The sequence below is a fragment of the Salinihabitans flavidus genome, assembly GCF_900110425.1.
Classification (GTDB): domain Bacteria; phylum Pseudomonadota; class Alphaproteobacteria; order Rhodobacterales; family Rhodobacteraceae; genus Salinihabitans; species Salinihabitans flavidus.
In genome coordinates, this window is sequence record NZ_FODS01000007.1 from 1 (window position 1) to 57671 (window position 57671).

The 57671-nt window shown below is 63.6% G+C and carries 37 protein-coding genes, 3 tRNA genes and 3 rRNA genes (1 of these 43 running past the window's edge); 16 read left to right on the top strand and 27 right to left on the bottom strand.

What is annotated here, in order from left to right:
• Positions 1 to 2: 2 nt before the first annotated feature.
• From BMW66_RS07730 to BMW66_RS07760, 7 genes are all read right to left on the bottom strand, one after another.
• Positions 3 to 79, bottom strand: a tRNA-Met gene (locus BMW66_RS07730).
• Positions 80 to 120: 41 nt separating this feature from the next.
• Positions 121 to 235 (bottom strand): 5S ribosomal RNA (gene rrf / locus BMW66_RS07735).
• Between the two features lie 87 nt (positions 236 to 322).
• Positions 323 to 3168 (bottom strand): 23S ribosomal RNA (locus BMW66_RS07740).
• Positions 3169 to 3540: 372 nt separating this feature from the next.
• A tRNA-Ala gene (locus BMW66_RS07745) sits at positions 3541 to 3616 on the bottom strand.
• Positions 3617 to 3640: 24 nt separating this feature from the next.
• A tRNA-Ile gene (locus tag BMW66_RS07750) sits at positions 3641 to 3717 on the bottom strand.
• Between the two features lie 141 nt (positions 3718 to 3858).
• A 16S ribosomal RNA gene (locus BMW66_RS07755) occupies positions 3859 to 5324 on the bottom strand.
• Together the 16S, 23S and 5S rRNA genes with 3 tRNA genes alongside form the textbook arrangement of a ribosomal RNA operon.
• Before the next feature lie 629 nt (positions 5325 to 5953).
• The gene (locus BMW66_RS07760) at positions 5954 to 6334 is read right to left on the bottom strand and encodes a DUF3307 domain-containing protein (protein ID WP_093117163.1); all 381 of its coding nucleotides are present in this window, start codon (positions 6332 to 6334) and stop codon (positions 5954 to 5956) included.
• A gap of 217 nt (positions 6335 to 6551) precedes the next feature.
• Here BMW66_RS07760 and BMW66_RS07765 point away from each other — a divergent pair, with 217 nt between their 5' ends.
• Entirely contained in the window at positions 6552 to 9569 is a 3018-nt protein-coding gene (locus BMW66_RS07765) for an ABC transporter transmembrane domain-containing protein (protein WP_093117165.1), read from the top strand.
• Between the two features lie 182 nt (positions 9570 to 9751).
• On the opposite strand, the gene BMW66_RS07770 is transcribed toward BMW66_RS07765, so the two are convergent.
• Complete coding sequence (locus BMW66_RS07770) at positions 9752 to 10033, bottom strand: DUF1467 family protein (RefSeq protein WP_093117167.1); 282 nt, start codon at positions 10031 to 10033, stop codon at positions 9752 to 9754.
• A 53-nt stretch (positions 10034 to 10086) separates the two neighbouring features.
• A complete protein-coding gene (gene mce / locus BMW66_RS07775) occupies positions 10087 to 10491 on the bottom strand; it encodes a methylmalonyl-CoA epimerase (protein ID WP_093117169.1) in 405 nt (134 codons plus the stop codon).
• Between the two features lie 168 nt (positions 10492 to 10659).
• Between mce and BMW66_RS07780 the strand changes: the two genes are divergently transcribed.
• Positions 10660 to 11376, top strand: coding sequence for a response regulator (locus BMW66_RS07780; RefSeq protein ID WP_093117171.1), 717 nt, complete (start codon positions 10660 to 10662; stop codon positions 11374 to 11376).
• 17 nt (positions 11377 to 11393) lie between these two features.
• Here BMW66_RS07780 and BMW66_RS07785 read toward each other — a convergent pair whose 3' ends face one another.
• The 5 genes from BMW66_RS07785 to aspS all read right to left on the bottom strand — a co-directional run bounded on the left by BMW66_RS07785 (position 11394) and on the right by aspS (position 18021).
• Positions 11394 to 12644, bottom strand: coding sequence for a DUF1501 domain-containing protein (locus BMW66_RS07785; RefSeq protein WP_093117173.1), 1251 nt, complete (start codon positions 12642 to 12644; stop codon positions 11394 to 11396).
• Positions 12637 to 14034 carry a DUF1800 domain-containing protein gene (locus tag BMW66_RS07790; RefSeq protein WP_093117175.1) on the bottom strand — a complete coding sequence of 466 codons (1398 nt, stop codon included), beginning with the start codon at positions 14032 to 14034 and terminating at the stop codon, positions 12637 to 12639. The genes BMW66_RS07785 and BMW66_RS07790 overlap by 8 nt, the downstream gene beginning before the upstream one ends.
• Before the next feature lie 113 nt (positions 14035 to 14147).
• Complete coding sequence (locus BMW66_RS07795; RefSeq protein WP_093117177.1) at positions 14148 to 15134, bottom strand: cyclodeaminase; 987 nt, start codon at positions 15132 to 15134, stop codon at positions 14148 to 14150.
• Entirely contained in the window at positions 15124 to 16137 is a 1014-nt protein-coding gene (gene eutB, locus BMW66_RS07800) for a hydroxyectoine utilization dehydratase EutB (protein WP_093117179.1), read from the bottom strand. Before eutB ends, BMW66_RS07795 begins: the two co-directional genes overlap by 11 nt.
• 105 nt (positions 16138 to 16242) lie before the next feature.
• Positions 16243 to 18021, bottom strand: a complete 1779-nt coding sequence (aspS, locus tag BMW66_RS07805) for an aspartate--tRNA ligase (protein WP_093117181.1) — start codon at positions 18019 to 18021, stop codon at positions 16243 to 16245.
• Between the two features lie 225 nt (positions 18022 to 18246).
• Here aspS and BMW66_RS07810 point away from each other — a divergent pair, with 225 nt between their 5' ends.
• The gene (locus BMW66_RS07810; protein ID WP_342741856.1) at positions 18247 to 19458 is read left to right on the top strand and encodes an SAM-dependent methyltransferase; all 1212 of its coding nucleotides are present in this window, start codon (positions 18247 to 18249) and stop codon (positions 19456 to 19458) included.
• A gap of 64 nt (positions 19459 to 19522) precedes the next feature.
• Here BMW66_RS07810 and BMW66_RS07815 read toward each other — a convergent pair whose 3' ends face one another.
• Together BMW66_RS07815 and BMW66_RS07820 are read right to left on the bottom strand one after the other, a co-directional pair.
• Positions 19523 to 20161 (bottom strand): aminotransferase class IV family protein, encoded by a 639-nt coding sequence (locus tag BMW66_RS07815; RefSeq protein WP_093117183.1) that lies wholly within the window; start codon positions 20159 to 20161, stop codon positions 19523 to 19525.
• Positions 20116 to 21237, bottom strand: a complete 1122-nt coding sequence (locus BMW66_RS07820) for an aminodeoxychorismate synthase component I (RefSeq protein WP_093117185.1) — start codon at positions 21235 to 21237, stop codon at positions 20116 to 20118. The genes BMW66_RS07815 and BMW66_RS07820 overlap by 46 nt, the downstream gene beginning before the upstream one ends.
• A 185-nt stretch (positions 21238 to 21422) precedes the next feature.
• Here BMW66_RS07820 and carB point away from each other — a divergent pair, with 185 nt between their 5' ends.
• A complete protein-coding gene (carB, locus tag BMW66_RS07825) occupies positions 21423 to 24752 on the top strand; it encodes a carbamoyl-phosphate synthase large subunit (protein WP_093117187.1) in 3330 nt (1109 codons plus the stop codon).
• Positions 24753 to 24844: 92 nt separating this feature from the next.
• Here carB and BMW66_RS07830 read toward each other — a convergent pair whose 3' ends face one another.
• Positions 24845 to 26020: a MalY/PatB family protein gene (locus BMW66_RS07830; RefSeq protein WP_093117189.1), complete on the bottom strand. Its 1176-nt coding sequence runs from the start codon at positions 26018 to 26020 to the stop codon at positions 24845 to 24847.
• 96 nt (positions 26021 to 26116) lie between these two features.
• Here BMW66_RS07830 and def (BMW66_RS07835) point away from each other — a divergent pair, with 96 nt between their 5' ends.
• The 5 genes from def (BMW66_RS07835) to BMW66_RS07855 are packed head-to-tail and all read left to right on the top strand — an operon-like array spanning position 26117 to position 28871.
• A complete protein-coding gene (gene def, locus BMW66_RS07835; RefSeq protein WP_093117191.1) occupies positions 26117 to 26629 on the top strand; it encodes a peptide deformylase in 513 nt (170 codons plus the stop codon).
• 36 nt (positions 26630 to 26665) lie between these two features.
• Positions 26666 to 27154: a peptide deformylase gene (def, locus tag BMW66_RS07840; RefSeq protein ID WP_093117193.1), complete on the top strand. Its 489-nt coding sequence runs from the start codon at positions 26666 to 26668 to the stop codon at positions 27152 to 27154.
• Positions 27151 to 27645, top strand: coding sequence for a peptide deformylase (gene def, locus BMW66_RS07845; RefSeq protein WP_093117195.1), 495 nt, complete (start codon positions 27151 to 27153; stop codon positions 27643 to 27645). The genes def (BMW66_RS07840) and def (BMW66_RS07845) overlap by 4 nt, the downstream gene beginning before the upstream one ends.
• A 36-nt stretch (positions 27646 to 27681) precedes the next feature.
• Positions 27682 to 28590 (top strand): methionyl-tRNA formyltransferase, encoded by a 909-nt coding sequence (fmt, locus tag BMW66_RS07850; RefSeq protein WP_093117197.1) that lies wholly within the window; start codon positions 27682 to 27684, stop codon positions 28588 to 28590.
• A 44-nt stretch (positions 28591 to 28634) separates the two neighbouring features.
• A complete protein-coding gene (locus BMW66_RS07855) occupies positions 28635 to 28871 on the top strand; it encodes a GlsB/YeaQ/YmgE family stress response membrane protein (protein WP_093117199.1) in 237 nt (78 codons plus the stop codon).
• Positions 28872 to 28983: 112 nt separating this feature from the next.
• Here the strand turns inward: BMW66_RS07855 and BMW66_RS07860 are convergent, their stop codons facing one another.
• The 8 genes from BMW66_RS07860 to BMW66_RS07895 form a co-directional block, all read right to left on the bottom strand.
• Complete coding sequence (locus BMW66_RS07860; RefSeq protein WP_093117201.1) at positions 28984 to 29649, bottom strand: sugar transferase; 666 nt, start codon at positions 29647 to 29649, stop codon at positions 28984 to 28986.
• Positions 29650 to 30225: 576 nt separating this feature from the next.
• The gene (locus BMW66_RS07865; protein WP_093117203.1) at positions 30226 to 31491 is read right to left on the bottom strand and encodes a GumC family protein; all 1266 of its coding nucleotides are present in this window, start codon (positions 31489 to 31491) and stop codon (positions 30226 to 30228) included.
• Positions 31492 to 31592: 101 nt separating this feature from the next.
• Entirely contained in the window at positions 31593 to 32282 is a 690-nt protein-coding gene (locus BMW66_RS07870; protein ID WP_093117205.1) for a 4'-phosphopantetheinyl transferase family protein, read from the bottom strand.
• Complete coding sequence (locus BMW66_RS07875) at positions 32279 to 36931, bottom strand: MupA/Atu3671 family FMN-dependent luciferase-like monooxygenase (protein WP_093117207.1); 4653 nt, start codon at positions 36929 to 36931, stop codon at positions 32279 to 32281. The genes BMW66_RS07870 and BMW66_RS07875 overlap by 4 nt, the downstream gene beginning before the upstream one ends.
• Positions 36928 to 37974 carry a glycosyltransferase gene (locus tag BMW66_RS07880; protein WP_093117209.1) on the bottom strand — a complete coding sequence of 349 codons (1047 nt, stop codon included), beginning with the start codon at positions 37972 to 37974 and terminating at the stop codon, positions 36928 to 36930. The genes BMW66_RS07875 and BMW66_RS07880 overlap by 4 nt, the downstream gene beginning before the upstream one ends.
• The gene (locus BMW66_RS07885; RefSeq protein WP_093117211.1) at positions 37971 to 44405 is read right to left on the bottom strand and encodes a type I polyketide synthase; all 6435 of its coding nucleotides are present in this window, start codon (positions 44403 to 44405) and stop codon (positions 37971 to 37973) included. The genes BMW66_RS07880 and BMW66_RS07885 overlap by 4 nt, the downstream gene beginning before the upstream one ends.
• A 98-nt stretch (positions 44406 to 44503) precedes the next feature.
• Positions 44504 to 45871 (bottom strand): oligosaccharide flippase family protein, encoded by a 1368-nt coding sequence (locus tag BMW66_RS07890; protein WP_245729399.1) that lies wholly within the window; start codon positions 45869 to 45871, stop codon positions 44504 to 44506.
• Between the two features lie 23 nt (positions 45872 to 45894).
• The gene (locus BMW66_RS07895) at positions 45895 to 46737 is read right to left on the bottom strand and encodes a glycosyltransferase (RefSeq protein WP_093117215.1); all 843 of its coding nucleotides are present in this window, start codon (positions 46735 to 46737) and stop codon (positions 45895 to 45897) included.
• A 126-nt stretch (positions 46738 to 46863) separates the two neighbouring features.
• Between BMW66_RS07895 and epsE the strand changes: the two genes are divergently transcribed.
• The 5 genes from epsE (at position 46864) to BMW66_RS07920 (ending at position 51493) form a co-directional block, all read left to right on the top strand.
• The gene (gene epsE, locus BMW66_RS07900; protein WP_093117388.1) at positions 46864 to 48051 is read left to right on the top strand and encodes an exopolysaccharide biosynthesis GT4 family glycosyltransferase EpsE; all 1188 of its coding nucleotides are present in this window, start codon (positions 46864 to 46866) and stop codon (positions 48049 to 48051) included.
• 157 nt (positions 48052 to 48208) lie between these two features.
• Positions 48209 to 49255 (top strand): saccharopine dehydrogenase, encoded by a 1047-nt coding sequence (locus BMW66_RS07905; protein WP_093117217.1) that lies wholly within the window; start codon positions 48209 to 48211, stop codon positions 49253 to 49255.
• A gap of 67 nt (positions 49256 to 49322) precedes the next feature.
• Positions 49323 to 50495: a saccharopine dehydrogenase C-terminal domain-containing protein gene (locus tag BMW66_RS07910; protein WP_093117219.1), complete on the top strand. Its 1173-nt coding sequence runs from the start codon at positions 49323 to 49325 to the stop codon at positions 50493 to 50495.
• A gap of 227 nt (positions 50496 to 50722) precedes the next feature.
• The gene (locus BMW66_RS07915) at positions 50723 to 51094 is read left to right on the top strand and encodes a heme-copper oxidase family protein (protein WP_093117221.1); all 372 of its coding nucleotides are present in this window, start codon (positions 50723 to 50725) and stop codon (positions 51092 to 51094) included.
• 72 nt (positions 51095 to 51166) lie between these two features.
• The gene (locus BMW66_RS07920) at positions 51167 to 51493 is read left to right on the top strand and encodes a DUF3775 domain-containing protein (RefSeq protein WP_093117223.1); all 327 of its coding nucleotides are present in this window, start codon (positions 51167 to 51169) and stop codon (positions 51491 to 51493) included.
• A 61-nt stretch (positions 51494 to 51554) separates the two neighbouring features.
• Here BMW66_RS07920 and mutL read toward each other — a convergent pair whose 3' ends face one another.
• Positions 51555 to 53441 carry a DNA mismatch repair endonuclease MutL gene (mutL, locus tag BMW66_RS07925; protein ID WP_093117225.1) on the bottom strand — a complete coding sequence of 629 codons (1887 nt, stop codon included), beginning with the start codon at positions 53439 to 53441 and terminating at the stop codon, positions 51555 to 51557.
• 486 nt (positions 53442 to 53927) lie between these two features.
• Here mutL and recQ point away from each other — a divergent pair, with 486 nt between their 5' ends.
• Together recQ and yaaA are read left to right on the top strand one after the other, a co-directional pair.
• On the top strand, positions 53928 to 55973 hold the full coding sequence (gene recQ / locus BMW66_RS07930; protein ID WP_093117227.1) for a DNA helicase RecQ: 2046 nt from the start codon (positions 53928 to 53930) through the stop codon (positions 55971 to 55973).
• Positions 55974 to 56005: 32 nt separating this feature from the next.
• Entirely contained in the window at positions 56006 to 56779 is a 774-nt protein-coding gene (yaaA, locus tag BMW66_RS07935; RefSeq protein WP_093117229.1) for a peroxide stress protein YaaA, read from the top strand.
• A gap of 11 nt (positions 56780 to 56790) precedes the next feature.
• Here yaaA and BMW66_RS07940 read toward each other — a convergent pair whose 3' ends face one another.
• Positions 56791 to 57671 carry the end of an ATP-binding protein gene (locus tag BMW66_RS07940; RefSeq protein ID WP_093117231.1) on the bottom strand. It continues 985 nt past the right edge of the window, so 881 of the gene's 1866 nt are visible here — the last part of the coding sequence; the start codon falls outside the window, past its right edge — the gene reads right to left on this strand; its stop codon occupies positions 56791 to 56793.

Genomic DNA, 57671 nt, shown 5'->3' on the forward strand with positions numbered 1-57671 from the left:
TTTGGTTGCGGGGGTAGGATTTGAACCTACGACCTTCAGGTTATGAGCCTGACGAGCTACCGGGCTGCTCCACCCCGCGTCAGGGTGTTTTGTGAAGAGAGAAACGGGGGGCTTTTCTAGGTTTGGCGGCGACCTACTCTCCCACGTCTTGAGACGCAGTACCATCGGCGCTACGGCACTTAACGACCGGGTTCGGAATGGGACCGGGTGTTTTGCTCGTGCTATGACCACCAAACCGAGGAAAGCCCCCGTTGATTTTTGTCCAAGTCAGTCACTTTTGATGTATGGCTTCTGGATCCGGTATGTCTGTCTTTTACTGGATCAAATCAAGCCTATCGGGCCATTAGTACCGGTCAACTGAACGCATTGCTGCGCTTACATCTCCGGCCTATCGACGTGGTGGTCTACCACGGCCCTCAGGGATACCTTGTTTTGAGGGGGGCTTCCCGCTTAGATGCCTTCAGCGGTTATCCTTTCCGATCATAGCTACCCTGCACTGCGGCTGGCGCCACAACAGGTCCACCAGTGGATCGTTCACCCCGGTCCTCTCGTACTAGGGGCAACTCCTCTCAAGTATCCTACACCCACGGCAGATAGGGACCGAACTGTCTCACGACGTTCTAAACCCAGCTCACGTACCTCTTTAAACGGCGAACAGCCGTACCCTTGGGACCTGCTCCAGCCCCAGGATGAGATGAGCCGACATCGAGGTGCCAAACACTGCCGTCGATATGGACTCTTGGGCAGTATCAGCCTGTTATCCCCGGCGTACCTTTTATCCGTTGAGCGATGGCCCTTCCACTCGGGACCACCGGATCACTATGGCCGTCTTTCGACTCTGCTCGACTTGTCAGTCTCGCAGTCAGGCTGGCTTCTGCCATTGCACTCAACGAGCGATTTCCGACCGCTCTGAGCCAACCTTCGCGCGCCTCCGTTACGCTTTAGGAGGCGACCGCCCCAGTCAAACTACCCGCCACGCAGGGTCCCGGATCCGGATAACGGACCGCGGTTAGACATCAAGAGTGCGAAGGGTGGTATCTCAAGGGAGGCTCCACGGGAACTAGCGTTCCCGTTTCAAAGCCTACCACCTATCCTGCACATCACAATCCTGATGCCAGTGCGAAGCTGTAGTAAAGGTGCACGGGGTCTTTCCGTCTAACCGCGGGAAGCCTGCATCTTGACAGGCAATTCAATTTCGCTGAGTCGATGTTGGAGACAGCGGGGAAGTCGTTACGCCATTCGTGCAGGTCGGAACTTACCCGACAAGGAATTTCGCTACCTTAGGACCGTTATAGTTACGGCCGCCGTTTACCTGGGCTTCAATTCGGAGCTCTCACCCCTCCTTTTAACCTTCAGGCACCGGGCAGGCGTCAGACCCTATACGTCGTCTTGCGACTTCGCAGAGCCCTGTGTTTTTAGTAAACAGTCGCCACCCCCTGGTTTGTGCCCCCGGCCAACACTTGCGTGCAAACCGGGCCTCCTTCTCGCGAACTTACGGAGGTATTTTGCCGAGTTCCTTCAACATCGTTCTCTCAAGCGCCTTGGTATTCTCTACCAGTCCACCTGTGTCGGTTTAGGGTACGGTCTGATGGAGGGCTATTTCCAGGAACCGCTCAGCGGCCCGCCCAATCCGATAAGGGCGAACAACATCCGCGATCCGTCACATCCTCCTGGCCGGGGAATATTAACCCCGTTCCCATCGTCTACGCATTTCTGCCTCGACTTAGGGGCCGGCTTACCCTGCTCAGATTAGCTTTAAGCAGGAACCCTTGGACTTTCGGCGAGAGTGTCTCTCACACTCTTTGTCGCTACTCATGTCATCATTCTCACTGGTGATCTCTCCACCGGATGGCTCACGCCCCGGCTTCACAGAAAGCTCCCGTGCCTCCATTACGTAGGGTGGGTTTGATCCCACCGTCCGCAAAAGAGGCATGGAGCTATGTCACACCACGCTCTGCTACCATGCACTATGTGCATCCTAAGCTTCGGCTCATGGCTTGAGCCCCGTTACATCTTCGCCGCAGGACAACTTGTTTAGACCAGTGAGCTGTTACGCTATCTTTAAAGGATGGCTGCTTCTAAGCCAACCTCCTGGTTGTTTTGGTCGTCCCACCTGCTTTCCCACTTAGCCATGAATTGGGGGCCTTAGCTGTAGGTCAGGGTTGTTTCCCTCTCGACTACGGACGTTAGCATTCGCAGTCTGTCTGCCACCCAGTACTCCCCGGTATTCGGAGTTTGGTTAGGATCAGTAAGCCTGTGGGGCCCCATTACCCATCCAGTGCTCTACCCCCGGGGGTATTCGGATGACGCTCTACCTAAATAGATTTCGCAGAGAACCAGCTATCTCCGAGTTTGATTGGCCTTTCACCCCTAGGCACAACTCATCCCGACCTTTTTCAACAGGTGTGGGTTCGGACCTCCAGCAAGTGTTACCTTGCCTTCATCCTGGTCATGCCTAGATCACTCGGTTTCGGGTCTGATCCCACGAACTCATGCGCCCTATTAAGACTCGCTTTCGCTGCGCCTACACCTAACGGCTTAAGCTTGCTCGTGAGACCAAGTCGATGACCCATTATACAAAAGGTACGCCGTCAGGGCTCAAGGCCCCTCCGACTGATTGTAGGCGTCCGGTTTCAGGTACTGTTTCACTCCCCTCGTCGGGGTGCTTTTCACCTTTCCCTCACGGTACTGGTTCGCTATCGGTCAGTAAGGAGTACTTAGCCTTCGAGGGTGGTCCCCCGATCTTCAGACAGGATTTCACGTGTCCCGCCCTACTTAATGCGTCCCATTGAGCTTCGAATACGGGGCTGTCACCCGCTATGGCCATGCTTTCCAGCATGTTCTTCTCACTCTCAAGGCTCGGCTGGTCCCCGTTCGCTCGCCGCTACTGAGGGAGTATCAATTGATTTCCTTTCCTCCGGGTACTTAGATGTTTCAGTTCCCCGGGTTCGCTCTTAAAACCCTATGTATTCAGGTCTCAAGTACCTGTTTCAGCCCGTTATAAGCAGCCCGAGGGCTATTATAACAAACTGTCAGGTGGGTTGCCCCATTCGGAGATCCTGGGATCAAAGCCTATTCTCGGCTCCCCCAAGCTTATCGCAGAGTATCACGTCCTTCATCGCCTCTTACTGCCTAGGCATCCACCAAACGCCCTTTTCGCGCTTGATTTGATCCAGAAAGAGACAGACACAAACTCATGCCTGTCGTGATCTTGCAGCTGGTCAGCATCAAGATCCTGTTTCCGAACCAAAAGTCATACTTTTCCCGCCCGCTTCATGTCGGTGAAGCGGACAATGAGCAACCTTGCGGCTGCTCGGGTTAGTGTACTTGACTTGGACAACACTGCCTGTTTCGGCCAGGATATGACGACAACACCCAAGGAATGCATGTTGCGCGCCACCGGCCCCGAAGGGCACCGGCAGAGATCGTCACCCACTCGTGACGACCGACAGTGTCGTAATGTTTCTCTCTTCACGATGTTAAATCCGTCCGATTGGACGGCCAAACACTCGAAAGCGCTTGGCGGTCGAATCGTGGGGTTGGTGGAGCCTACCGGGATCGAACCGGTGACCTCCTGAATGCAAATCAGGCGCTCTCCCAGCTGAGCTAAGGCCCCCACTGGCTCCCTCGCGGGAAGTCATGGTGGGTCGAGGAGGACTTGAACCTCCGACCTCACGCTTATCAGGCGTGCGCTCTAACCACCTGAGCTACCGACCCATAGTAACGGGCGGTAGCCCGCATGTCTGATACTGAAGAGATATGAGGACGGCCTGGTCCTGAGTTTGACCAACTTTGTTTGTTGATCTTTGCTAAGTGATCGACGTGAATGGCAAGCCATCCAGCTACGATCATCCTTAGAAAGGAGGTGATCCAGCCGCAGGTTCCCCTACGGCTACCTTGTTACGACTTCACCCCAGTCGCTGATCCTACCGTGGTCCGCTGCCCCCTCCGAAGAGGTTAGCGCACGGCCGTCGGGTAGAACCAACTCCCATGGTGTGACGGGCGGTGTGTACAAGGCCCGGGAACGTATTCACCGTGGCATGCTGTTCCACGATTACTAGCGATTCCGACTTCATGCCGTCGAGTTGCAGACGACAATCCGAACTGAGACAGTTTTTGGGGATTAACCCATTGTCACTGCCATTGTAGCACGTGTGTAGCCCAACCCGTAAGGGCCATGAGGACTTGACGTCATCCACACCTTCCTCCCGCTTATCACGGGCAGTTTCCCTAGAGTGCCCAGCCGAACTGCTGGCAACTAAGGATGTGGGTTGCGCTCGTTGCCGGACTTAACCGAACATCTCACGACACGAGCTGACGACAGCCATGCAGCACCTGTCACTCGGTCTCTTACGAGAAAACCGGATCTCTCCGGCGGTCCGAGGATGTCAAGGGTTGGTAAGGTTCTGCGCGTTGCTTCGAATTAAACCACATGCTCCACCGCTTGTGCGGGCCCCCGTCAATTCCTTTGAGTTTTAATCTTGCGACCGTACTCCCCAGGCGGAATGCTTAATCCGTTAGGTGTGTCACCGAATTGCATGCAACCCGACGACTGGCATTCATCGTTTACGGTGTGGACTACCAGGGTATCTAATCCTGTTTGCTCCCCACACTTTCGCACCTCAGCGTCAGTATCGAGCCAGTGAGCCGCCTTCGCCACTGGTGTTCCTCCGAATATCTACGAATTTCACCTCTACACTCGGAATTCCACTCACCTCTCTCGAACTCAAGACTGGGAGTTTTGGAGGCAGTTCCGGGGTTGAGCCCCGGGATTTCACCCCCAACTTTCCAATCCGCCTACGTGCGCTTTACGCCCAGTAATTCCGAACAACGCTAACCCCCTCCGTATTACCGCGGCTGCTGGCACGGAGTTAGCCGGGGTTTCTTTACCTGCTACCGTCATTATCTTCACAGGCGAAAGAGCTTTACGATCCTAAGACCTTCATCACTCACGCGGCATGGCTAGATCAGGCTTGCGCCCATTGTCTAAGATTCCCCACTGCTGCCTCCCGTAGGAGTCTGGGCCGTGTCTCAGTCCCAGTGTGGCTGATCATCCTCTAAAACCAGCTATAGATCGTAGGCTTGGTAGGCCATTACCCCACCAACTACCTAATCTAACGCGGGCCGATCCTTCTCCGATAAATCTTTCCCCCGAAGGGCGTATGCGGTATTACTCACCGTTTCCAGTGGCTATTCCGCAGAAAAGGGTACGTTCCCACGCGTTACTCACCCGTCCGCCGCTAAGTCCGAAGACTTCGCTCGACTTGCATGTGTTAAGCCTGCCGCCAGCGTTCGTTCTGAGCCAGGATCAAACTCTCAAGTTGAAACGCCCTCGCGGGCGTATCCATGACGTTCGAACCTCTGCACATCGCACCGAGTGGCTAAACCCGGTGCACTCTTCTGTCTGATGCACATCGTCTCCAAAAGAAACGAAGTCCGTCAAACAGTGAAGCTGTTCAATCTCATCATCGGGGCAAAACCCCTAGAGACCCGATATGCAAACGTCCGTCCATCGAAATGAACCAAACCGCCCACATATCTCTTCAGTCATACATCAATGTCAAAAAGCGCAGAGACAAAATCAACCGGAAGCGCCCCAAATCAAACGGCGCAACCCGTATCACCTGCCTCTAAAGTCCTCAACCAGGTCCGCGCCGCCTTGCAGCACCGCGGCCCAGCCGCCCCAACCGCGCCTCTGCGCCGCCGGTGAAGGGGGTTCTAAGGTTACTCACCCAAACCCGCAAGCGGTTTTTTGAAGGTTTTGCGAAAAACCAACTAAGCATCTGATCTCGCACATATTTTACGAGGCTGAAAACCGCCGGGCATCGGTATTCCGCCGTGAACGCCCGCCGGAAACGGCGCGATTGCGCGACTCAGTGCCGGAAATGGCCGATTCCCGAGGCTGAAACGCGCCATCCGGGCCGAGTCGCAGCCCGTTTCCGCGTCCTTTCATTCAGAAGGTCAGCCACGCCCATATCATCGCGATATACGTGAGCTGGTGCAGCGCCTGATCCAGCCCCGTCGCCCGCCAGTAGCCCCCATGTTCCGGGGTCAGCCCGTTGGCCGCCGTGTGCCGCCCCTTCCAGTAGTCGATGTGATAATGCGCGATCGCCTCGCCCACCACGATGATCACCATCGCCCGAAGCGACGCCCCCATCGCAGCGAACACCATGACCGTCCCCAGCGCATGCACCGCCACATGCTGCGCGCGGCCCACATGCAGATAGATATCGCGCCCCGAAAGCATGGTGCGTGTCTGAAGGAAGAAATCCGCAAACATGTGCTTGATTTGCAAAAGCAGCATCAGAAGAAGGATGGTCAACGGCGCATGCATGTCCGGTGGTCCTCCTCGGGGATACGCGGAACCGGGTGTTTGAATGTAGCCTAGCGGCAAGCCGTGCGCGGCGCAATCTCTCCCGTCGCGCTGAAAACACGTCCAGAATCCCGTTGCCTGCGCGTTGCGCAGGCTGCTAGCATCCGCCGAGGTCGGCCGCGGAAACCCGGTCGTGGTCACGGGGCATTGCCGGGGGGGCGGACCCATAGAACGGTCTTTGTTTTCCTTCATCTGGAAATACTCGAAACGGGATCAGCTTCTTCTGCTGCTGCTCACCGCCTTTCTGTTTCCTCTGCTCTATCTCACGCTGGAACTGCCCAAGCGGATCATCAACGACGCCATCGGCGCAGGGCAAAGCACGGTGAACGTGCTTGGCGTCGAGATGAGCCAGGTCGGCTTTCTCGTCCTGCTCTGTTTCGCGTTCCTCGCCTCGGTGCTGGCGCATGGCCTGACCAAGATGCGCATCAACACGATGAAAGGCATCCTTGCCGAACGCATGCTGCGCCGTTTTCGCTACACGCTGATCTCCCGCATCCTGCGGTTTCCGCAGCCCTATCTGCAACGCACCTCGCAGGGGGAGTTGGTATCGATGGTCACCGCGGAGGCCGAGCCGATGGGCGGCATGATGGGCGACGCCATCTCGCAGCCGGTGCTTCAGGCCGGGCAGATGCTCACCATTCTCGGCTTTCTGTTTGCGCAAAGCGTCTGGTTCGGGCTGGCCTCGGTGGCGCTCATCCCGCTTCAGGCGTGGATCATTCCGCGACTGCAACGCCAGATCAATCGCCACAACAAGGAGCGCATCCGCGAAGTGCGCGCGCTGGCCGGTGAGATCGGCGAAAGCGCTCAGGGCGCGGCCACGCTGCGAACGCATGGCGGCTGGCGCTACCGGCAGGCGGTGATCACGCACCGTCTGGGGACATTGTTCGACATCCGGCTGGTGATCTACACCAAGAAGTTCTTCATGAAGTTTCTCAACAACTTCATTTCGCAGCTTACCCCCTTCGTCTTCTTTCTCGCCGGCGGCTATCTGGTGATCCAGGGGAATGTCTCGATCGGCGCGCTGGTGGCGGCGCTGTCGGCCTACAAGGATCTCTCCGCCCCGTGGAAGGAACTGCTGACCTACTACAATCAGGTGCAGGAACTGTCACAGCGGTGGGAATTGATCACGGAACGGTTCGCCCCTGCGGGCATGGTCGATGAATCCCTCTTCGAGGGCGAGCCGGAAGAGATCCCGCATCTGCGCGGCGACATAGAACTGCGCGATGTCAGCGTGCGCGACAGCGATGGCACCACCGTGCTGGACGATATCGACGTCACCCTTCAGGGCGGAGGCATGATCGCCGTCACCTCCCCCGACGAAGAGGACCGCCATACGCTGACCGCGCTTCTGACCCGCGAACTGATGCCAAGCTCCGGCAAACTCGTGATCGCGGGGCATGACCTCGGCACCCTGCACCAGCGCGTGATTGCCGCGCGGATCGGCGTCGCCGAACGGCGGCCTTATGTCTTCGACGGCACTCTGGGCGAGAATGCGATGATGGCGCTGCGCGCCGTGCCGCACGGCACCGCCGGGATACCCGAAGGCGAAGAGACGGACGCCGCCCATCGCATCCACGAATCCGAACGCTCGGGCAATTCAGCCGATCCGATTTACGCCAGCTGGCTTTCGCCCGCTGCCGCAGGGCTGAACGATACGGAGGAGTTGCTCGACTGGTGGCTGGCGCTCATGGATGCCGCCGGCTCGGGCAATGAGCTTTACAGTCGCGGCCTCGATCAGTGCTTTTCACCCGACGATCACCCCGAACTGGCCAAGGAGCTGGTCTCGCTGAGGCCAAAGGTGGCGGAGGCCCTGCGCGAGGCGGGGCTGGATAACTGCTATCATCCCTTCGATCCCGATCGCTACAACCCCGCCCTTCCGGTGGCCGATAACCTGTTTTTTGCCACGCGGCGCTGCAACGGTGCCGAACAGGATCTCACTGCGGCGAGCGGGCTGCTCGCCGTGTTGCGCGACACCGGCCTTGCCCCGGGTATGCTCAAGCTGAGCCAGGAAGTGATCGATATGCTGAACCAGACTTTCGGCACGGACGGCACCGACCATCCGCTGTTTCAGCGTCTCGGCCTCGATCCCGATACCTACCGTCAAAGCGTCGATCTGGTGAAGAAAAGCCGTGACAGCGGGCTTGACGCGCTGTCAGATGAGGAACAGGCGCTGATCCTGTCGCTGCCGCTGGAAATTTCCGCCGAACAGATCGGCCCGGCGTTCACCGATGAAATGAAGGATCTGATCCTTGAGTTGCGCCAGTCCCGCGATGGCCGGCTCGACCCGCCGATGTCCGAGATCTTCGCGCCCCTCTCCGAGGACCGCTTCGCCGAGGGGCTGAGCGTTCTGGAAAACGCCGTCTTCGGCAAGCTGTCGAGCGCCTCCTCCGCGCGCACCGGCCAGTTGCGCGAGGTGGTGGCCGGCGTTCTGGCAGAGGCGGGGCTGCGCCGGCAGGTGGCCGAGTTGCTCTATGCAATTCACACGGGCATGGGCGGCGCGGCGCTGCCATCGGTCTTTGCCGTGCCGCTGGCGCTGACCCGTGCGGCAATCAAGCGGCCCGACATCCTCATTCTCGACGGTCTTCTGTCAGGTCACGACACCGAGGCGCGTGTTTCTGTGTGCGAGCGACTGCGCGAGCTTCTGCCCGACACCACCCTGATCGTGATGGAGGAAACGCTCGACGTGGGCGGCACATTCGATCAGCACATCGAACTCGAACATGGCCGCATCCGGGACGGCGAAGGCGTGGCGGAAGGCGAAGAGGATAACGCCGCAGCCGCCGACCTTGCCCGCAAGATGCGCGCGCTCTCGGGGACCGAACTGTTCTCCGGCCTGCCGCGCAAACAGGTGCGCCTTCTGGCCTTCGGCGCCAAATGGTTCGAGGCGGAAGAGGGCGACGTGATCTTCCGCAAGGGCGATGCGGGCACCGACGGCGCCTATCTCATCCTTGAGGGAGAGGCCGGGATATACCTGCCGGTGGAAGACGGGCCCGACAAGCTCATCACCACCGCCGGGCCGGGCAAGCTGGTGGGCGAGCTGGCGCTGATCCGCAAGGTGCCCCGCGCGCTCGACATGCGCGCCCACACCCCGCTACGGGCGCTGCGCCTTGGCGAAAGCGAATTTCTCGCCGTGGTCGAGAACGACGCCGCCACCGCCTACAAGATCCTTCAGGTCGTCGCGGGGTATCTCGGCTGACCGCGCCCCGCTTCAGGACCGGGTCCGAGAGAGTGTTAACGACACACCGGCTCCACGCAACGCGCGCAACCTTAAACGGGGTCAGACGGGACGACAGCACCGACGCAATACCGACAAAATACCGACGTTTTACCGAAAAGGGGTTTTGGCCTGACTTCAGAGGGTTAAACCTGATTCGGGGTTTACTGCCTTGCGACGGGCGGCAGACGGCTCGTCCAGTCGAAATCCGACACCGAAATCGGACCGTAGGAAATCATCCAGAACAGGAACACCCAGATCACCGCCGACACGGCGGTTGTCACCTTCGCCTTGAAGCGAAGATTGTGATGCTCGGGCGCCCCGGCATGCGTGCCCGGCACCACCTCGCCCATATCCCCTTGGGTTTTCAGGCGGATGGGAATGGCCACAAGCAGGGTCATGAACCAGATCACGGCATAAAGCACGATCGCGGATGTGATGGACATGAGGCGCGTTCTCCTTGCAGCGCAGGCCGGATGGCCCGCAAGTCAGCCCGGTATCAGACCTGTTCCAGTTCCACCAGACAGCCGTTGAAGTCCTTGGGGTGCAGAAACAGGACCGGCTTGCCATGCGCCCCGATCTTCGGCTCCCCGTCGCCCAGAACCCGCGCCCCCGTCTGCTTGAGGTGATCGCGCGCGGCAACGATATCTTCCACCTCATAGCAGATATGGTGGATTCCCCCCGCCGGATTCTTTTCCAGAAACCCCTTGATGGGCGAGGAATCGCCCAGCGGATACAGCAACTCGATTTTGGTATTCGGCAGTTCGATGAAGATGACGGTCACCCCGTGATCCGGCTCATCCTGCGGCGGACCCACCGTCGCACCCAACGCTGTGCGGTATTGCGCCGCCGCAGCCTCCAGATCCGGAACGGCGATGGCGACATGGTTCAAACGTCCGATCATGGGCAGCGCCCCCTTGTTTTCATGACTGCTTTGGCCTTGCGCCCTTATGGGCAAAGCCCGCGCCCCTGACAAGAGACACCCCGCCGCAGCCCGCGGCAAACGCAGTTTAACCATCTGTTAGGCATGGCGCGCTACCGTCGCTCCACTGGCTTTACGAAAGGGGGCACCATGACCGATCCGATCCTCTATTCCAACCCGCAGGCCCCGACCGCCGCGCGGCCGCTTCTGGGGCTGACTGTTCTGGTGGTGGAAGACAGCCGTTTCGCCTGCGAGGCGCTGCGCCTGATGTGTCTGCGCAGCGGTGCGCGCATCCGGCGCGCCGATTGCCTGCGTTCCGCCCGGCGCCACCTTCAGGTCTACCGCCCTTCGGTTGTCATTATCGACCTCGGCCTGCCCGACGGTTCAGGCGCGGATCTGATCGATGAATTGTCCCACGCCACGCCGCGGGTGGAGGTAATTCTCGGCATGTCCGGAGATGATTTCTCCGAGCCTGTCGCCATTGCGGCAGGGGCGGACGGGTTTCTTGGCAAACCTCTGAAATCCCTCGCATCTTTTCAAGAAGCGATCCTCATACATTTGCCACACGACCGCCGCCCCAGCGGCCCCCGTATTGTCTCGCAGGAAGACATCCGGCCCGACCCTATCGCCTACAGGGACGACATGGCCCATCTGGCCGACGTGCTTGGGGACAGCGATGACAGTGCGGTGGTCGACTATGTCGCCCAATTCGCCACCAGCGTCGCCCGAAGCGCTGGGGACGCGCCTCTGGAAGCGGCCGGAAGCGCACTCCGGACAGCCCGGCGGCAGGGCCAACCCGCCCAATCGGCACTCGCGCATATCGCGGGGATCGTGCAGTCCCGCCTCACCGATTCTGTCGCGATCTGAACTGGCGGCAAAACGGCCTAGCGCAAAATCCCTTGCGCCGAGCCCATGTCGAGGCCGGGAAACACCTCCCGTTCGAGCCGTTCCTGCGACAATCCGAAGCTCTCGCGCAGTATCCATGCCGTCCAGCTCCGTACGTCCGAGGTCGGCATCAAGTCGCGGCGGGCGTGGAGATCGCCCTCCGCCAGCCCCGGCCAGTGGCCCAGGACCCGCCCTCCGCGCAGCGCACCCCCGGCAAGGATCATCGTGCCTCCGGTGCCGTGATCTGTGCCACCCGTGCCATTGATGCGGGCTGTCCGGCCGAACTCGGTCATGGCGATGACCGTGGTCTTGCCCCAGACGTTCGGACCCAACCCATCGCGCAGACCGTTCAGAACCTGCGACAACTGCCGCAACGGACGGCGCAGAGATTGCGCCTGATTGGAATGACTGTCCCACCCCGACAGCGAGAACGCCGCCACCCGCGTTTCCTCGCGCAGCTTGCGCGCCGTAAATTCCGCAATCCTCAGATGCGCCTGCCCCGGCTTGCCACTTGTTGCCGCCTGCATATCCCCCGTCATCGCAGTCATCGCCGCACCAGGTGCATCAGAGTCGGCGATCACGCCACTTCCATCGCTATCCGCAAGCAAAACCGCCTGCGCCATCGCCTCCGCCATCGCCGGATCGTCGCGCAGAGTTGCCTCCAGAAGCCGCAGTCCCTGCGCGCTCAGCGTAATGTCGAGATCGGGCCACCAGCCGGACACCGGCGCCGCGCCCGCCATCAGCAACATTTCTTCCCGCCCTATGGCATAGGCGGTCTCGGCCACTGCGCCGGGCACCTCCGCCAGCATCCGGTTGAGCCAGCCATCCCGCCCGACACTCGAACCAAGCGCCGCTGTCCCGGCCTCCAGCAAATCCTGTCCGTCGAAATGGCTGCGCTTGTCACGATAGGGAGTCGATGTGGCATGAACGAAGGCAAGCTCCTGCGCCTGCCAAAGCGGTTCGAGATCGGCCAGATCGGGATGCAGCTCGAAAAATCCGTCAAGCGGCACTCCCCCTTCGGACAAACCCGGACGCAACCCGGCGAATTCCGAATCTCCCACCGGCCGGCAAATGTCGAGTCCATCCATCCCGCCGCGCAGGATAATCGCAACCAGCCGGTTGTCCCATGGCGCCGACGCGAAGCTCAGTGGCGTAAGAAGCGGGCTGGCCGCCGCCGAACAGCCAAGCGCCCCCGCCCGCCACAGAACCTGCCGCCGTGTCAGACCATTGCCCATAGCGCTCTCATCCATGTCTCTGAAAGGCAGGGGAAATGAGGACAAGCCCCACGCCCTCCCACCGTGTTTCTGATGCCCCTGCGGCGCGGCGCACCGTTTCCGGAGCCTCGGACCCCAGAGCATGTTCGACGAAATCCCGCGGATCGGGCAAACGCGGCAGCATCAGCCGCGGCGCCGCCATTGCCCATTGCAACCGGGCGGCCATGCCTTGCGGTGTGATCCAATGGGAATCGGCTTCAGCCCAACCATCGGGGCCTTCGGGCTCTTGCCACGGTTGCCCCATCACCTCCATCGGTGCGATCAATCTCTGATGAAAGCCCCGCCTGTCCATCCGCCGAAGATGGGCCTGACCGACGCCGAGCGCACGCAGGCCAGAGGTGACAAAGGCCAGCGGCTGCTTCACGTTGCCCGGCCCATCTCGCCGCCATGCCGCCGGATGCGACAGCATTGCCTCATACACCTGTATCAAGTCGCCCTCGGTTTCGGAGAACCGAGCCGCCATCGCAGCGACAAGCGCCGGGTCCGGCTGGTCCGCAACAAAATGCACCGCAAGCTTTCGGGCGATGTGCCGCGCGGTCGCCGGGTGCCGCACAAGATCATCCAGCACAGCGCGAATATCAGACAACGCCGGCTCCGGCCCGCCATATCGTTTGCCCAGTACCGTCGCTTGCCCTGGCTCTGCAAGCTTCGGATGAAAGCGAAAGCCTTGCTCGGCCGTGAAACGCAAGCCTGTCAAAAGCTCTGCCAGAGCGCGCACATCGTTCTGACCATAGGAGCCATCCACGCCCAACGTGTGAAGCTCCAGCAACTCGCGCGCAAGATTTTCGTTGAGCCCGGCCTGAGGCTTTCGCTGCGCAATCGCGCTGTTCGGTCCAAACGATCGATTCTGATCGAGATAGTGAAGCATCAGCGGGCTTGTCACCACGGCGTAGAGCATTTCGCCAAAGCGCCCCGATACATGCGGGCGAATACTCTCTTCGACGTAGAGCGCCTGCGCCTCGCGCAGCAATGGTGCCTTGCCCCTTGCCGTGAAGTGATCGCCCCAGAACTGCACCAGCCGTTCGCGAAACCCGTCGTGCGTCTCGCAGCGGCGCAAGACAGTCTGCCGCGCCCAATCGGTTTGTGCGCGGCGCACCTCTCTCACCATGGAGCGCAATGCGTCTTGCGCATCGCGCACCGCAGCCGCATCCCCATCTCGGCGCGCAGCCTTGCGAGCCTTGCGCGCCTCCTGAAACGCTGCAAACCTTGGCAGAAATTCGGAAAACTCCGGTATAGGAAAGCGGGCGCCCATTTCATCCTCGCCAGCCAGCCGCGACACCATTTCTTCAACGCCTCGAGGGGGCGCTATGACCGCCGAAAGGCCACAGCCAAAGCGGGTATCGGCAAGGGTCGGATCGAAGGCCACTCCTGCACCTGCATGATATGAACAGCCCCTTTTGGACCGCCTTGTGAAGATAGGCCGTAAAAGGCCGTCCGCAATCCCCCGGCGCCTTCCTTGTCGGAGGATTTGCCGTCGATTCAGACTTCTATGATGGTTCCGGCAGAATCCAGCCGAGAAAACACATGCGTGGCGATGGCGGTGTCCTGTGCCCCGGTGCCGGTCAGATCGCAGATCGTGATTGCCTGTGGATCGATCCGTCCCTGTGATGTGCCGGCGATCACCTCGCCAAGCTCGGCCGGGCGCCCGCCAGTCCAGTGACCGGACGCCAGCGCCGCCTCAAGCTCGCCTGACGTTTCGCATTGGCTGACCCGGTCGCAGATATAGGCATCGGCTGCGAAAAGGGCGGCGGGATCAATCTCGTTCTTGCCCGGCTGATCGGACCCCATCGCGGTGATATGAAGCCCGGGATGCAGCCAATCGGCCCGGAGCACCGGCTCACGTGCGGCAGTGGTGGTCACGACGAGCGTGCTCTCACGGACCAGCGCCTCGGCATCTGGCGCCACCTGCACCTCGATGCCGAGCGCCTGCCGCAAATCGTCGGCGCAGGCTTTGGCCTTTTCCCCATCGCGTCCCCAGACGAGCAACCGCTCGAACGGTCGCACCAGATGCGCGGCCTGCGCCTGAAGCCGCGCCTGCACCCCCGTGCCGATCACACCGGCGGTCCGAACGGTCTCAGGCGCAAGATGGCGTGCGGCCACGGCACCGGCCGCCGCGGTTCGCACATCGGTAAGGTATCCGTTGTCGAGGAACACCGCCTGAACCAACCCGGTCTTCGCGGAAAACAGGATCATCAACCCGTTGAGCGACGGCAACCCGAGCGTGGGGTTGTCGAAAAACCCCGGGCTGACCTTGATCGCAAAACCATCGAAACCGGGGATATAGGCGGTTTTGACATCGACCTCGCCATTGGCCTCTTTCAACTCCATCGACAGGATCGGCGGCATCACCACTGTCCCGCTTGCCAGCGCGGTAAAGGCTGCCTCAATCACATCCACGGTCTCTAGGTCGAGCGTGACCACGTCGCGCAGTTCCGCCTCGGTCACGATGCGAATATCATGGCTCATAAGCACGTCCTTTCACGGTGTAATCCCCAAGCTCGATATCCTGTCCGGTCACAACGCGGGTGAACATCTCCATGTCGAGATTGCGACCCGTCACGATGGTGCCAACCGGCCCCTCCGGCGTTGTCTTTCCAGAAAGACAGGCTGCGAGACCGACAACACAGGCGCCTTCCGCGACGATCCGATCCTCGTAGTAGAGCACCTGCATCGCATGATAGATTTCCTCCTCGCTCACCAGCACCGTCTCGTCGAGCAGATCGCGGCACAGCGCGAACGAGAGCCGGTTCGCCATCCCGATCCCGCCGCCAAGAGAGTCAGCAAGGCTTGCCACTTCTTCCACTTCGACCGGATGGCCCGCATCGATCGAGGCTTTCATCGCGGCGCCCCGATCCATGCTCACACCGACCATTCGAATACCGGGTTTGATCGCTTTGGCGGCCACGGCAATCCCGGCGGCCAGACCCCCGCCCGACAGCGGCACGAGAATCATCGACAGATCGGGCCGTGCGGCCAGCATCTCCAGCCCGATGGTGCCCTGCCCCGCGATCACCCGGGCATCGTCGAAGGGCGGAATATCCACCAACCCCTCCTCGGCCACAAGCCGCAGGCTTTCGGCCTGCGCTTCATCCTGGCTGCGCCCGTGAATGTGCACTTCCGCCCCAAGTGCGCGGATACCGTCGATCTTGGCTTGCGGGACAAGTTCCGACATGCAGATCACCGCCCTCATCCCGCGTTCACGCGCCGCATATGCCACGCCGCGCCCGTGGTTGCCGGTCGAACAGCATGTCACGCCCGCCGTGCCCTCTGGCAGCGCCTGCACGGCGTTGAGTGCCCCGCGCAGCTTGAACGCGCCGATGGGTTGCATGTTCTCCAGTTTGAGCAGGAAATCATGCCCCGTCCGCTCGCTCATGAACGGCGAGGGCACGAACGGCGTGGCATCGGCCACCCCGGCAATCGCGCGGCGCGCGGCAAGGATATCGGCAAGGGTCAGAAGGCAATCCGTCATGCGCCCAGTCTGCAACGACAAAGGGCACGGGACAACCCGACAGGATCATCCCATGCCCTCTTCTGTCTCACTGCAGAGCGCCGCCCGCTGGCAGGCGAAACGTGTTCAGTCGTCCTGCGGGATCACCCGCAAACCCAGCTCCATCAGCTGATCGGAGGACGGCTCCGACGGCGCGTTCATCATCAGATCTTCGGCCCTCTGGTTCATCGGGAACATCATGACCTCGCGGATGTTCGATTCACTGGCAAGCAGCATCACGATCCGATCAATGCCGGCAGCACAGCCCCCGTGCGGGGGCGCGCCGAACTTGAAGGCATTGACCATCCCACCAAAGCGGCGGTCAACCTCTTCGGCCGGGTAGCCCGCGATCTCGAATGCCTTGTACATGGTGTCGAGCTTGTGGTTCCGGATCGCCCCCGACACCAGTTCATAGCCGTTGCAGGCCAGGTCATACTGATAGCCGACCACATCGAGCGGATCGCCTTCGAGCGCGGCCATGCCCCCCTGCGGCATCGAGAACGGGTTGTGGTCGAAATCCAGTTGCCCGGTCTCCTCGTCCCTCTGGTAGATCGGGAAATCCACGATCCAGGCGAACGCGAACCGGTTCGTTTCGGTCAGGCTAAGCTCTTCACCGATCACGGTGCGCGCACGGCCCGCGACCGCCTCAAACGTCTTGGGCTTACCGCCAAGGAAGAAGGCCGCGTCGCCCTTACCAAGGCCTAGCTGCTGGCGGATCGCCTCCGTGCGCTCCGGCCCGATATTCTTGGCCAGCGGCCCGGCGGCTTCTAGGCCATCCGCACCATCACGCCAGAAGATATATCCCATCCCCGGCAGGCCCTCTTTCTGGGCAAAGGCGTTCATCCGGTCGCAGAACTTGCGGCTGCCACCACCGGGCGCAGGAATGGCGCGGATTTCGGTGCCCTCCTGCTCCAGCAGCTTGGCGAAGATGGCAAAGCCAGAGCCGCGGAAATGCTCGCTCACCACCTGCATCCTGATCGGGTTGCGCAGGTCCGGTTTGTCGGTGCCATACCAGAGCGCGGCGTCCTTGTAGGAGATCTGCGGCCAGTGTTTGTCCACCTTCGCGCCGTCCGCGAATTCCTCGAACACGCCTTCCAGGACCGGCTGGATCGTGTCGAAGACATCCTGCTGCGTGACAAAGCTCATTTCCATGTCAAGCTGATAGAAATCGGTGGGCGAGCGGTCGGCGCGCGGATCTTCATCCCGGAAACACGGCGCAATCTGGAAATACTTGTCAAAGCCCGACACCATGATCAGCTGTTTGAACTGCTGTGGGGCCTGCGGCAGGGCATAGAACTTGCCCGGATGAAGGCGGCTCGGCACGAGAAAGTCGCGTGCGCCCTCAGGTGATGACGCCGTGATGATCGGTGTCTGATACTCGCGGAACCCCTTGTCCCACATCCGCCGGCGCATGGAGGCGACCACGTCCGAACGCAATGTCATGTTGCGTTGCATCACCTCGCGCCGCAGGTCGAGGTAGCGATAGCGCAGGCGCGTTTCCTCGGGGTATTCCTGATCGCCGAACACCATGAGCGGAAGTTCCTGCGCCGCGCCCAACACCTCCATATCCCGTATGTAAACCTCGATTTCCCCGGTTGGCAGCTTGGGGTTGATCAGGCTTTCGTCCCGGGCCTTCACCTCTCCGTCGATACGGATGCACCATTCACTGCGCAGCTGGTCCACCTCTGCAAATACGGGGCTGTCGGAATCGCAAAGCACCTGCGTCACGCCATAGTGGTCACGCAGATCAACGAACAGCACACCGCCGTGATCGCGCACCCGATGAACCCAACCCGCCAGGCGGACGGTCTGCCCCACGTTGGCCTTTGTCAGGTCGGCACAGGTATGGCTACGATAAGCGTGCATGGCTTGGCCTTTCATCGGCAATCTTGGTTGATTATTGGCGAAACTGGTTCGCGCCGATACACCTTCCCCCGGGCCGGAAGTCAAGCCCGCTGCACCGCACAACCGCGATATTCCATCCATCGGGCCGAATTTCCCCGCGCCGCGGATCTGCGCGCAAATCTGGACAAAAGTATAAATTTATTGAAAACTCTTGCATGTGGGGCCGCAGTGGCCCGAACGGACGCAATGACCATCATCCGGGGGGTGGATATGTGGACAGCCCTTTTCAAGCGCCTTGTTGGCCGGATCGTGACCAAAGGGGATCTCCATGTGAGCTTGCCCGATGGCACCGAAATGCAGTTCGGAGATGGCACCGGCGCGCCCATTCATGTCACGCTGAGTGATCCCGCCCTGCTCCGCCGGTTCGTGCTGAATCCCGAGCTTGCCGCAGGTGAGGCATATATGGACGGCACGTTGACCATCGCACAGGACGATCTGCACGGTTTTCTGACGCTTGCGATCACCAACATGGATATGGGCGTAGGTCATGGCGCTGAACGCTGGATTGGTCCACTCATGAAAAACCTTCACCAGTTCAATCCGGTAAGTCGCGCACGCCGCAATGTGGCGCATCACTATGATCTCTCCGGTGAGCTTTACGATATCTTTCTCGACAACGACCGGCAGTATTCCTGCGCCTACTTTCGCCATCCTGACATGACGCTGGAAGAAGCGCAGGAGGCCAAGAAGGCGCATATCGCAAAGAAACTCTGCCTGGAGCCGGGTATGCGTGTTCTTGATATCGGATGTGGCTGGGGCGGCATGGCTCTCACGCTGGCGCAGGACTTCGGCGCCCGCGTCACCGGGGTGACCCTGTCGGAAGAGCAGCAGAGACTCGCGTCCGAGCGTGTCGCCAAGGTCGGACTTACTGATCGTGTCGATATCCGGCTTCAGGATTACCGCGCGCTGACCGAACGCTTTGACCGTATCGTGTCGGTGGGCATGTTCGAGCATGTGGGTGTGCCGCATTATCGTGAGTATTTCTCGCATGTCCACGACCTGCTCAACCCTGACGGGGTGGCCCTTATCCACACGATCGGACGCTCCGCTCCTCCAGCGCGGACCAGCCCGTGGATCAACAAATATATCTTTCCCGGCGGATACATTCCCTCCATGTCTGAGATGACCCGCGCCGTGGAACGAGAAGGCCTCTGGATGACCGATATCGAAATCTGGAGACTGCACTACGCTGAAACGCTGAAAAACTGGTATGAACGTTTCATGGCGCAGATCGACAAGGCGCGCGCGCTTTATGATGAGCGTTTCTGCCGCATGTGGCGCTTCTACCTGGTAGCCAGCGAACTGACGTTCCGCCACGCGAAACAATGCGTCTTTCAGGTGCAGCTCGCCCGACGTCAGGACGCCGTGCCCCTGACGCGCGATTACATCACCGCCTGATCCAAGGGAACGGACGCAAGGCCGACGAAGAGAGATCCGTGTGTGCAACACGCATCCCTTCGGATCACACCAGAAGTCGCGCCGCAATACGCCCGCGCAGCGAATTTCCCACCTCGATCCGCACCGCCCGGCGCAAATCCTCCGGAACCAGAACCGCTTCGCGCACCTCGCTTTGCTGCAACAGTATCTCCCGCAGAATACCGGGCAGGCATCCGCTCGTGACCGGCGGGGTCAGGACGTCACCCGCCCGCGTGGTCACGAACAAAGTGCTGATCGTGCCCTCGCAAAGCTCTCCGCGCTCATTGAGAAACAACATCTCGTCTACCCCGTCGGGCATCGCGGCCCGCGCCGCATCATAGACCGCGCGCCGCGTCGTCTTGTGCCTCAGCCACGGATCGTCTGACGACAGCCTCGCCAGCGCCATCCCGATCCGCCAGAACGGCACCGGCGCCCCAAGCGGCGCGGAGGTAAAAGCAAACCCCTCCACCCCGAGTGTCAGCCGGCAGCGAAGGGGCAGACTTCCATCCGCGCGCATCACCGCGCGCGCTTCCGCTTCATCGAAGCAGAAACCCAACACCTTCGCAGACCGCCCCATCCGGTCCAGGTGACGGTTGAGATGACGGAACCCCTCGCCAGGATGCCAGCCGAAGGTCTCGATCAGGCGTGTTCCGTCCGAAACGCCGCCGCAAATCGCGCTTTCCATAGCGCCTCCTCGTATTCGCTCTTCGCCGTGCTGTCCCAGACCACCCCGCCGCCGACATTCAGCATCACGTGCCCGTCCTCATGCGTCAGTGTCCGGATTGCCACGTTGAACTCGGATCGGCCGTCCGGTGCCGCCCAGCCAATGGTGCCGCAGTAGATCCCGCGCGCAGAGGGCTCAAGCTCCCGAATGACCTCCATAGCGCGCAGCTTTGGCGCGCCGGTGATCGACCCGCACGGGAAAAGCGCACGAAATATGTCTCCCAGCGTCGCGCCAGCGGCCAGCCGCGCCCGCACACGCGATACCATCTGATGCACCGTGGTATAGGTCTCAACCTCGAACAGATCCGGCACCTCAACAGAACCAGGCGCCGCCACGCGGCTGATATCGTTGCGCAGCAGGTCCACGATCATCAGGTTTTCCGCGCGGTTCTTGGGATCAGCGGCCAGAAACGAGCGCTGTGCGGCGTCTTCCTCCGGATCGGCGCTGCGCGGCTGTGTCCCTTTCATCGGGCGGGTTTCAATCGTCCCCCCCGCATCCGTGCGAAAGAAAAGCTCCGGCGAGCGGCTTAGAAGATCGGGCAGCCCCGTCTGCCGCACCAGCACGCCATGCCCGACCGACTGCCGTGCTCTCAACGCCGCATAAAGCGCCTCTGCTCCGCCCTCGGCCTTTGCAGCCATCGGAAACGTCAGATTCGCCTGATATATGTCGCCCGCCCCGATCAAGGCGTGCACCCGATCAAATGCGATGCCGTAGTCCCGACGTTTCCAGCGCGGACACGGTTCGGACAGTGCGGCCGGCCCGGCCAAGGGCATTCCCATTTCCGGCCGCTCATATACCCCGAAACAGAGGAGGGGCAGTTGGCGCCCCTCCGGCATCAGCCCTGCAAGCCGCGACTCCAGCGCATAGCCAAGCTCGTAGGTCGCATACCCCGCCAACCAGTTGCCCCCGGCGCGTGCGCGCTCCATGGCATCCAACGCGGCGGGCACCTCTGCCGCATCCCGGGCCAGAATCAGACCGCCGGGCTCGCGAAATTCCGTGTCCGCCCCTGCGGGGCCCTGATCGAACCTGATCTGCACGTGGCGCTCCCTCGTCTGCCACGTCCCCTATACTGGGACATACGCTATAAAACAGGGGCGAAAGCGGCATCTGGGAACGGATTCCCGATCCCCCTTGCACCGCGCCGCCTGACCACTATAACCCACGAGAATTTGCGCGCCCGGACGAGTCCGCCCGGGCGGCGTCCCCCTGCCCGAGGTCCGTCATGCCGAAAAGAACCGATATCCACTCCATCATGATCATCGGCGCCGGTCCGATCGTCATCGGACAGGCCTGCGAGTTCGACTATTCCGGTGCCCAGGCCTGCAAGGCCCTGCGCGAGGAAGGATACCGTGTCATCCTCGTGAATTCCAATCCCGCGACAATCATGACCGATCCGGTGCTGGCCGACGCCACCTATATCGAACCCATCACTCCGGAGGTGGTGGCCAAGATCATCGAGAAAGAGCGCCCTGATGCGCTCCTGCCGACGATGGGCGGGCAAACCGGGCTGAACACCTCGCTCGCTCTCGAGGAAATGGGTGTATTGCAGAAGTTCGGGGTCGAGATGATCGGTGCCCGGCGCGAAGCGATCGAAATGGCCGAGGACCGCAAGCTTTTCCGCGAGGCGATGGAGCGGATCGGGCTGGAAAACCCCCGCGCGACGATCGTCACGGCCCCAAAGAAGGCCAATGGCGCGGCCGATCTTGAGGACGGAGTGCGCATCGCGCTTGAGGCACTTGAAGACATCGGCCTGCCCGCCATTATCCGCCCTGCCTACACGCTCGGCGGCACTGGCGGCGGTGTGGCCTACAACCGCGAGGATTACATCCACTATTGCCGGTCGGGCATGGACGCCTCTCCGGTCGGTCAGATCCTTGTCGACGAATCGCTTCTGGGCTGGAAGGAATTCGAGATGGAGGTGGTGCGCGACAAGGCCGACAACGCCATCATCGTTTGCGCCATCGAAAACGTCGATCCGATGGGCGTGCATACCGGCGATTCGATCACTGTCGCCCCGGCGCTGACCCTGACCGACAAGGAATACCAGATCATGCGCAACGGCTCGATTGCGGTGCTGCGCGAGATCGGTGTGGAAACCGGCGGCTCCAACGTGCAGTGGGCGGTGAATCCGGAAAACGGCCGAATGATCGTGATCGAGATGAACCCGCGCGTGTCGCGGTCCTCGGCACTGGCGTCCAAGGCCACCGGCTTTCCCATCGCGAAGATCGCCGCGAAACTCGCCGTCGGCTATACGCTCGATGAGTTGGATAACGACATCACGAAGGTCACGCCCGCAAGCTTCGAGCCGACAATTGACTATGTCGTGACCAAAATCCCGCGCTTTGCATTCGAGAAGTTTCCCGGATCGGAACCACATCTCACCACCGCCATGAAATCGGTCGGCGAGGCCATGTCCATCGGCCGCACAATTCATGAATCCCTGCAAAAGGCGCTGGCTTCCATGGAAACCGGCCTGAGCGGTTTTGACGAGATCGAGATTGACGGCGCGCCCGAGAAATCCGCCCTGATCCGGGCCATTTCAAAGCAGACGCCGGATCGGATGCGCACCATCGCGCAGGCCATGCGCCACGGGCTTTCGGATGATGAAATCCAGCATGTCACCATGTTCGACCCGTGGTTCCTGTCTCGCATCCGCGAGATTGTGGACGCCGAGGAGGAAGTGCGCGCGAGCGGCCTGCCGCGCGATGCCGACGGGCTGCGGCGGCTCAAGATGATGGGCTTCACCGATGCCCGACTGGCACAGCTCACCGGCTTTGCCGAGGCCGATGTGCGAAAACTGCGGCTGGCGCAGGGGGTCACCGCCTCCTTCAAGCGTATCGACACCTGTGCGGCAGAGTTCGAGGCCCAGACCCCTTACATGTATTCCACCTATGAAACGCCTGTATTGGGCGACACGGAATGCGAGGCGCGGCCCACCGACCGCAAGAAGGTGGTGATCCTTGGCGGCGGCCCCAACCGTATCGGTCAGGGGATCGAGTTCGACTATTGTTGCTGTCATGCCTGCTTTGCCCTGACCGATGCGGGCTATGAAACGATCATGATCAACTGTAACCCGGAAACAGTCTCGACCGACTATGACACTTCCGACAGGCTCTATTTCGAACCGCTCACCTTTGAGCACGTGATGGAAATCCTGCGGGTGGAGCAGGAAAACGGCACGCTGCATGGTGTCATCGTGCAGTATGGCGGGCAAACTCCGCTCAAACTCGCCCGCGCGCTGGAGGCAGAAGGCGTCCCGATCCTGGGCACCACACCCGACGCCATCGACCTTGCCGAAGATCGCGAGCGTTTTCAGGCGCTCGTCAACCAGCTTGGCCTGAAACAACCCCACAACGGCATCGCCTCCACCGACGCGCAGGCGCTTGCGATTGCCGATGAGATTGGTTTTCCGCTGGTGATCCGTCCGTCCTACGTTCTGGGGGGGCGCGCGATGGAAATCGTGCGCGACATGGGCCATCTGGAACGCTACATCAAGGAGGCGGTGGTCGTCTCCGGTGACAGCCCGGTTCTGCTCGATCACTATCTCGACGGTGCCACGGAACTTGACGTAGATGCGATCAGCGATGGCGAGCAGGTCCATATCGCCGGAATCATGCAGCATATCGAAGAGGCAGGGGTCCATTCCGGCGACAGCGCCTGTTCGCTGCCGCCCTACTCGCTGCCCCGCAGCATCATAGAGCAGATCGAAATCCAGACGCACGCGCTCGCGCTCGCGCTCAACGTGGTGGGGCTGATGAACGTGCAATTCGCGGTCAAGGGGGATGATATCTACCTGATCGAGGTCAACCCGCGCGCCTCGCGCACCGTGCCGTTCGTGGCGAAAGCCACCGACAGTGCCATCGCCTCGATCGCCGCGCGCGTCATGGCAGGTGAGAAACTCTCGGCCTTTCCGCACCGTCCGCCCTACAAGGACGTAAGCTATGACACCGTCCTGCCGCTCGCGGACCCGATGACCTTGGCCGATCCCGACATGCCATGGTTCTCGGTGAAAGAGGCGGTCATGCCCTTCGCACGCTTTCCCGGCGTCGATACGATCCTTGGCCCGGAAATGCGTTCCACGGGGGAGGTGATGGGGTGGGATCGTTCCTTCCCGCGTGCATTCCTCAAGGCGCAGATGGGAGCGGGAATGGTGCTGCCGACCGAAGGCCGGGCCTTCATCTCGATCAAGGATTCCGACAAGGGCCCCGTGATGCTCGAAGCGGCACAGACGCTGGCAGAGATGGGCTTTACCATCGTGGCCACCAGCGGCACCGCAGGCTGGTTGAGCGAGAATGGCATCACCTGCGAGCATGTAAACAAGGTCTATGAAGGTCGACCCAACATCGTGGACGTGCTCAAGAACGGGGAAATTCATCTGGTCATGAATACCACCGAGAACGTGCAGGCGGTCGAGGATAGCCGCGAAATCCGTTCTGTGGCGCTCTACGACAAGATTCCCTACTTCACCACGGCCGCCGGCGCCAATGCCGCGGCTTTGGCCATGAAGACCCGCGAGGACGGGGAAATGTCGGTAAAATCGCTGCAGGGATAGATCGCGCCCGCGATCATGTGAATTGTTCGGACATTGTTCTTGCGGGGCAACTTCGTCATGGAAGGATTTGCCCCGCAAGCAACGGCGATGCTTTACTGCAAGTCCCCAAAGGCCGCGCTCAATCTCGCGACCGCCTCTTCAACCCGCGCACGCGGGGTGCCGAGGTTGAACCGCATGAAACTTTCCCCGCCCCGGCCCAGCGTCTGCCCGGGTGTCGCGGCAATGCGCGCGTCCTTGTAGATCCGGTCCTGAAACTCCTCGCGCGCCATGCCCGTTCCGGCAAAATCGACCCACGCGAGATAGGTCGCCTCCATCGGCATCGCCGTAAGTCCCGGGATCGCGTCCACTCCGTCCTTGAACGCGCGATAATTTCCATCGAGATAGATATTGAGCGCATCGACCCAATCCGCCCCTGCCGGCGAATAGGCGGCCCGAGTCAGGTCGACACCAAGCAGGTTTGGGCTGATGTCGAACTGCCGAAAGAACTTCGCGAACCGTTCTTGGAGCGCATCATCGGGAATGATCACGCAGCCTGTGCGGGCGCCAGCGATGTTGAATGTCTTGGAGGCCGCGGTCATAACCACCAGCCGGTCGGCAATCTGCGGCAGCGCCACATGGGCGTTCAGATGGCTGTATCCCGGCAGCACGAGATCGTGGTGAATTTCGTCCGAAATCAGAATTAGATCGTGTCGGAGACAGAAATCCGCCAGTGCCTCAAGTTCGTCCCGTGTCCAGACCCGGCCCGCCGGATTGTGTGGCGCGGAGATGAGCGCGACCTTCTCCTTGCCTGTCATCATCGCCTCGTAGGCGTCGAAATCCATGTCATAGGTGCCGTTCTCACGCAGCCTAAGCGGTAGCTGCGTGTTCACCCGGCCGTTGCGCTCGATCTTGGCCTGAAACTCATGATAAACTGGCGTGAAGGTCACGATACGATCTCCGGGCGCGGTCAGCGCCTGAAGCGTCATTGCGATCCCGTTGCCAAGCCCGTGCGTCACGAAGATCCAGTCGCTTTCGATCCGCCAGTTGTGCCGCGTCTTCATCCACCACTGCACCGCCTCGTGGAATGTCTCCATCCCCGAGAAATAGCCGTAGTTCGCCGTCTCCAGCAGACGCTGCACCGCATCTTGCAGAAAATCGGGTGCGCGGAAATCCATGTCCGCCACCCACATGGCAATTCCATCCTCGGGCGGGACGCCAAAGGCGCGCTCCATCATGTCCCATTTGGCCGAGTCCGTGCCCCGACGATCAATGATCTCATCGAAATTCATATGCGTTTACCCTCTTTTTCGGGGAACGCTACCGGATTGACTGACAGGCGCAAGGGGGCGTTGCAGAGGTCGCGCGCATCGCCTATCTGATCACGCATGCAAAAGCCGATCATCATCCACCCCGACCCGCGCCTGAAGAAAGTCTGCGCCCCCGTGACCGACCTGTCGGACGACTTGCGCTCACTGGCGCGCGACATGCTTGAGACGATGTATGCCGCGCCCGGGATCGGTCTGGCGGCGCCTCAGGTTGGTACGCTGAGCCGGCTGATCGTCCTCGATTGCGTGAAAGAGGGGGAGCCGCAGCCGATGGTGATGTTCAACCCCGAGATTCTTTCCTCCTCGGATGACGTTAATACATATGAGGAAGGGTGCCTGTCTATTCCCGAACAGTTCGCGGACATCACGCGCCCCGCCGAAGTGCGGGCGGGCTGGATCGACATGAACGGCAATCCGCAGGAACGCGATTTCGGCGGGCTTTGGGCCACCTGCATACAGCATGAGATCGACCATTTGAACGGCAAGCTTTTCATCGACTACCTCGGCCCGATGAAACGGCAGATGATGACCCGCAAATCCCAGAAGATGAAGCGCGACCGCGCTCGCGGCTGACTGTGGGCAACACGCCTGACCCGAAAGGAACTTGGGATGCAAATCCTCCGCTGGCCGGACACACGGCTCTCAACGCCCTGCACGCCGGTTGCAGACCCTTCCGCCCTGAAGGCACTCACCCATGATATGCTGCAAACGATGTATGAGGCGCCGGGTCGGGGGCTGGCCGCACCTCAGATCGGGCTGACGCAGCGGCTTTTCGTTATGGATCCGACGTGGAAGGATAGCGCCCCCACGCCTTATGTCTGTATTAACCCCGAGATCACGTCGAGATCCGACGCCATTGTCACTGGACAGGAGGCTTGCCTGTCCATCCCCGGAGTCGCAGCGGATGTGCCACGCCACGCGGAAATCATCCTGCGATGGCAGGGCCTTGATGGCGTATGGCAGAAAGAGCGGCTGACCGGCTTTGCGGCCATCTGCGCGCAACACGAATACGATCATCTCGATGGGATCGTAATCTTTGATCGTGTGGACGACAGCGCCCGCACGGCACTTCTGGCCGACTATGGAGTTCTTGCATGAGTGTCCGCCCCTGCCTGCGCTGGCCCGACAGACGGCTGCGCACTGCGGCGGTGCCTGTGGATACCATCACCGATAACGTGCGCCGCATCTGGACCGATCTCATCGACACGATGGAGGCGATGCCCGGAGTCGGCATGGGGGGCAATCAGATCGGCGAGATGCTTCGCCTCATCGTGGTGGACGCCTCCGAGGCACGCGGGCAGCCCGTGCGCATGGCCAATCCCGAAATTCTGCATGCGTCCGCCCAGCTTCGCACGCATGAAGAGGCAAGCCCCAACCTTCCCGGCGTTTCAGCCAGAATAGACCGCCCGCGTGCCGTGACCGTGCGATTTCTCAATGAAAAGAGCGAGACGGAAGAGCGCGATTTCGTCGGACTTTGGGCGACAAGCGTTCAGCACCAGATCGACCACATCGACGGCAGGATGTACTTCGACCACCTGTCGAAGGTGAAACGCGACATGCTTTTGCGCAAGGCGCGCAAACTGGGATAGGACTGAGACTGTGTCAACATTGGCAAAGGCAACGCGATGCGTCTGATCTTCATGGGAACCCCGGATTTTTCGGTCCCGGTGCTCGACGCGCTGGTTGACGCCGGTCATGAGGTGGCCGCTGTCTACACCCAACCCCCCCGACCCGCGGGGCGCGGCAAGAAACCACGCCCCGGCCCTGTTCACGCCCGCGCCACCGCGCTGGGGCTGCAGGTGCGCCACCCCGAAAGCCTCAAGACGCCAGAGGAACAAGCTGCCTTCGCCGCGCTGAGGGCCGAGGTGGCGGTGGTCGTGGCCTATGGGTTGATCCTGCCGCAGCCCATTCTCGACGCGCCAGAGCGCGGGTGCCTGAACATTCATGCCTCGCTTTTGCCGCGCTGGCGCGGCGCGGCGCCCATTCAGCGCGCGATCATGGCCGGCGACGCGGAAACCGGCGTCTGCATCATGCAGATGGAGGCTGGTCTCGATACCGGCCCGGTGCTTTTGCGCAGGGCCACCCCCATCGGCCCGCATGATACCGCCGAGAGCCTTCATGACCGGCTGTCCAGGCTCGGAGCCGAGGCGATCACCGACGCGCTTGACCGGCTGGACGAGCTGACCCCAATGCCGCAACCTGAAACGGGGGTGACCTATGCCGCGAAGATCGACAAATCCGAAGCGCGGATCGACTGGACGGCGCCTGCCGAGGTTGTGGACAGGAAGATCCGGGGCCTCGCGCCCTTTCCCGGCGCTTGGCTGGAGGTGCAGGGACAGCGCGTCAAGGTTCTCGGGGTCGAACTGGCTGACGCGAGCGATGGCGTGGCAGGTGAGGTGCTGGACAACAGGCTCACCGTCGCCTGCGGCACGGGTGCCGTACGGCTGACGAGGTTGCAGCGTGCGGGCAAGGGGGCGCAGGACAGCGAGGGTTTCCTGCGCGGCTTTCCCCTGCCACCGGGCACGCGACTTTGACATGAAGATTTCGCCAACCCATTGGCGCAGATAGGAAAAATCATATGTGGATCATCTGGCTTGTCATTGTGGGCGCTGCTGCGGGTTTCATCGCCACGCGGATCATGAAACTCGACACCGACGTGATCACCACAATCGTGATCGGCATCGCCGGGGCGCTGATCGGCGGTGTCGTCCTTCGGGTTTTGCTAAGCCTTATGGGCTTTGCCGCAGGCTTTGTCGGCGCGCTTCTCGGTTCATTACTGCTGATCTGGCTTTGGAAGATCTATATCCGCAAGTGACGCGCGACACGCCGTTCCGGACCACAAGAGGTCTGATTCGGCGTGTCGGTAAAGCGTCGGTATAACGTCGGTATTGCGTCGGTGCCGGTTCCGGTTTTCACGTCCGGGGCATCTATTGCCCGTTGGCGGCCAGCACGACGCCGACAGTACGCACAAGCACCCGCAGATCGGCGTTCAGCGACAGTTCCCGGTAATACCGGGTGTCGTAGATCGCCCTCTGGGCAAAGCTCGTCTCATTGCGTTCGGAGATCTGCCAGTAGCCGGTGATGCCGGGACGCATGGAGAAATAGGCATTCCCCGGATAAAGCTCCTTCTGCGAACACATCATCGGGCGCGGTCCGACCAGCGACATCTGCCCCCACAGCACATTCCAGAGCTGCGGCAGTTCGTCGAGCGATGTCGTGCGGAGCAGGCGTCCGATCGGCGTAATGCGCGGATCAATCCGGAGCTTCTGCATCTCGTCCCATTCGCGCCGCGCGAACAGATTCTCGTCAAGATACCTTTCGAGCATCTGGTCCGCGTCGGGCACCATGCTGCGCAGCTTGAGCATGTGGAACACACGACCGTTACGGCCAATGCGTTCCTGCCAGTAGAATGGCGAGGCCCCATCGCGCGCTATGATCAGCGCCAGCACCAGCACGATCGGCAGAACCAGCGGTGCGAGCATCAGGCAGACCAGTATATCAAGCTGACGCTTGAAATGGTCTCGATAGAAACCGAAGCGGGGTGTCTCGATCACAAATGCTTCGGCGAACTCGTTTCGTGACTGTAAAGTCATGGCATTTAGTCCCCAGATGGCAGCGACATTGGCCAGGCACACAAATATCCACACGATTCCACAACAGTGGATCGCTGATCCCGGCCCTGCCCCGCTTGGGCCGTTTTCGGTGGCTGGCTACTTGGTGGAAATCCAAGGAGAGGACAGACTTATGAATGTCTGGGTTTTCTGCCTTGGTTTTTACACAATTGTCCCTAAGCCGTGTCGAATTATGTCAAATATATAGCAAAACTACGGCGAAAGTCCAACAAGCAGTGTGGGGCACTTTGCTTAAGTCATTGATAATAAATGAATTAATATGTTTCGGCCGAATTGTGGCGTGATTTGGGCGAAAAACTACACACTTTAAGGTTTAGTTTATCGCCGCGTTTGGAAATGGTTTTGAAAATACCCGCTGGATTGTTTCCCGAAAGGGATCAACACAACCTGAGTGCGTCATGCCTCAAACCCGCCTAAACGGGGAAAGTTTCGCGTTTCGCATCAGAAAAGACCACTTCTAACCTGAATCCCGCCTTCCGACCAGAAACGAGGTACAGAGTGATTCGGTTCACCGCGATCCGCGCAGGTGAGACAGGATCAGCCGAGAATGAACAGCAGGATGAGAACAGCGACAAAGAGGATCAGTGCCGCCTCGCCGCCCCATATGAACCACCGCTTGCGGCGTTCGCCCGGAAGCTCGACGATGGGAATCGAAACTATGGGCCGTATCCCCACCTGACGCTCGAACTGGGTGGCGCTTCTCAGCACGGGGTTCCGCAGTTCGAGCAGGATCATCAGCACCAGCGCCACCAAAGCGGACAAGGCGGCCCCTATGAAGACAATGCGCTTGCGGTTCGGTGAGATCGGATGTTCCGGCACCAGGGCCCGTTCAAGCACCGTGAAGCTCTCGGATTGCTGCGAGGTTTGCAGCATCTGCCCCATTTCGGCCTCCGCCTGATTGCGGGTGATCACCTGATACTGTTCCGATAGTTTCTCGAGCCGCCGCGTCAGCTGATTGAATTCGCGCTCCACTTCCGGAGAGGCCTGGATAATGGTCTCGATCTCATCAATCCGTCGTCCGATCAGATCGCGTTGCTCCTCAAGGCGGGTCACGCGCGCGGCCATGATGGAGCCCGGGGTCGGCTGTCCCGCCTGAAGCTCCAGGATCTGGCGATCCAGTTCGAACATGGATTCGCGCAGACCGCTTCGTTCCTCGCGCAACCCGCTGAGCCCGTCTGGCAGATACTGTGCATTCTCGCGTTTGAAGCGGGCAATCTCCCCCTCAAGCCGGGCGATGGCCTGCCCGACGCGCTCTTCCTCGCTTTCGAAGAATTCCAATGTCTCGCGTGCGCGTTCCGCCCGCCTTCGGCGGTTTTGTTCAAGCACGTTTGTCACAAGCTCGTTGGCGATGGCCGCGGCAAGCTCAGGATCCCCCCAGCGTGCGGTGATCTGCATCGCCGTAGGGGTAAGATCCGACCGCCAGCGCAGGTTCGGATCGGAAATCTGCCTGACGCTCGCCGCCTGTCGCATTTGAACCACACGCTCGGCCTCCGACAATTCCGGACGATCGGCAAAAAGATCATATTCCTGAGCAATATGAAGAAGGTTGTCGCGCGCCATCACCTGTTGTTCGATGATCTGAAGCTGTTGCATTGTGGCGGAGTTGGCGGTGGCCGACGTGGTCTGCGGTTCGCGGATACGCGGCTGTTCTATCTGGATCACGGCGGAGGTTTCATAAAGCCGCTGGAGACTGAGCGCATAGACGACCGAAACGATGATCCCGACCGCGCACACGCTGACCAGCAGCAGCACATGCCGCCGCAGCATGTTCAGGCTTTCCTCGAACGAATGGATCCGGTTCATACCTGTTCCTGTCGCCTCTTGTCCCGCCCTTCCCCGGGCGGCGTTGGATTGCGCCGGTTCTGAACCGGCTTTGTGGTTATAGCATGACCCGAACTGGGCTTTTAGCCTTGTTCACGCGGGTGCCTGAACTCTGCCACGGTAAGGATCTGCGTGCCGGTGCCGCCAATACGTCCGGTGATTTCGGTGCCTTCGGGAAGAACTCCGGCACCATGGACGAGGCGCGCCGAAAACCCTGTGATATTCGCGTTGAAGGTCACCTGCATCGCGTGAAAGTCGAGCATCTCACCGCTCACGGCATACTGGCATTTGAAGGCCGCCTCCTTGGCCGAGAAAATGCGCGTGGCAAGAGCCCCCCGCCGATCGGGCGGCTGGGTTTGAAGCCATGCGCGTTCCTCCGGCCGGCAGATGGTCGCAAGCAGATCGTCCTCCAGCGGCAGGTCGGCCTCCACATCAACGCCGACCGCGTCGGCATAGCTGTCGCGGGCGACGATCGCGATGCAGGTCTGTTTGTCATGCGCGATGGACCCGATCACGCCCGAGGGCCAGCGCGGCGCGCGATCCCGGCCGGCGGGCAGCGGCACGAGGTCAAGTCCGATTTGTCCCATCGCCTGACGCGCCGCCTCGCGTCCGGCGGCAAACTCGCGCCGGCGTTCGGGGCGGGCATGGGTGACGGCCCCGGCCTCTTCGGGATAGATCGCGGCATTGGGCAGGCGCGGGTTCGTGACCGCAACGCCCACCTGAGGCGGCAGGCTGGCACTGGCCAGATCGCGAAGATGTCTCACGGGGGTCATGTCTGACGTTCCTTGCGGCGGGCGCGCATGGCCCGGCGGCGCGACATGGCGTCGGCGCGGGTGTCTGCGCGGGCATCGGGTGTCTGTTCTTCTTCGCGGGCCGGCGAGGGCGCAGGCTGTTTGCCCGAGAGCGTGTCCAGACGCTCGCAGAGCGCCGACAGCGTGGGAAAGCGGAAAACGTCCGTGATGCTGAGCGCGGCATGGCCCAGCCGGTCGCGCAGCTCGCGGTGCGCCTGCACCGCCAGAAGCGAATGTCCGCCAAGGTCAAAGAAGTTGTCTCCGGCGCCGATCCGCTCCACCCCCAGAATACGAGACCAGACGGCGGCCACATCGCGCGCGGTATCGCTCTCGGGCGGGGCGAACCCCTGCTGCCGGGGGGTGGGGGCGGCCTTCGACGGGGCGGGCAGGGCCTTGCGATCCACCTTCTTGTTCGGGGTCAGCGGGAAGGCGTCGAGCGGCACGAAATGCGCGGGCACCATATGTTCGGGCAGATGCTCGGCAAGATTGGCGCGAAGCGTCGCCTCATCGGGCAGGTCCGGCCCGCGCAGATAAGCCACGAGACGCAGATCGCCGGGCGTGTCCTCGCGCGCGATCACGACGGCCTGCGCCACATCCGCGCGCGCTTCCAGCCGGGCCTCGATCTCGCCCAGCTCGATGCGATAGCCGCGCAGCTTCACCTGATGGTCGGCGCGGCCAAGGAAGTCGAGCCGCCCGTCGCCGCGCCATCGCACCAGATCGCCGGTGCGATACATGCGCCCATCGCCGCCCGAGAAGGGATCGAGCAGGAACCGCTCGGCGGTCAGATCCGCGCGCTGCCAATACCCGCGCGCCACGCCCGCCCCGCCGATATAAAGCTCTCCGGCGACGCCCACGGGCACGGGCCCGCCCGCCGCGTCAAGAACGTAGAGCCGCGTATTGGCGATCGGACGGCCAAGGCTGACGACACCGCCATCGGCGTCGGTCGCGGTTTCGGTCGCCGACCAGATCGTCGTCTCGGTCGGGCCATACATATTCTCGATCCGGGCGCGGGTGAGGCCGCGCAGTTCCGACAGCAGCGCGCCAGGGAACGCCTCGCCGCCGATCATGAGCTGTTCGACCTGCCCGAGCGCATAGCGCGCCTCGTCGTTCATGGCAAACATGCGCGCCATCGACGGGGTGCATTGCAGGTGGGTCACCTTGTGGCGCAGGATCTGAGCGGCGATGGAGACATCGCTATCGTCGAGCGCGCCGCCGCTGTTGCTGCGCGCGACCACCTCCGCCAGCGGGCGCAACCCCTCCAGCACCCTCTGCGTGGGAATGCCGTAGTCGATCAGGCAGGCAATCTCGTCCACGCCGATTTTCCTGAGCTCGTCTACACGGGCGACGCAATCCTCGACCGTGCCGAAAAGCCCCGAATCCTCGAAATAGCGCAGGAAGGCGAAGTCGAGTATCCCCTCCAGCTCGTCCTGCGAAAGGCTGCCGAGGTCCAGATCGAAGGCACTGTTCACGCCTTGCGGTTTCTTGAACGCCGGGAAGGCCCAGGCGTATTGCTTGATCAGGCCGGCGGCGCTGCGCAGGTAGTCCTTCATCGGCTCGCGCGCGATCTCGCGCGCCTCTTCCCGGTCATCGGCCACGAAGGTGTGCAGCATGAGCGTCACGCGGAACTTGCGCGGATCATATCCCGCCTCGCGCAACGCGGCATGATAGAGGGTGATCTTCTCGCCCACTTCCTCGATGCTTTGCCCCAGAAGATGGGTGAGCACATGCGCGCCGTTGCGCCCGGCCTCTTTCCATGTTTCGGGGTTGCCGGCTGTCGTGACCCACAGATCGAGATCCTTTGACACCGGGCGTGGCTGCGTGACCACCTCATGCAGGGTGCCATCCTTGCGCGGGAAGGCCACCGGCTCCCCCCGCCAGAGGCGGCGCAGTTCCGCCATCTGGGCGAACATGGCGGGCTTGTTCGCGGGCGGCGTGTTCTCGGGGCGCAGCACGAAATCATCGGGCTGCCAGCCGCTCGCGATGGCAAGCCCGGCGCGCCCGTTGGTCAGGTTGTCGATCACCGCCCATTCCTCCGCGATGCGGGCGGTATGATGCAGCGGCGCGACACAGCTTCCGGCCCGCACACCGATGTTTTCCGTCACCGCCGCCACGGCGGCCCCGGTCACGGACGGGTTCGGATAGGGCCCGCCAAAGGCATGGAAATGCCGCTCCGGCGTCCAGACCGCGCAGAATCCGTTCCGGTCGGCGAATTTCGCCCCTTCCAGCAGAAGCTCGTACTTCTTCGGCCCGGCCGCATCGTCGTTGCCCCAGTAGTAGAGCGAAAAATCCATGTTCCCCTCGCCGGACGGGATATGCCCGCCGGAAATCTGGGTGCGGTTCTCATCACCGCTCAGCACCAGCTTGAACCCGCGCGCGAGCGTATAGAACAGCTCCAGCACCGAGATATCGAAGCTGAGCGAAGTGACGGCCATCCATGTGCCCGGCGGATCATGCGGCAGCCGCGCGTCCATCGCGGCGGCGAAATTGGCAAGGTTGCGATGTTCGATCATCACCCCCTTGGGCGTTCCGGTGGAGCCGGAGGTATAGATCACATAGGCCAGATCACTGCCGTTCACGTCGTTTTCGGGGTTCGTGTCGGGCATCGTGTCAACGCCGGTATCGGTGTCGGCGATCAGAAGCTGCGCCTCATGCGGGGGCAGGCCGGTAGCCAGATCCGATTGCGTGAGGATGACCGCCGCGCCGCTGTCGGAGATATAATGCGCGAGCCGGTCGGCGGGATAGGCCGGATCGAGCGGGACATAGGCACCCCCCGCCTTCCAGATCGCCAGCGCCCCGGCGACCAGATCGGGCGAGCGATGACAGCACAGCCCCACAAGCGTGCCGCGCCCCACCCCCATTTCGCGCAGCCGATGCGCGAGCCGGTTGGCACGCGCATTGAGCGCACCATAGCTCAGAACGCGGGTCTCGTGCACCAGCGCCTCGGTCTCTGGCCGCGCTTCGGCGCGCGCCTCGAACTGCCGGTGGAGCGTGGCGTCGGGATCGAAGGGCGTCTCTGTCGCGTTCCAGCTCTCCAGTATCTCCGCCTGCTCGGCCCCCGGCAGGGCGGGCAGATCCGATAGCGGCCCGGTTGCGTCCGGCAGGGCCGCCAGCACCAGTTCAAGCCGCGCGGCAAGGCGGTCCAGATGCCGGTCGTCAATGCGGTTGGCGTCGTAGTGCAGATCCAGCCGCCCATCGGACAGCGACAGGCACAGCGCGGTTCCCGCAATCGCCCCCGCATCGACGTCAAGCGTGACGCCAAGCGCCGGCATCGCCGGCGCGGTCAGGTCCGGATCGCGGGCAAACAGGTCCGCGGCAACGGGCCCGCGGCTCGTCGCGGTTTCAACCTCGGCGGTGAAGGCGGCGGCGGTCTCCGCCATGCTTTTGGTCGCCGTCTGGGCACGCAGCGGCACCCACCCCAGAAGATAGCCCGGCGCGGCGACCTGCCCCTCCGCGCGAAAGGCGAGATCGAAGGGCACTTTTGCACCGCTGGCCTCTGCCCAGCGTGCAATACCGGCCAAGACCATCCCGATTTCAAGTGCTTCGGGCACGTCGAGCGACCGGCGCTGATACACCGGAGCCTCGCGCGGCTCTGCGATGAGCGGCAGGGCTATGGGCGTCAGATCGCGCAGGCGGTGGCGCCAGTGCGGCTCTCCGGCAATCGTGGCATTGAGCGCCTGTGTCAGACGCTCGGCGGCTGTGCCATCGGGCGATGGCAGGATGTCACCCACCCTCAGGACACGGTCGGGCTGCACCGGCTGGCCGTGGACATCCGCCAGCCGCGACAGTCGCAGCGCCCCGCGCCCGGTGGCGATGGTGGCATGTTCGCCACCCACCTCAAGCACCTCTCCCGGTGTGGCCGGGACGAAACCGGCGGTGATCGCCTGCGCCTCGCGCGCGATCAGGACCTGCCCCCCCGATGTCAGCTTCGCCGTGGTCAGCGGATTGCGATAGTCGCCATGATCGAGCGCGCGCACGAGCGCCTCCAGATCCTCCGCGTCACGGCGGAAATCGAGCCGACCGGCGGCGGCGGGGCGATCCTTCAGCCCGAAATAGCTCCGGCCCGTCTCGGGCTGCGGGGTGCGGTTGCGCGCGCCGTGCTGCAATTCGGCCACCAGACCGGGAAAGCTCTCGATCGCGGCCTCGTAGCATTTGGCATTGAGGGTGAATCCGGTCTCGGACGGGGTGATAGCAATGCGGCGCTGCACGAGGATGTCGCCGGTATCGACGCCCTCCTCGATCAGGTGCCAAGTGATGCCATGCTCCGCCTCGCGGTGGATAAGCGCCCAGATCGGCGCATTCAGCCCGGCATAACGCGGCAGCGGGCCATCGTGAAAATTCACCGCCCCCTGCGCGGCGCTTGCCAGCACCTCTTGCGGCAGCAGATCAAGGTTGGCAATGCTCAGCAGCCAGTCGAAACCGTCCGGCAGCCGCGCGGCCAGATCCAACCCTGGCCTCAGCACCGCAAGGCCATGGCCGTGCGCCCAGCCTGTGACGGTCTCGTCCCGGCTGACCACGGCGGCGATCTCATGGCCGGCGGCGCGCCAGATCTCACCGCATTGCACGGTGAGCGATTCCTGCCCCACAAGCACGCAGGACATGCGTTGGAGATCGGTCTGCGGGGCAACATTCATGTCTGCTCTCCGGTTGGGCGGGACAGGACGGGCGGCAACAGCGGGGGGATACCCGCGCCCGGGGTTTCGGACTTGCGGAACGGTGCCCGCAGGGCGTGGGCGATCAGATCGCGCAGAAAACGGTCGGGATCGCGGATCTTGCGTCGGTCGATCAGGCAGCGCAGCCGGTATAGGCTGGCCCCCAGCACATGCGCCAGCGTCGCAAGCGCCGCATAGGCCGCGCCGTGATTGCTGTTGAAATAGTGTAGCCGCGAGTCGAACCAGTATTGCGGCATCCGTGCCCAGTCCTTCATCCCGGTGGAAACCGAACCGATATGCGTGACCTCGCTTTCGCGCACGTAATCAGTGCGCCAGCCCGCGCGAAAGGCGCGCAGGCAAAGATCCGTTTCTTCGAAATAGAGGAAATACCGCTCATCGAAGAGGCCGATCTCCTCAAGCACCTCGCGGCGGATCATCAGGCTCGCCCCGGCGAGCCAGTCGACGCGCGTGGTCTTGCGCGGCACCGGGAGCGGCACGATGTGGCGTTCGAGCATCCGGCTCAGCGGACCGATACGCGCCGCGCCCTCGAATTCTCCGGGGATCGACGGGAAACGAAAGGCGGTCATATGCGGCTTGCCGTCGGGGCCGTGGATATAGCTTCCGGCAAGACCGCATTCAGGCGTGGCCTCAAGGTGCTCGACAAGGCGGCGGATCGCCTGACTGTCGGGAAAGGCGTCGGAATTGAGGATATAGATATAATCCGGCGGCGCACCGTCGATGCCCGTCGCCATGCCCTGGCGGATCCCGGCATTGTTGCCCGCGCCGAAGCCGCCGTTATGCCCGCTCTGAAGCAGTTCCACCCCCATCTCGTCCCAGTCGCGGCGGGCAATCTCGGCGGCGATCAGCGCCTCGGAGCCATCGCCGGACGCGTTGTCCACGATGATCAGGCGGCTGCGCAGCCCGGCCAGTTCGCTCAGCGCCGTATCGGCGGCGCGCAACGTCAGGTCCGGCGTGCGGTAGTTGAGCACGATGGCCAGTATCGAAGGATCACGCGGAAGGGTCATTCGGCGGCCCTCGGTAGATCTGTGCCCGTCTCGCGCGCCTGTTCCGCCGCCTCGATGGCGCGCTTCATTCGCGCGGCAAGGACACGGACATTCGGCTCCAGCACCATGGAATCGTGATCGCCCGGCACCTCCGTCACACCCAGATCGCCGACCCATTCGCCCCAGTCGTTGTCGTGCAGCACATAGGCCCGCTCGCCGCTGACCAGACGGCCACCGCCCACCGACCACTTGCCGCGCAACGGCGGGCGGAAAAGGTCCACCCGGCCCGCCCAGCGGTGCATCCTGTAGCGTTCGGTGGCGGCGATGAACGCGGCCTCGATCTCGGCGTTGTGGAATCTCTGCCCGCCCTCCGCGGCCTCGGTCCGGTCCGGCGCACGGCGCTTAGCCAACTCCCACGCCACGCGATTGCGCAGCCACTTCACCGGGTAGAGCGGACCCTGACGGCGCACCTCCGATAGCTGTATCCGCAGCCGATCGCCAAGCGTGAGCGGGCGGCGGACCGGCAGCGGCGTGTCGAGCAGGACCACAACCGCCACCGTTTCGCCCGCCGCCTCAAGCTGGCGTGCCATCTCGTAGGCGGTGATCCCGCCCCCCGAGAAGCCGCCAAGCAGATAGGGGCCATGCGGCTGCACCTGCCGGATCTCGGCGATGTAGTCGCGCGCGGCCTCTGTCAGATCATCATGCGGCGCCGCATCACCATAGAGCCCGCGCGCCTGCACCCCGTAGAACGGTCGGTCCGCCCCCAGAAGCTGCGCCAGATGACGCAGGTTGAGCACATTGCCGAACATCCCGGCGACAAGGAAGAACGGCGTTTTCGGCCCACCCTCGCCTTCGTGCATCGGAACGAGGTGGGTGTAGCGACGCGAGACCGGCTCGGCTATCGCTCCGCCTGCGCCCTGCGCGTCCTGCGGGCCGATCTGCGCGGCGATGAGCGCGGCGCATTGCGCCACCGTCGGTGCCTCGAAGAGAACCGAGATCGGAAAATCGACGTGATAGGTTTTCTTCACCTTGGCAAAGAGCCTCACCGCCACCAGCGAATGACCGCCAAGATCGAAGAAACTGTCCCGCGTGCCGACACGGTCCACGCCCAAAAGCTCCTGCCAGAAACCGCAAAGCGTGCGTTCGATATCATTCTCCGGCGCCACGTAGTCGGTGTCGAGTTGCGGGCGCTCAAAGCTCTGCCCGCCGGGGCCGCTGCTGTCGGCGGCCTGCGCCGCCTGCCGCGTCAGCGCATCGAGATCGAGCGAGGAGACGACGATCTGCCGCAACCCGGTGGCCAGCGCGCGGGCGAACATCTCTTCCCCCTCGGCGGCGGGTATCCCCTGCGACAGGTTGTGGCGCAGCCGCTCTTCGGCCGGGGAAAGCGGCTGCTGCGCCTGCGGGTCCGGTATCGCCGGCTCAATCTCATGCGGGGCCGGGGCGGGCGCGCGGGCAAAGGCGGCGCCATCGGCCATGCGCCGCACCGTCAGGCGCGAGATTTCGGCGCAGACCTGCCCCTGCGGATCGGTCAGCGTCACATCGAACTGCGCCGTTTCTTCCGCCGCGCTGCCGGAGGCAAGGCGCACATGGCTGCGCAGGCTGTGCGGCAACGGCGCAAAGACCCGGAGCGCGCCATAGGAGACCGGCACCCAAAGGTGCTCCTGCCCATAGCCGGGGACAAGCGCCATCGCCCAGCCCGTCGCGATATCGAGAAGGCCGGGATGCAGCGGCATATCCCCCGCCTCCGCCGCCAGCGCCGGATCGAGCGACAGTTCCGCCAGCCCTTCCTCTCCGCTCTGGGCAAGGCCGCGCAGAACCTGCCAGTGCGGCCCGAAGCGAAGCTGCCCCTCCTGTGCGGACGGTATCGCCGCGCCGCCGGACTGCGAGAGGTCCCCGATCCGGGCGCGCAGCGCCGCCAGATCGACCGGCGCGGGCCGCGCAGGGGCCGGCAGAATCACCCGCCCCTCGGCATGAAGCTGCCAGCCTTCGCGCCCGCCGCTGTGGACGCGCGAGTGCAGTTCCACCTCATAGCCTTCGTCGCTGCGGCGCAGACGCAGGCGAATCTCGGCCTTGGAGTCGTCCTCCACCGGCAGCGGGCGCAGGAACAGCAGATCGCGGATCTCGAAGCTCTCCGCCTCTCCCTGCGCGCGCAGCGCCTCTGCGATCAGTTCAAGGTACCCGGTGCCCGGCAGGATCGCCGCGCCATCGCGGGTGCGGTGCTGGTCGATCACCCACCGGCCCCTGTCAAGCGTGGCGGTGAATACCCGATTGCCCCCTTCATCGAACCCCGACGCATCGAGCAGCGGCGCATTGATCGGCACGGACGGGGCCGGCGGGGTCTGTCCCAGACGACCCGCGACCGCCTCTGCCGCCATGCCGGTATCGGACCAGATGCCCCAGTTGATCGCGCTCACCCGGGTGCGCCCGCCGGTCCGCGCTTCTGCATAGGCATTGAGAAAGGCATTGGCGGCGACATAATCCACCTGCCCCGCCGGGGCCGTGACCGTGGAGGACGAGGAAAACAGCACCAGCCAGTCGATACTGCCATCGGGGAAGACCGCCTCGATCACCTCGGTTCCGTGCAGCTTGGGCGCCAGCACGCCCTCGGTGCTTGCCGGGCCCTTGGCCAGCAGCGGGCCGTCGTCGATCACCCCGGCGGCATGGATCACGCCGGTCACGCGGCCGAAACGCTGCGCAACCGTATCGCGCAGATGCTCCATGTCGTCGATATTGCAGACATCGCCGGCCACGACCATGACGGTGCCGCCCAGCGCCTCCAGCCGCTGCACCGCGCGGATGCGGCGGCTGATGCGATCTTGCGGGGGATGGGTTTCCAGCCAGTGCGGCCAGTCCTGCCGCGCCGGAAGCCCGCCACGCGCCAGAAGGACAATATTCGCCCCGGCCCGCGCCATGCCGTCGGCCAGCGTCAGGCCAATCCCGCCAAAGCCCCCGGTGATCAGATAGGTCGCGCCCGCCTGCCAGACGGGCGCGGCGGCCTCCTCCAGTGGCGCGGGGCGATACTGCCGTTCAAAGCGTTTGCTGCCGCGATGGGCGGCGATGTGATCGCGTGGCGGGGCGAGCACATCCTCCAGCAGCGCCTCGGCTAGCGCCGTGCGCGCCATGGCCCCGCCCTTGCGCGGCGGCGTCTCCACATCCACGGCGGCGCAGGTCACACCCGGCAATTCGCGCGGGATCACCTGCACCGGGCCGAGGATCGTGGATTTCTCAGGGTATCGCAGCGCCTCATCGCGCACCCGTGCCGCGCCGGATGTCACGGCGGTGACATGCAGCGGCTTGGGCAGGCTGTCGTCGCTCATCGCCTGCGCGAGAAACAGCAGCGAATAGAAGCCCTGTTCCTGATTGCGGTGAAAGAAGGACGATCCGGGGCGGAAGGTCTCCTCCCCGGTCAGAAGCCACAGGTGCACCACCCGCTCCGGCGCCCGCCCGCGCGCCATCAGATCCGCGATGAGCGCGTCATACCCCTCGCGCCCGCGTTCGGGAGCAAGGGTATAGCTGTCCTCTCCGGTCCGGGCAAAGCCGTCGCCCGCCGTCACGCCAACCACGTCGTGACCCGCCGCGCGAAGCCGTTCGACCATCGCCGCGCCCACGCCTTCCCCGTCGAGGAAAAACAGCCAGCTCGCCTTCGGCGCCTGCGCCAGATCGCGACCCACATCCCAGTCGCATTCGGCCAGTTTCGGACGCCAGACCGGGCGATAGCCCCATTCGGACCGATCCTCCCGCCGAAGCAGATCATCCTCGGGCGCGGCCTCGGGCTGGCCCGGTTCTATGAAATAGGGCGCGCGCTGGAAGGCATAGGTCGGCAGCACCACGCGGTTGCGCCGTGCCTCTCCCCAGACCTGCGTCCAGTCGAACGCACCGCCGCAGGCCCAGACCTGCCCCAGAGCGCCGAGAAAATAGCTGTCGTCGGCAATATCCTCATCGGGGTGGCGCAGCGCGGAAAGCACCCGGTCGCGCGCCACCGCGCCATGAATCCGCGCCAGCGACGACAGCGCCTTGCCCGGCCCCATCTCGATGAAAATGCGGCCGTCCGTCTGCGCCAGCGTGGTCAGGCAATCGGCGAACCGCACCGTATGGCGCAGATGGCCCACCCAGTAATCGGGATCGCGCGCCTCTGCCTCGGTCAGCGGCTGGCCCGTGCGGTTGGAGATGATCGGGATACGCGGCGCGCCAAGCGGGATGGACCGCAGGTAATCCCCGAACTTCTCCAGAATCGGATCGAGCATCCGCGAATGCGCGGCGATGTCGATGGCGATGCGCTGCGTCTCGATCTCCTGCGCGGCCAGATCGGCGCGCAGCGCCTCCAGCGCGGCATCGGGGCCCGAAACGACCGTCAGATCCGGCGCGTTGACCGACGCGATGTCCAGATCATCCCCCAGACGCGGCGCCACCTCCTCCACCGGCAGCGGAACCGACAGCATCCCGCCCGCCGGCACGGTATCGAAAAGCTGTCCGCGCAGCAGGACAAGGCCGATGCAATCGTCGAAGGACATCACGCCCGCAAGGCAGGCGGCGGTATTCTCGCCCATCGAGTGACCGACAAGCGCCGAGGGCGTCACCCCCCAGCTCATCCAGAGCTGCGCCAGCGCATATTCCACGATCATGATCAGCGGCAGTTGCACCGACGGCTTGCGAAGCGTCCGCGCCGCCGCCTCGGCCTCCTCCCCCTCGGCCAGCCAGAGCGCGCGGACATCGAACCCGACCTGTGGCTGAAGAATATCGAGCCCCCGGTCCATCCAGTCGCGGAAAACCGGCTCCGTGTCATAAAGATCGCGCGCCATGCCGACATATTGCGCGCCGCCGCCGGGGAACATGAAGGCCACGTCAGGCGCATTGCCCACCGCAGCATGGGTAAAGACGCGGCGCGGGTCCATATCCTCCAGAAGGCGCGCGGCCTCCTCGTGGGTTTCAGCGACGACGACGCGGCGCTTTTCGAACGCGCGCCGCCCCTCTTTCAACGTCCAGGCCACATCGGCCAGCGGCTCTTCGGGATGGGTGCGCAGATGGGCGGCAAGCCGCGCGGTATTCTCATCGAGCGCCCGCTGCGTCCGTCCCGATATGGTCAGAAGCTGCATCGGCCAGTCCGACGGCTCGGACTCCGGACGCTCGGGCGCCTCCTGAAGCACGACATGCGCATTCGTGCCCCCCACGCCCAGAGAGTTGACCCCGGCCCGGCGCGGGCCGCTACGGCTTGTCCACTCTGTCAGGCGGTCGTTCACGCGAAACGGGCTGTTGTCGAAGTCGATCGCCGGGTTCGGTTTTTCATAGCCGATGCTGGGCGGCATTTCCCGGTGATGCAGCGCCAGCGATGCCTTGATCAGGCTCGCCACCCCGGCGGCGGTGTCCAGATGGCCGATATTGGATTTCACAGATCCGATGCGGCAAAATCCGGTGTCCTGCGTGGTCTCGCGGAAGGCTTCGGTCAGCGCGGCCACCTCGATCGGGTCGCCCAGATAGGTGCCGGTGCCGTGGCATTCCACATAGTCGATCGTATCGGCGGTGACATCGGCCATCGCCTGCGCCTCGGCCACGGCGGCGGCCTGCCCGTCCACCGACGGCGCAAGATAGCCCGCCTTGGCCGCGCCGTCATTGTTGACCGCGGATCCCTTGATAACCGCCCAGATGTGATCGCCATCGGCCACCGCATCCGCCATCCGGCGCAGCACCACCACCCCGGAACCCGATCCGAAGACCGTGCCCTGGGCGCGGTGATCGAAGGCGTGGCAATGCCCGTCCGGCGACAGGATCTCCCCCTCCTGATAGAGATAGCCGCGCCCCTGAGGCAATTCTATTGTCACGCCGCCCGCCAGCGCCATGTCGCATTCGCCGTTCAACAGAGACTGCACCGCGTAGTGCGTCGCCACGAGCGAGGTGGAACAGGCGGTCTGAAGCGTGATGCTCGGCCCCTTGAGGTCGAGGATATGCGACAGCCGCGTGCTCAGGAAGTCCTTGTCGTTGCCGGTATGACGCAGCAGGAACATCCCCGTGCTGTCCACGAGATCGCGATTGGAGCAGATGTTGAAATAGAAATAGCTCCCCATGCCGCAGCCGGCATAAACGCCGATGGGTCCATCGAAAGTCTCCGGCGGATGCCCCGCGCTCTCCAGCGCCTCCCAGGCGGTCTCAAGAAACTGGCGGTGCTGCGGGTCCATGATCGCCGCTTCTCTTGGCGAGAAGCCGAAGAAGTCGGCGTCGAACCTCTCGAAGCCGTCGAGCATGGCCGCCGCGGGCACATAGTTGGGCGCCCGCAGACGCGCGCGCAATTCCCCCGCCGCCGTCAGAGCCGCCTCATCCAGCCGGGTGATCGACTCCACGCCCGCGCGCAGATTGCTCCAGAATGCCTCGACCGAGGGGGCACCGGGCAGATGCGCCGCCATCCCGACAATGGCGACATCATTCTCGCTCCAGTGGCGGGCGGTCTTGCTGTCGGTCATAAGGAACTCTGCTTTCACTTGTACCCGGCCCGAACGGGACCGGACGCGCTCAAACGCACCGTGTCAGAGCAATTCGACATTACATAAGTATCCAAATGTTAATTTGGAGGCGAATTCATGGCAATCAGCCCCGAAATCGCCTCAAGGTTCATCCATATAGCCAATGCCGCCAGCGCCACTCCGAGAACGGCAAAGGCCGCGTCGTGAAAAGGATCCCAGCACCCCTGCCTGCGCGCGAGCCAGACCACCACCGGATACGACAGCAGATAGGCCGCCCCCTGACCCAGTAGCGCCCCGGTCAGCCCATAGTATTGCGCCCCCAACACCAGCCCGGTGAGCGTAAGCCCCGCCCGTGTCGCGGCCAGCACGAAATACTGATCCGAATCACCCGCCGCCACCGCCGCCTGATCATAGGTCAGCGCGATGATATGGGGTACCTGCATCGCCGCGACCAGAACCACGATCCCGCCTGCCAGCGCATAGCGGGAATCATAAAGCAGATCGACCAGCCCGACCCCAAGGAACGACAGCGTGAACAGCATCGCGAAGATCATCGCCGACAGAAGAAACCGCAGCTTGCGAAACTTCAGAAAGTTCTCCCGCGACTCCTTCGGCGGGCGCTCTCGGTAAAGCGGGATCAGGACGCGCCGGATCACCATGGTCCCCAGAAGCAACGGAAAGCTCGCCAGAAAATAGCCGATATTGTAGATGCCCAGCCCCTGAAGGCTAAGGTATTTTCCCAAAACCAGCTTGTCGCCCTGACTCAGGATGAACCCCGCCACGGTGGACAGGAAAATCCAGCGCCCGAAACGGACAAGCTCCTGCGCGGACTCTTTTTCCCAGCGCAGGCGGTTGGACCGACCGGGCAGGAACCGGGAGTAGAGCGCAAGCTGCACGACCACGCTCACGATACCGGACACCACCAGCGCCCAGACCGATTGGGTCACAAGCGCGAAAACGATCGCCGCCAGCAGGGACACCGCCTGCGTGCAAAGGTCGATCACCGTCACCCGGCCCAATATCAGATGCCGGTTCGCGCTATGAATTCTGGTCGGCCCGAATCCCGCGATGATCAACGAGAACCCCGCCACCGGCAGAAGCTGCACCAACTCCGGCGTGTTGTAGAATTGCGCCGCCGGATAGGCCAGGATACAGGTCGCGATCCAAAGGCAGACGCCCCGGATCACCTGTATCGTCCAGGCCGTGTCGAGGAATTCCGGATCGTCGCCGCGCTTTGATTGCATGATCGCAGGCGCGGTTCCCACGTCGGAAAACATCGCCAATCCCTGCATCACCAGCATGACAAGCGCCATCGTTCCGAATGCCTCGGGAAACAGCAGCCGTGTCAGGATCAGGTTGCTGGCCAGCCGCATCGCCTGCGACCCGGCATAGCCCCCCACCGTGAGCGCCGACGACCGCATCGCCCTTGCGGCCAGCCCCTCTCCGCGCAGAAAATTCTGCATCATGGCCCGGTATCCCACGCCGCCCGTCATCGCCCCCGGCTCCAGTCCTGGATGTCGTCCCGCCGCGTCAGGCGCACCGCCGCCGCCACACCGGCATAGACCGCGAATCCGACCGGGTCGCGGGCCGCCAGCCGCGCCATCCCCGCCACGCCGAGCGGCGGCTTGTCGTCGTTTTCCAGCAGCGCGGGACAAAGGCGGGCAATTTCCGCCACCCCGGCATCCTGCCGCCGACGCACCCGGATCAGGTTGCCAGGCCCCTCGGCGAGCGGCCAGTCATAGGGGGCCTGCACCGCGACCCTCTCAGATGGGGTGAAATGCAGCCGCACGAAGGTGTCGTCGGAAATGATCTGCGGAAACGCACCCCAACGCGCGCGCCCCGCCGCATTGACCGCGAACAGCCCCGCCCCCGGCACCCCCTGGCTCATGAAGGGCACGCGAGCATATATGCGGCGATAGGCCCGGGTGGCGAAACTGCGCGCCGGGGCAATCCGCAACCGCCCGCTGGCAAAGATCGGGTCCGCACGATCCAGCACCTGCGCAAGCTGCGGCAACAGATCCGGCGTGACCGTCACATCGGCATCGAGATAGACCCGGCTTTCGAACCGCGCCGCCGCATCTCCGGCGTTGAGCGCGCGCGGCTTGCCCCCTTCGGGCAGATCGAGCACATCGAGCGTCCAACCACACGCGCCCGCCTGCGCGGCGAACCCCGCCGCTTCGGCCGCCGTCGCGTCAGAGCACCCGTTCGCCACAACGACGATCTGCACCCCCTCCGGCCCGTCAGAGCCGAGCAGGGCGGACAGGCAAGGCCCTATGGTCCCTGCCTCGTTGTTGGCGGGTATGATGACGCTCAGCACCTGATCCTGATCCATTCCGTTCCACCATGGGCAAAGACCCTCGGCACATGGGGGAAACTATGCTAGAGCACGGCGATAAGGAAATGGGATTTCCATGACTTTCCCAAGGCATTTCAGAGACCGCACCCCGTGAACTCCCGTCTGACCCTCGGATACCTCATTCCCCAGTTTCCGGGGCAGACGCATATCTTCTTCTGGCGCGAGATCGCGGCGCTGGAGGCGCGGGGCGTGGACGTGCGAATCTTCAGCACGCGCAAACCTCCCCCAAGGCTGATCTCGCACGGTTGGTCGGAAGAGGCAATCGCGCGTACCGAGTACCTTGGCGCGATCAAGCCATTGAAAGCGTTACAGACTTTTCTCACACTTCGCCCCGCCGACTGGTGGGCCGATCTGCGGCGCGAGGGGCGCGGACTGGCCCGCGATCTGGCAATGAGCGCGGCCGCCGCGCAGCAGCTTCGGCAAAGCTGCGCGGCGCAGGGGATCACCCATCTGCACGTCCATAGCTGCGGGCGCGCGGCGCTGATCGCGGCGCTGGCGCGGCGGATGGGCGGCGTGCCTTACAGCCTGACGCTGCATGGTCCGCTGTCCGACTACGGCCCCGGCCAGAGGCTGAAATGGCGTCACGCCGATTTCGCCACGGTGATCACCCGCAAGCTGCGCGATGAATTGCCGTCCGCGCTTGGCCCCGACCTGCCGTCCCGCGTGCCGATTCAGCCGATGGGCGTGGATACCGACGCCCTCCGCCGCGAGGCGCCCTATATCCCGGCGCGTCCGGGAGAGCCGCTCCATATTGTCTCTTGCGGGCGGCTCAACGCGGTGAAGGGGCATCAGGATCTGATGGAGGCGGTGCGCCTGTTGCAGGACCGGGGCATCGACGCGCGGCTGGAGATCGCCGGAGAGGACGACTCCGGCGGCCACGGCTTTCGCACGGAACTGGAGGCGCGTATTAAAGACCTGAATTTAGGCGATAAAATCACACTTCTCGGCGCCATCTCCGGCGACGAGGTGAAGGCGCGGCTGCTGTCGGCGCATGTCTTCGCGCTGGCAAGCTGGCACGAACCGCTCGGCGTGGCCTACATGGAGGCGATGAGCTGCGGCCTGCCCGTGATCGGCACCAATGCCGGCGGCGTGCCGGAACTGATCACCGACGGGGAGAACGGCCTTCTGGTGCCGCCCAGATCGCCCGACGCACTGGCCGATGCCATTGCCGCGCTGGCCGACGACCCCGACCGTGCCCGGCAGATTGCCACGGCGGGGCGGGCGCATGTGGAGCGCAATTTCCGCTCCGATCTGGGGGCGGAGACGCTGATTCGGGAAATTCGCGCTTAACACGCTGAAATCACGGAAAATCCCGTTTCGGTATCACGTCGGTAAAACGTCGGTATTGCGTTGGTGGTTCGGGCCGCGATATGCCATCGGCCACGTCATGACCGTGGCGCGCGCCGCGAATTCGAGTATTTGGGGAACAGAGAAGGGGCGGGGCGCCATGACACATCTGTGGGTGCGGGCCGAGCAGCGGCCGAACGAGGATCGGGTGGGGCTGACCCCCGAGGGCGCGCGGGCGCTGATCGACGCCGGGCTGAGCGTGACGGTCGAGCAAAGCGCCAGCCGCGCCATTCCCATCGACGGCTATTTCGATGCGGGCTGCGACATCGCGCCGGAAAACAGCTGGCCGGGCGCGCCGCGCGACGCGATCATCTTCGGGCTGAAGGAACTGCCCGAGGATGGCACGCCGTTGATGCATCGCCACATCATGTTCGGCCACGCCTTCAAGGGGCAGCACGCGGGCCGGGAGTTGCTGCGCCGGTTCCGCGCGGGGGGCGGCACGCTCTACGATCTGGAATATCTGGTGGACGAGGCCGGCCGCCGCATCGCCGCCTTCGGATACTGGGCGGGCTATGCCGGGGCGGCGGTCACGCTGAAGGCATGGGCGGCGGCGCGGCGCGGCGCGATCTGCGGCCCCGTGGGCGTCTATCCGGGCAAGGCGGCGCTTCTGGAGGATCTGGCGGGGGAGTTTGATGGAACCGGCAGCCCGCGACCCCACGCCATCGTCATCGGCGCGCTGGGCCGCGTGGGCACCGGGGCCGCCGATCTTTGCGCGGCGCTCGGCGTGGACGTCACCGGATGGGACATGGACGAGACCGCCCACGGCGGCCCCTTTCCCGAGATCCTCGATCACGACATCTTTCTCAACTGCATCTTCGCGCGCCCCGGCACGCCGGTGTTCGTGTCGCGAGAGGCGCTCACCGCGCCGCGCGCGCTCACGGCCATCGGCGACATCGCCTGCGATCCGGGCAGCGACTACAACCCTGTCCCCATCTATGACAGCGCGACAACATGGCAGGCGCCGGTCACCCGTGTGGCGGACACCCCGCCGCTTGACGTGATGGCGATCGACAACCTGCCCTCCATGCTGCCGGTCGAAAGCTCTCAGGACTACGCGGCGCAGCTTCTGCCCGCGCTGTTGCGCCTGGGCGCGCTGAACACCGGCGTCTGGGCCCGCGCCGAGGCCGAGTTTCGCCGCCATATCTGACCCATTGCACAGCCGCCCGCGCCCGGCCATCCTGCCGCGCGACGGGCCGACACGAAGGAGACGCGACATGACGATTCACTGGTGCGGCACCGGCCTTTCGGCCATCCCCGGCCTGCGCCGCCTGATCGAGGCGGGCCACGAGGTGACGGTCTGGAACCGGACGCTGGACAAGGCCGGGGACGCGGTGGGTGATCTCACACGCCGGATCCAGATTTTCGACATGGACAACCTGCGCGCCGAGGTGCAGCCCGGCGATGTCGTCGTCTCCATGCTGCCGGGCGACTGGCATGTGCCGCTGGCCGAGCTTTGCATCGCACAGGGCGCACATTTCGTCTCCTCCTCCTATATCGCACCGGAGATGCGCGCGCTCGATGCCGCGGCGCGCGCGGCGGGCGTGGCCTGCGTGAACGAGGTCGGGCTCGATCCCGGCATCGACCACCTGATGGCGCATGCGCTGATGGCCGACTACCGCGCCTCGAGGGCGTTCGACGCGGGCAACGTGATTTCCTTCACCTCCTACTGTGGGGGCATCCCGAAGGTGCCCAACCCGTTCCGCTACAAGTTCAGCTGGTCACCCCTCGGCGTGCTCAAGGCGCTGCGTTCGCCCTCCCGCTCTGTGCGGGAGTTTGCAGAGCTTGAGGTGGACCGGCCCTGGGACGCGATTTCCACCTATGAGGCCCCGCTGCCCAAGCCCGAGTCGTTCGAGGTCTACCCCAACCGCGATTCCATTCCCTTCATGGCGGAATACGGCATCGAAGAGGGCTGGCCGGTGCGCGAGTTCGTGCGCGGCACCCTGCGGCTTGGCGGCTGGGCGGAGGCATGGTCCGACGTGTTCCGCGAGGTCGAGACGCTGGACGGCCCCGAAGGCGAGGCGCGGATGAAGGAAATGTCCGATGCCTTCTGGGCCGAGAACGCCTATGCCGAGGGGGAGCCGGATCGCGTCGTGCTCTGCGTGTCGCTGCGGGCCGAAAGGGACGGGGCGCCCGTCTGGCACAAGACCTATGTGATGGACGCGACGGGCGATGCGCGCGGCACGGCGATGTCGCGGCTCGTTTCGATTCCGGTGTCCCTCGCGGTGGACGCGGTTCTGAACGGCCAGATCCCCGCCGGCGTCTCCGCCGCGCCGAGCGATCCGCAACTGGTCGCCCGCTTCATGGCGGAGGTGGGCCGCCTTGCGCAGCATCTGGCCATCGTCGATCACATGGCCGAAGGCGGCGGCGCCGGTCTGCCCCCGGCCTGACGCCGGGCGCACGCCCTCGGCCCCTGCCGGACAAACGACGGGGGCATCATGTCGAAGTGAGCCGGCAGATCGCCCCGCCCGCAAGGCGGCGTGGGCCTTTGAAAAATCTTTTGCGAAATGACAGCGCAGGGGTATTTTCTTCCGCGCGACATGCGGCGGAACGCCGCTGCCGGGCAACAACGCGCGGGCGTGAAGACCCGCTTTTGCAACAGGGAAAGGAAAGGGAAATGCGTGGTGTCTCACTATGGTTTTTCGCGACGGGGGTTCTCTTCGCGGTTCTGGGCATGATCTGGGGGATTCAGATGTCGGCGACCGCCGATCACACCCTCTCGCCGGCCCATGCCCATCTCAATCTTCTGGGCTTCGTCGTCTTCGCGCTGGCCGGTCTGTACTATCACCTTGTGCCAAGGGCGGCCGAAGGCCCGCTGGCCAAGGCGCATTACGTGCTGGCGCTGCTGGGCGTGGGGATGATCGTGCCCGGCATCGTGCAGGCCGTGCACGAGACCAGCGAGACGCTGGCCAAGGGCGGCTCCTTCCTCACGGTGCTGGCGATGGTGCTGTTTCTGGTGATCGTGCTGCGCCACCGCACCGCCGCCTGACTTGCGTCAAATCAAGGACGCGCGTCGCGCCATTTGTTGTGCTACAGTGGAGCAAACAACAGGAGACGCGACATGCTGGAAATCTCGAACTGGAAGGTCGCGCAGGTCGTTCTCATGGCGCGGGAGCTTGAGCGCGCCGAGGCGGAACTGCGCGCCTTCATCGACAACCTGAACGAGGATGAACAGGCCAGCCTCGTGGCCGTGATGTGGATCGGCCGCGAGAGCTTCACCGCCGACGACCTCGAAGAGGCGATCGAAACCGCGCGGGCGGAGGCGACGACCCCCACCGCCGACTACCTGATCGGCACGCCGCATCTGTCGGACCATCTCGAAAACGGAATGGACGAGCTTGGCATATCGCTCTCCGATGAAGAGGACGATCTGGTGCGCGGCGGCTGACGGCTCGTCAGCGGCACGAGGCTTTGGGACTCCGGCGCCAGCACAGGCTCCGCCACGGTGATCATGTCCGCCCGAACAGCCTTTCGATATCCGCGAGCTTCAGCTCCACATAGGTGGGCCGCCCGTGGTTGCATTGCCCCGAATGGGGGGTTGCTTCCATCTCGCGCAGAAGGGCGTTCATCTCCTCGGCGCGCATCCGCCGGCCCGACCGGACCGATCCGTGACAGGCCACCCGGCTCAGGATCGACTCGATCCGCGCCTGCACCAGCGCGCTTTCGCCCGCGTCGTCCAACTCGTCGAGGATGTCGCGCACCATCGCCTGCGCGTCCACCTCGCCGAGGATCGCGGGCGTCTCGCGCACCGCCACCGCGCCGCCGCCGAACGGCTCCACCGTCAGCCCCAGCCGCGCCAGATCGCCCGCGACCGCCAGAAGCCGCGCGCAATCGCCCTCGGACAGTTCCACGATCTCGGGGATGAGAAGCGCCTGCGCCGCTACGCCGCGCTCCGCCATCTGGCGCTTGAGCTTTTCATAGACCAGCCGCTCATGCGCGGCGTGCTGATCGACGATCACCATGCCGTCGCGGGTCTGGGCGACGATGTAATTCTCATGCACCTGACCGCGCGCCGCGCCAAGCGGGTGGTCCCCCGGTTCCGGCCCGTTTCCGTCCTCCGCCGCCGTCTCCCCGATCCGCCCGCTGAGCGCCGCGGCCGCCTCGGCAAAGCCTGGCGCCTCCGGCTGCGGCGCGGGGGCCTGCATCGCATAACCGGCGCCGCGCGCCGCCCCGGACGGGCGATCCATCTGGTAGACGCGCGCGCCGGGATGGCCGGCCGCGTCCGGCTCCATCCCCCCGGGCCGGAACGCGCCCAGCGCCGCACCCGCCACGGTCGAGGAGGCCCGATGCCCCGCCTCGGCCAGCGCATGGCGCAGCGCGCTCACGATCAGCCCGCGCGCCAGCCCCGGATCACGGAACCGCACCTCGGACTTGGCCGGATGCACGTTCACATCCACAAGCTGCGGATCGCAGTCGATGAACAGCGCCGCCGCCGGATGCCGGTCGCGGCTGAGGAAATCGGCATAGGCCCCGCGCAGCGCCCCGATCAGAAGCTTGTCGCGCACCGGCCGCCCATTCACGAACAGATACTGCGCCACGCCAGAGCCGCGCGAATAGGTCGGCAACGCGGCATAGCCCGTCAGATGCAGCCCCTCGCGCTCGGCGTCCACCGCGATGCTGTTCTCGGCGAACTCCCGGCCCAAGATACGGCCAAGCCGCCCCTGCAAGGCGTCGAACATGTCGCCGGTCTCGGCCTCGGCGCGAAAACTCACGCGCCCCTCGCCGCCGCCGGTCACATCGCGCAGGGTGAAGCCGGCGAACGGCTCGGCCATGGCCAGCCGCTTGACCACATCCATGACCGCCTGCGCCTCCGCCCGGTCCGAGCGCATGAACTTGAGCCGCGCCGGCGTGGCGTGAAACAGATCGCGCAACTCCACGATGGTCCCGCGCGACAGCGCCGCGGGCTTGACCGGCCCGATCCGCCCGCCCGTGACGGAGACCGCCGCCGCGTCCTCTCCCGCCGCGCGCGAGGTGATGGACAGACGCCCCACCGCGCCAAGGCTGGGCAGCGCCTCGCCCCGGAAGCCGAAGCTGTGGATATTGAGCAGATCGGAGCCGTCGATCTTCGACGTGGCATGACGCGACAGCGCCAGCGGCAGATCGCCCCCCGCGATGCCGCAACCATCGTCGCTCACCCGGATCAGCGTCTTGCCGCCATCGGCAATCGCCACCTCGATCCGCCGTGCCCCGGCATCAAGCGCATTCTCCACCAGCTCCTTGACTGCGCTGGCGGGACGCTCCACCACCTCGCCGGCGGCGATCCGGTTGATCGCGCCCTCGTCCAACTGCCGGATCACGGGGCGTTTTTCGCCTATATTGGGGTCTGTCTTCAGCATACCGCCAAATCTAGCATGGCTTGCGCCGATTCTGCCACAGCGGATTGACCCGCGCCGTGCCTCTTTTCGGGTGAAATACCTCGGGGTCCGGGGCAGAGCCCCGGGCCTGCTCGGCCTGAGCGCATACTCACATGGGCCTGCGTGGCCTGAACGCAAACTGACATGGGCCTGCGCGGCCTGAGCGCAGAGATGACAATGCGCGCGCGGCACGCGCGCTCCGCCCGGTCAAACCCGACCAACCGGCCCAAAGGTTAACGCGCCCTCACCGCGCGCCGCGTTAAAGGGCCCTCCGCCGACATCGGCACCGACGCGATACCGACGTTTTACCGACGCGATGCAGCCTGCCCATTTGCCAATGAAACAAGGCGTTAACCCAGCTTTCGTGTTGCCCGGCCCCGCGCCGCCGGCCTCCGCGTTAACCCTTGCCCCCCGCACCCCCATGTGGGACAGTCCCGCCAAGAGCAGTCAACCTCGGAAAAAACACCCATGTGCGCCGCCGCCACGTTCCTGCGTGATGTCTTCGGATTCGATGCCTTCCGCCCCGGACAGCAGGACATCGTGGATGCCGTGGCCGAAGGGCGCGACGTGCTCGCCATCATGCCGACGGGGGGCGGCAAATCGCTCTGCTATCAGCTTCCCGCCCTCATGCGCGAGGGCGTCACGGTGGTGATCTCCCCGCTCATCGCGCTGATGCGCGATCAGGTCCGCGCCCTGCGGCAGGCCGGTGTCGCCGCCGGCGCGCTCACCTCCGGCAATACCGACGAAGAGACCGCGGAAGTCTGGGAAATGCTGGACACGGAGCGGCTCAAGCTGCTCTACATCGCGCCCGAACGGCTGTCGTCGGGGGCGGCGCTGGGGATGCTGCGACGCATCGGCGTAAGCCTCATCGCCGTGGACGAGGCGCATTGCGTCTCGCAATGGGGCCATGATTTTCGCCCTGATTACCTGCGGATAGGGGAATTGCGGCGCGCCCTCGATGTGCCGCTGGCGGCCTTCACCGCCACCGCCGACGCCGAAACCCGAGCCGAGATCGTCACCCGCCTGTTCGACACGGCGACGCCGCAAACCTTCCTGCACGGTTTCGACCGGCCCAACATTCACCTGAGTTTCGCGGTCAAGGACGGACCCCGCCGGCAGATCCTGAATTTCGCCGCCGCGCGCAAGGGGCAGTCCGGCATCGTCTATTGCGGCACCCGGGCGCGCACCGAATCCATCGCCGCCGCCCTGCGCGAGGCGGGCCATGCGGCGCTGCATTATCACGGCGGCATGGACGCCGAAGAACGGCGCATGACAGAGACACGGTTCAGCCACGACGACGGGCTGATCGTGGTGGCCACCGTCGCCTTCGGCATGGGGGTGGACAAGCCCGACATTCGCTGGGTCGCCCATGCCGATCTGCCCAAATCCATCGAGTCCTACTATCAGGAAATCGGCCGCGCGGGACGTGACGGGGCGCCCGCCGAAACGTTAACGCTCTTTGGTCCCGACGACATCCGCCTGCGCCGCGCGCAGATCGACGAAAGCCCCGCCCCGCCCGACCGTCGGGCCGCCGATCACGCCCGCCTGAACGCCCTTCTGGGACTGGCCGAGGCGCTCACCTGCCGCCGCGCCAAGCTATTGGAATACTTCGGTGAATCGGATGTGACCTGCGGCAATTGCGATCTCTGCGACGGCCCGGCGGCGGTGTTCGACGGCACCGAATCGGTGCGCAAGGCGCTCTCGGCGATCCTGCGCACCGACGAATGGTTCGGCGCGGGCCATCTCACTGATATCCTTGTGGGAAATACCACCGACAAGATCCGCGCCCGCGGTCATGAGGCGCTGCCCACATTCGGGTGCGGAAAGGATCTCTCCCGCCGTCAGTGGGGCGCGGTTTTCCGGCAGATGATGGGCCGCGACCTGATCCGCCCCGACCCCGCGCGCCACGGCGCCTTGCGCATGACAGACGCCGCCCTGCCCATCCTGCGCGGGCAGGAAAACATTACACTGCGCCGCGATTCCATCGACAGCGCGGATCGTCGCCCGGCCCCGAAATCGCTTGTCAATGAAGAGGATGCGCCGCTTCTGTCGGCGCTCAAGGCCAAGCGCCGCGTGCTTGCGGAGGCGGCGAAGCTGCCAGCCTACATGATCTTCAACGACCGCACCCTGATCGAGATGGCCGAAACCCGGCCCGCCACTCTTGACGACATGGCACGGATCGGCGGCGTCGGCGCCAAGAAACTCGCGACCTATGGCGACACCTTCCTCGAAGTGATCACCGGCGCCGCCGCGCATGTCCACCCCACGCGCCGCAAACTCGCCGGCCGGACCGAGGGCGATCTGTTCGACCGGCTGCTGGAAGCGCAGAACGCCTTGTCCCGCGGCGCGGAGGGCACCGGGAAGTATCTGTCCTGTCCCCATTCCACCCTGCGCCATATCGCCGAACGCCGCCCCCGCACGCTCGACGATATGGCCCGGCTTCCGGGCATGGGAGAGCAGAAGATCGACCGCTTCGGCGCCGCCTTTCTGGACGTGCTGCGCGCGGCGGATTAGATCAGCGAAAGCCGCAAGAGGAAGGACCGCCCATGCTCGTTGTAATATCGCCCGCCAAGCGTCTGAACTGGGACCCGGTAGAGGTTGAACCCACCCCGCCCCTGTTCCCGGATGAGGCGGCGAGACTGGTGAAAACCGCGCGGAATCTGACACTTGGCGACTTGCAGAAGCTGATGAACCTGAGCCCCGATCTGGCCCGGCTCAACCGGGACAGGTTTAAGGCGTTCGAAGAAGCGCCAGAGGCGGGCGTCACACGCCCCGCCGTGCACGCTTTTGCGGGCGACACCTATGCCGGGCTCGATGCGGCCAGTCTGGAACCCGACGAAATGGCATGGGCGCAAGAGCATCTGCGCGTCCTTTCGGGGCTTTACGGGCTCTTGCGGCCCCTCGACGCGATCCAGCCCTACAGGCTTGAAATGGGCAGCCGACTGAAAACCCGCCGGGGCAGGAACCTCTATGAGTTCTGGGGTGACAGCATTGCCAGAACCCTCAACGCGCAGGCCAAGGACCTCGGCACCGACGTCCTGATAAACTGCGCCAGTCAGGAATACTTCGGTGCGGTGGACCCCGATGCCCTGAAGCTGCGGGTGATCACCCCGGTGTTCATGGAGGATCGCGGCGGCACCCCGAAAATCGTGAGTTTCTACGCCAAGAAGGCCCGCGGAGCGATGGCGCGCTTCATCATAGAGCGCCGACTGACCGACCCCGAAGGGATTACCGACTTCGACCTGGGAGGCTATACCTATCGACCACAGATGTCAGAGGGCAACCGATGGGTATTCCTGCGCGGCAGCACGGCGGACTGAACGGGTGGCGATCATTGCATGGCAACCCCGCCCCCGTCACCGGGCGCAGCGGGTGAGGCATCCTCGGATAGCGGCAGCCTTGCGTCCTGCGGGCAATGCGCCATGATCGTCTCGAATATCGCCGCCTTGCGCAGCGGTTTGGTGAGGTAGCGATCCAGCCCGGCGGAGAGTATCCCCTCCCGGTCCCCGTCCACCGCATGGGCCGTGAGCGCGACAATCGGCACATGTCCGCCCCGGTCGGCCTCCTTCGCCCGGATCTTTGTCGTGGCCTCCTTTCCGTCCATCCGTGGCATGGAAATGTCCATGAAGATCAGATCGGGGGCCCAGTTGTCGAATACTTCCACCGCCTCAATCCCGTTGTCGGCAAATCGTAAATCGGCATCAAGCGGCCCGAGAAGCTTGCCAAGAACAAGCTGGTTGGTCTTGTTGTCCTCTGCCGCCAGAATGCGCATGCGGCGTAGCCCGCCCGGACCCGGCGCAGGGTGTGGCGTGTCTTCGCCGGCCTCGTGAGGCGCGATCGGGGTCTTTCCAGCGTCGTCTTCGTCCACAGGCAGATCTATGCTGAAGCCGAAGGTGGACCCCCGGCCCAGCTCCGACTCCACCCAGATCTCTCCGCCCATCATCCCGATCAGCCGTCGGGAGATCGCGAGGCCAAGCCCCGTGCCCTCGAACGCGCGGTTGCGCGCGTCCTCCACCTGATTGAACTCTCCGAAGATGTGCCCGATCTTGTCGTCCGCGATCCCGACTCCCGTATCCTCGACCGTCACAGTGATCCGGCCCTGACCGTCCCCTTCCGCCGGCACGCCCACCACCCGCACCAGCACGTGCCCCTCGGAAGTGAATTTCACCGCATTGCCCAACAGGTTGGTCAGCACCTGCCGGATACGCCCCG

Bases quoted from the DNA above. Each gene is read 5' to 3' on its own strand.
- BMW66_RS07760 (WP_093117163.1), bottom strand. From the start codon at position 6,334: ATGCATGCGCCGTTGACCATCCTTCTTCTGATGCTGCTTTTGCAAATC.
- BMW66_RS07770 (WP_093117167.1), bottom strand. From the start codon at position 10,033: ATGTCCATCACATCCGCGATCGTGCTTTATGCCGTGATCTGGTTCATG.
- mce (WP_093117169.1), bottom strand. From the start codon at position 10,491: ATGATCGGACGTTTGAACCATGTCGCCATCGCCGTTCCGGATCTGGAG.
- BMW66_RS07780 (WP_093117171.1), top strand. From the start codon at position 10,660: ATGACCGATCCGATCCTCTATTCCAACCCGCAGGCCCCGACCGCCGCG.
- BMW66_RS07785 (WP_093117173.1), bottom strand. From the start codon at position 12,644: ATGGATGAGAGCGCTATGGGCAATGGTCTGACACGGCGGCAGGTTCTG.
- BMW66_RS07795 (WP_093117177.1), bottom strand. From the start codon at position 15,134: ATGAGCCATGATATTCGCATCGTGACCGAGGCGGAACTGCGCGACGTG.
- eutB (WP_093117179.1), bottom strand. From the start codon at position 16,137: ATGACGGATTGCCTTCTGACCCTTGCCGATATCCTTGCCGCGCGCCGC.
- aspS (WP_093117181.1), bottom strand. From the start codon at position 18,021: ATGCACGCTTATCGTAGCCATACCTGTGCCGACCTGACAAAGGCCAAC.
- BMW66_RS07810 (WP_342741856.1), top strand. From the start codon at position 18,247: ATGACCATCATCCGGGGGGTGGATATGTGGACAGCCCTTTTCAAGCGC.
- BMW66_RS07815 (WP_093117183.1), bottom strand. From the start codon at position 20,161: ATGGAAAGCGCGATTTGCGGCGGCGTTTCGGACGGAACACGCCTGATC.
- carB (WP_093117187.1), top strand. From the start codon at position 21,423: ATGCCGAAAAGAACCGATATCCACTCCATCATGATCATCGGCGCCGGT.
- BMW66_RS07830 (WP_093117189.1), bottom strand. From the start codon at position 26,020: ATGAATTTCGATGAGATCATTGATCGTCGGGGCACGGACTCGGCCAAA.
- def (WP_093117191.1), top strand. From the start codon at position 26,117: ATGCAAAAGCCGATCATCATCCACCCCGACCCGCGCCTGAAGAAAGTC.
- def (WP_093117193.1), top strand. From the start codon at position 26,666: ATGCAAATCCTCCGCTGGCCGGACACACGGCTCTCAACGCCCTGCACG.
- def (WP_093117195.1), top strand. From the start codon at position 27,151: ATGAGTGTCCGCCCCTGCCTGCGCTGGCCCGACAGACGGCTGCGCACT.
- fmt (WP_093117197.1), top strand. From the start codon at position 27,682: ATGCGTCTGATCTTCATGGGAACCCCGGATTTTTCGGTCCCGGTGCTC.
- BMW66_RS07855 (WP_093117199.1), top strand. From the start codon at position 28,635: ATGTGGATCATCTGGCTTGTCATTGTGGGCGCTGCTGCGGGTTTCATC.
- BMW66_RS07860 (WP_093117201.1), bottom strand. From the start codon at position 29,649: ATGACTTTACAGTCACGAAACGAGTTCGCCGAAGCATTTGTGATCGAG.
- BMW66_RS07865 (WP_093117203.1), bottom strand. From the start codon at position 31,491: ATGAACCGGATCCATTCGTTCGAGGAAAGCCTGAACATGCTGCGGCGG.
- BMW66_RS07870 (WP_093117205.1), bottom strand. From the start codon at position 32,282: ATGACCCCCGTGAGACATCTTCGCGATCTGGCCAGTGCCAGCCTGCCG.
- BMW66_RS07875 (WP_093117207.1), bottom strand. From the start codon at position 36,931: ATGAATGTTGCCCCGCAGACCGATCTCCAACGCATGTCCTGCGTGCTT.
- BMW66_RS07880 (WP_093117209.1), bottom strand. From the start codon at position 37,974: ATGACCCTTCCGCGTGATCCTTCGATACTGGCCATCGTGCTCAACTAC.
- BMW66_RS07885 (WP_093117211.1), bottom strand. From the start codon at position 44,405: ATGACCGACAGCAAGACCGCCCGCCACTGGAGCGAGAATGATGTCGCC.
- BMW66_RS07890 (WP_245729399.1), bottom strand. From the start codon at position 45,871: ATGATGCAGAATTTTCTGCGCGGAGAGGGGCTGGCCGCAAGGGCGATG.
- BMW66_RS07895 (WP_093117215.1), bottom strand. From the start codon at position 46,737: ATGGATCAGGATCAGGTGCTGAGCGTCATCATACCCGCCAACAACGAG.
- BMW66_RS07905 (WP_093117217.1), top strand. From the start codon at position 48,209: ATGACACATCTGTGGGTGCGGGCCGAGCAGCGGCCGAACGAGGATCGG.
- BMW66_RS07910 (WP_093117219.1), top strand. From the start codon at position 49,323: ATGACGATTCACTGGTGCGGCACCGGCCTTTCGGCCATCCCCGGCCTG.
- BMW66_RS07915 (WP_093117221.1), top strand. From the start codon at position 50,723: ATGCGTGGTGTCTCACTATGGTTTTTCGCGACGGGGGTTCTCTTCGCG.
- BMW66_RS07920 (WP_093117223.1), top strand. From the start codon at position 51,167: ATGCTGGAAATCTCGAACTGGAAGGTCGCGCAGGTCGTTCTCATGGCG.
- mutL (WP_093117225.1), bottom strand. From the start codon at position 53,441: ATGCTGAAGACAGACCCCAATATAGGCGAAAAACGCCCCGTGATCCGG.
- recQ (WP_093117227.1), top strand. From the start codon at position 53,928: ATGTGCGCCGCCGCCACGTTCCTGCGTGATGTCTTCGGATTCGATGCC.
- yaaA (WP_093117229.1), top strand. From the start codon at position 56,006: ATGCTCGTTGTAATATCGCCCGCCAAGCGTCTGAACTGGGACCCGGTA.